The organism is bacterium, assembly GCA_023150945.1.
Lineage (GTDB): Bacteria > Zhuqueibacterota > Zhuqueibacteria > Zhuqueibacterales > Zhuqueibacteraceae > Coneutiohabitans.
The window spans coordinates 553693-611363 of the sequence record JAKLJX010000001.1 but is presented as its reverse complement, the minus strand read 5'-3'; the positions used below and the strand labels follow the sequence as shown (position 1 = coordinate 611363).

The 57671-nt window shown below is 60.0% G+C and carries 54 protein-coding genes and 1 tRNA gene (1 of these 55 running past the window's edge); 34 read left to right on the top strand and 21 right to left on the bottom strand.

What is annotated here, in order from left to right; all coding sequences use genetic code 11:
* A protein-coding gene (locus L6R21_02390; protein MCK6558022.1) for an AAA family ATPase crosses the window boundary here: on the bottom strand, positions 1-115 show its 5' portion. The gene continues 3200 nt to the left of window position 1, outside the view; only the first 115 of its 3315 coding nucleotides appear in the window; the start codon lies at positions 113-115; the stop codon falls past the left edge of the window.
* A gap of 811 nt (positions 116-926) precedes the next feature.
* On the bottom strand, positions 927-2183 hold the full coding sequence (locus tag L6R21_02385) for a dicarboxylate/amino acid:cation symporter (protein ID MCK6558021.1): 1257 nt from the start codon (positions 2181-2183) through the stop codon (positions 927-929).
* A gap of 273 nt (positions 2184-2456) precedes the next feature.
* Here L6R21_02385 and L6R21_02380 point away from each other — a divergent pair, with 273 nt between their 5' ends.
* The gene (locus tag L6R21_02380; protein MCK6558020.1) at positions 2457-3692 is read left to right on the top strand and encodes a hemolysin family protein; all 1236 of its coding nucleotides are present in this window, start codon (positions 2457-2459) and stop codon (positions 3690-3692) included.
* Between the two features lies 1 nt (position 3693).
* Here the strand turns inward: L6R21_02380 and L6R21_02375 are convergent, their stop codons facing one another.
* The 7 genes from L6R21_02375 to L6R21_02345 all read right to left on the bottom strand — a co-directional run bounded on the left by L6R21_02375 (position 3694) and on the right by L6R21_02345 (position 11753).
* Positions 3694-4380 (bottom strand): GNAT family N-acetyltransferase, encoded by a 687-nt coding sequence (locus L6R21_02375; protein MCK6558019.1) that lies wholly within the window; start codon positions 4378-4380, stop codon positions 3694-3696.
* Complete coding sequence (locus L6R21_02370) at positions 4377-5264, bottom strand: carbon-nitrogen hydrolase family protein (GenBank protein ID MCK6558018.1); 888 nt, start codon at positions 5262-5264, stop codon at positions 4377-4379. Before L6R21_02370 ends, L6R21_02375 begins: the two co-directional genes overlap by 4 nt.
* A 38-nt stretch (positions 5265-5302) precedes the next feature.
* Positions 5303-5776, bottom strand: coding sequence for a PAS domain-containing protein (locus L6R21_02365; GenBank protein MCK6558017.1), 474 nt, complete (start codon positions 5774-5776; stop codon positions 5303-5305).
* 81 nt (positions 5777-5857) lie between these two features.
* On the bottom strand, positions 5858-7504 hold the full coding sequence (locus L6R21_02360; GenBank protein MCK6558016.1) for a mechanosensitive ion channel family protein: 1647 nt from the start codon (positions 7502-7504) through the stop codon (positions 5858-5860).
* 84 nt (positions 7505-7588) lie between these two features.
* Positions 7589-9283, bottom strand: a complete 1695-nt coding sequence (locus L6R21_02355; GenBank protein ID MCK6558015.1) for a potassium transporter Trk — start codon at positions 9281-9283, stop codon at positions 7589-7591.
* On the bottom strand, positions 9280-10518 hold the full coding sequence (locus L6R21_02350) for a hypothetical protein (protein ID MCK6558014.1): 1239 nt from the start codon (positions 10516-10518) through the stop codon (positions 9280-9282). Before L6R21_02350 ends, L6R21_02355 begins: the two co-directional genes overlap by 4 nt.
* The gene (locus L6R21_02345; GenBank protein MCK6558013.1) at positions 10515-11753 is read right to left on the bottom strand and encodes a cation:proton antiporter; all 1239 of its coding nucleotides are present in this window, start codon (positions 11751-11753) and stop codon (positions 10515-10517) included. Before L6R21_02345 ends, L6R21_02350 begins: the two co-directional genes overlap by 4 nt.
* A 196-nt stretch (positions 11754-11949) precedes the next feature.
* Here L6R21_02345 and L6R21_02340 point away from each other — a divergent pair, with 196 nt between their 5' ends.
* The 21 genes from L6R21_02340 to L6R21_02240 all read left to right on the top strand — a co-directional run bounded on the left by L6R21_02340 (position 11950) and on the right by L6R21_02240 (position 30815).
* Positions 11950-12321, top strand: a complete 372-nt coding sequence (locus L6R21_02340; GenBank protein MCK6558012.1) for a DUF2294 domain-containing protein — start codon at positions 11950-11952, stop codon at positions 12319-12321.
* A 253-nt stretch (positions 12322-12574) separates the two neighbouring features.
* Entirely contained in the window at positions 12575-12949 is a 375-nt protein-coding gene (locus L6R21_02335) for a DUF2294 domain-containing protein (GenBank protein ID MCK6558011.1), read from the top strand.
* On the top strand, positions 12942-13790 hold the full coding sequence (gene htpX, locus L6R21_02330) for a zinc metalloprotease HtpX (protein MCK6558010.1): 849 nt from the start codon (positions 12942-12944) through the stop codon (positions 13788-13790). Before L6R21_02335 ends, htpX begins: the two co-directional genes overlap by 8 nt.
* A 94-nt stretch (positions 13791-13884) precedes the next feature.
* A complete protein-coding gene (locus L6R21_02325) occupies positions 13885-14154 on the top strand; it encodes a zf-TFIIB domain-containing protein (GenBank protein MCK6558009.1) in 270 nt (89 codons plus the stop codon).
* A 107-nt stretch (positions 14155-14261) separates the two neighbouring features.
* Positions 14262-15239 (top strand): TerC family protein, encoded by a 978-nt coding sequence (locus L6R21_02320; GenBank protein MCK6558008.1) that lies wholly within the window; start codon positions 14262-14264, stop codon positions 15237-15239.
* A 5-nt stretch (positions 15240-15244) separates the two neighbouring features.
* Entirely contained in the window at positions 15245-17548 is a 2304-nt protein-coding gene (locus tag L6R21_02315; GenBank protein ID MCK6558007.1) for a putative monovalent cation/H+ antiporter subunit A, read from the top strand.
* On the top strand, positions 17545-17958 hold the full coding sequence (locus L6R21_02310; GenBank protein ID MCK6558006.1) for a Na+/H+ antiporter subunit B: 414 nt from the start codon (positions 17545-17547) through the stop codon (positions 17956-17958). Before L6R21_02315 ends, L6R21_02310 begins: the two co-directional genes overlap by 4 nt.
* Positions 17959-18306: a Na+/H+ antiporter subunit C gene (locus L6R21_02305; GenBank protein MCK6558005.1), complete on the top strand. Its 348-nt coding sequence runs from the start codon at positions 17959-17961 to the stop codon at positions 18304-18306.
* A 268-nt stretch (positions 18307-18574) separates the two neighbouring features.
* On the top strand, positions 18575-20080 hold the full coding sequence (locus tag L6R21_02300) for a Na+/H+ antiporter subunit D (protein ID MCK6558004.1): 1506 nt from the start codon (positions 18575-18577) through the stop codon (positions 20078-20080).
* A 4-nt stretch (positions 20081-20084) separates the two neighbouring features.
* Positions 20085-20552, top strand: coding sequence for a Na+/H+ antiporter subunit E (locus tag L6R21_02295; protein MCK6558003.1), 468 nt, complete (start codon positions 20085-20087; stop codon positions 20550-20552).
* A gap of 29 nt (positions 20553-20581) precedes the next feature.
* On the top strand, positions 20582-20836 hold the full coding sequence (locus L6R21_02290; GenBank protein MCK6558002.1) for a cation:proton antiporter: 255 nt from the start codon (positions 20582-20584) through the stop codon (positions 20834-20836).
* Positions 20820-21236, top strand: a complete 417-nt coding sequence (mnhG, locus tag L6R21_02285) for a monovalent cation/H(+) antiporter subunit G (GenBank protein ID MCK6558001.1) — start codon at positions 20820-20822, stop codon at positions 21234-21236. The genes L6R21_02290 and mnhG overlap by 17 nt, the downstream gene beginning before the upstream one ends.
* Before the next feature lie 84 nt (positions 21237-21320).
* Positions 21321-22430: a calcium/sodium antiporter gene (locus L6R21_02280; protein ID MCK6558000.1), complete on the top strand. Its 1110-nt coding sequence runs from the start codon at positions 21321-21323 to the stop codon at positions 22428-22430.
* Between the two features lie 33 nt (positions 22431-22463).
* Entirely contained in the window at positions 22464-23576 is a 1113-nt protein-coding gene (locus tag L6R21_02275) for a site-2 protease family protein (GenBank protein ID MCK6557999.1), read from the top strand.
* A gap of 53 nt (positions 23577-23629) precedes the next feature.
* Positions 23630-24448 (top strand): ion transporter, encoded by an 819-nt coding sequence (locus L6R21_02270; protein ID MCK6557998.1) that lies wholly within the window; start codon positions 23630-23632, stop codon positions 24446-24448.
* A gap of 3 nt (positions 24449-24451) precedes the next feature.
* Positions 24452-25408, top strand: coding sequence for a sodium-dependent bicarbonate transport family permease (locus tag L6R21_02265; GenBank protein MCK6557997.1), 957 nt, complete (start codon positions 24452-24454; stop codon positions 25406-25408).
* Between the two features lie 216 nt (positions 25409-25624).
* Positions 25625-26941, top strand: a complete 1317-nt coding sequence (locus tag L6R21_02260; GenBank protein MCK6557996.1) for a hemolysin family protein — start codon at positions 25625-25627, stop codon at positions 26939-26941.
* Between the two features lie 65 nt (positions 26942-27006).
* A complete protein-coding gene (locus L6R21_02255; GenBank protein ID MCK6557995.1) occupies positions 27007-27645 on the top strand; it encodes a hypothetical protein in 639 nt (212 codons plus the stop codon).
* A gap of 14 nt (positions 27646-27659) precedes the next feature.
* A complete protein-coding gene (locus tag L6R21_02250; protein ID MCK6557994.1) occupies positions 27660-28031 on the top strand; it encodes a DUF423 domain-containing protein in 372 nt (123 codons plus the stop codon).
* Positions 28032-28191: 160 nt separating this feature from the next.
* Entirely contained in the window at positions 28192-28866 is a 675-nt protein-coding gene (locus L6R21_02245; GenBank protein ID MCK6557993.1) for a rhomboid family intramembrane serine protease, read from the top strand.
* Between the two features lie 101 nt (positions 28867-28967).
* On the top strand, positions 28968-30815 hold the full coding sequence (locus L6R21_02240) for a (Fe-S)-binding protein (protein ID MCK6557992.1): 1848 nt from the start codon (positions 28968-28970) through the stop codon (positions 30813-30815).
* Between the two features lie 142 nt (positions 30816-30957).
* On the opposite strand, the gene L6R21_02235 is transcribed toward L6R21_02240, so the two are convergent.
* From L6R21_02235 to L6R21_02220, 4 genes are all read right to left on the bottom strand, one after another.
* On the bottom strand, positions 30958-31278 hold the full coding sequence (locus tag L6R21_02235) for a Smr/MutS family protein (protein ID MCK6557991.1): 321 nt from the start codon (positions 31276-31278) through the stop codon (positions 30958-30960).
* A gap of 370 nt (positions 31279-31648) precedes the next feature.
* On the bottom strand, positions 31649-32365 hold the full coding sequence (locus L6R21_02230) for a porin family protein (protein ID MCK6557990.1): 717 nt from the start codon (positions 32363-32365) through the stop codon (positions 31649-31651).
* A gap of 49 nt (positions 32366-32414) precedes the next feature.
* On the bottom strand, positions 32415-33077 hold the full coding sequence (locus L6R21_02225) for an OmpA family protein (GenBank protein ID MCK6557989.1): 663 nt from the start codon (positions 33075-33077) through the stop codon (positions 32415-32417).
* Positions 33078-33204: 127 nt separating this feature from the next.
* Positions 33205-34236 (bottom strand): NAD-dependent epimerase/dehydratase family protein, encoded by a 1032-nt coding sequence (locus L6R21_02220; protein MCK6557988.1) that lies wholly within the window; start codon positions 34234-34236, stop codon positions 33205-33207.
* A gap of 237 nt (positions 34237-34473) precedes the next feature.
* Here L6R21_02220 and L6R21_02215 point away from each other — a divergent pair, with 237 nt between their 5' ends.
* Positions 34474-35931 (top strand): PQQ-dependent sugar dehydrogenase, encoded by a 1458-nt coding sequence (locus L6R21_02215; GenBank protein ID MCK6557987.1) that lies wholly within the window; start codon positions 34474-34476, stop codon positions 35929-35931.
* A 280-nt stretch (positions 35932-36211) separates the two neighbouring features.
* Here the strand turns inward: L6R21_02215 and L6R21_02210 are convergent, their stop codons facing one another.
* A complete protein-coding gene (locus tag L6R21_02210) occupies positions 36212-37063 on the bottom strand; it encodes an SDR family oxidoreductase (protein ID MCK6557986.1) in 852 nt (283 codons plus the stop codon).
* A gap of 991 nt (positions 37064-38054) precedes the next feature.
* Here L6R21_02210 and L6R21_02205 point away from each other — a divergent pair.
* From L6R21_02205 to L6R21_02185, 5 genes are all read left to right on the top strand, one after another.
* On the top strand, positions 38055-39092 hold the full coding sequence (locus tag L6R21_02205; protein ID MCK6557985.1) for a hypothetical protein: 1038 nt from the start codon (positions 38055-38057) through the stop codon (positions 39090-39092).
* A 14-nt stretch (positions 39093-39106) separates the two neighbouring features.
* Positions 39107-40387, top strand: coding sequence for a tetratricopeptide repeat protein (locus L6R21_02200; protein ID MCK6557984.1), 1281 nt, complete (start codon positions 39107-39109; stop codon positions 40385-40387).
* Positions 40388-40413: 26 nt separating this feature from the next.
* Complete coding sequence (locus tag L6R21_02195) at positions 40414-41568, top strand: hypothetical protein (protein MCK6557983.1); 1155 nt, start codon at positions 40414-40416, stop codon at positions 41566-41568.
* Positions 41569-41813: 245 nt separating this feature from the next.
* Entirely contained in the window at positions 41814-45830 is a 4017-nt protein-coding gene (locus L6R21_02190; protein ID MCK6557982.1) for a hypothetical protein, read from the top strand.
* A 113-nt stretch (positions 45831-45943) separates the two neighbouring features.
* Entirely contained in the window at positions 45944-46834 is an 891-nt protein-coding gene (locus L6R21_02185) for a hypothetical protein (protein MCK6557981.1), read from the top strand.
* A 168-nt stretch (positions 46835-47002) separates the two neighbouring features.
* Here the strand turns inward: L6R21_02185 and malQ are convergent, their stop codons facing one another.
* The 4 genes from malQ to L6R21_02165 form a co-directional block, all read right to left on the bottom strand.
* Positions 47003-48517 carry a 4-alpha-glucanotransferase gene (malQ, locus tag L6R21_02180; GenBank protein ID MCK6557980.1) on the bottom strand — a complete coding sequence of 505 codons (1515 nt, stop codon included), beginning with the start codon at positions 48515-48517 and terminating at the stop codon, positions 47003-47005.
* A 4-nt stretch (positions 48518-48521) separates the two neighbouring features.
* Positions 48522-48872: a DUF3307 domain-containing protein gene (locus tag L6R21_02175; protein ID MCK6557979.1), complete on the bottom strand. Its 351-nt coding sequence runs from the start codon at positions 48870-48872 to the stop codon at positions 48522-48524.
* Between the two features lie 47 nt (positions 48873-48919).
* On the bottom strand, positions 48920-49531 hold the full coding sequence (locus L6R21_02170; protein ID MCK6557978.1) for a DUF5706 domain-containing protein: 612 nt from the start codon (positions 49529-49531) through the stop codon (positions 48920-48922).
* A 264-nt stretch (positions 49532-49795) separates the two neighbouring features.
* Positions 49796-50176 carry a hypothetical protein gene (locus tag L6R21_02165; GenBank protein ID MCK6557977.1) on the bottom strand — a complete coding sequence of 127 codons (381 nt, stop codon included), beginning with the start codon at positions 50174-50176 and terminating at the stop codon, positions 49796-49798.
* 482 nt (positions 50177-50658) lie between these two features.
* Here L6R21_02165 and L6R21_02160 point away from each other — a divergent pair, with 482 nt between their 5' ends.
* Together L6R21_02160 and L6R21_02155 are read left to right on the top strand one after the other, a co-directional pair.
* Positions 50659-51747: a prolyl oligopeptidase family serine peptidase gene (locus L6R21_02160; GenBank protein MCK6557976.1), complete on the top strand. Its 1089-nt coding sequence runs from the start codon at positions 50659-50661 to the stop codon at positions 51745-51747.
* 57 nt (positions 51748-51804) lie between these two features.
* Positions 51805-51903, top strand: a tRNA-Sec gene (locus L6R21_02155).
* A gap of 41 nt (positions 51904-51944) precedes the next feature.
* On the opposite strand, the gene L6R21_02150 is transcribed toward L6R21_02155, so the two are convergent.
* Entirely contained in the window at positions 51945-52262 is a 318-nt protein-coding gene (locus L6R21_02150) for a hypothetical protein (GenBank protein MCK6557975.1), read from the bottom strand.
* Between the two features lie 192 nt (positions 52263-52454).
* Positions 52455-54536 carry a Gfo/Idh/MocA family oxidoreductase gene (locus L6R21_02145; GenBank protein ID MCK6557974.1) on the bottom strand — a complete coding sequence of 694 codons (2082 nt, stop codon included), beginning with the start codon at positions 54534-54536 and terminating at the stop codon, positions 52455-52457.
* Between the two features lie 199 nt (positions 54537-54735).
* Between L6R21_02145 and L6R21_02140 the strand changes: the two genes are divergently transcribed.
* From L6R21_02140 to L6R21_02125, 4 genes are all read left to right on the top strand, one after another.
* Positions 54736-54993 carry a hypothetical protein gene (locus tag L6R21_02140; protein MCK6557973.1) on the top strand — a complete coding sequence of 86 codons (258 nt, stop codon included), beginning with the start codon at positions 54736-54738 and terminating at the stop codon, positions 54991-54993.
* A 3-nt stretch (positions 54994-54996) separates the two neighbouring features.
* A complete protein-coding gene (locus L6R21_02135) occupies positions 54997-55359 on the top strand; it encodes a hypothetical protein (protein MCK6557972.1) in 363 nt (120 codons plus the stop codon).
* Between the two features lie 68 nt (positions 55360-55427).
* Positions 55428-56819, top strand: a complete 1392-nt coding sequence (gene ablA, locus L6R21_02130) for a lysine 2,3-aminomutase (GenBank protein ID MCK6557971.1) — start codon at positions 55428-55430, stop codon at positions 56817-56819.
* A gap of 102 nt (positions 56820-56921) precedes the next feature.
* The gene (locus tag L6R21_02125) at positions 56922-57299 is read left to right on the top strand and encodes a hypothetical protein (GenBank protein ID MCK6557970.1); all 378 of its coding nucleotides are present in this window, start codon (positions 56922-56924) and stop codon (positions 57297-57299) included.
* Here the strand turns inward: L6R21_02125 and L6R21_02120 are convergent.
* Positions 57296-57671, bottom strand: a 376-nt coding sequence (locus L6R21_02120; protein MCK6557969.1) for a hypothetical protein, incomplete at its 5' end; no start/stop codon positions are given. The two genes, L6R21_02125 and L6R21_02120, sit on opposite strands and share 4 nt — an antisense overlap.

Sequence of the window (57671 nt, the reverse complement as noted above, 5' to 3'; positions counted from 1 at the left end):
CGGCGCCAAGGCGTGTGCCGCACTTGCCGCAAAAGTTGAAGCCGGCGGGGTTCACGAAGCCGCAACTCGAACAAAGCGGCGAAGACAGCGAAGCGTCGAGTGCCTGATCATTCATGTTGATTTCCCGTCGCAACGGTTGCCACGACATTGTGGCGATGAACTCTTCAAGCTTTGACTGATTCTGAATGATTCTTGACCACAAAGCAAACGCTTGCACCGCGGAGGCGCAGAAAGGGCAGAGTTGCTACATCAAAAAGCCTCTCTCTGCGTTCTCAGCGTCTCGGCGGTGAACTTTTGAGGTTAATGTCACGGCAGTGTGCCCAAATCTCCACAAGATCCTTACTGGATGACAGTGGTGGACACCTCATTGAAGCCGGCGGGGTTCACGAAGTCGCAACTCGAACAAAGCGGCGAAGACAGCGAAGCGTCGTGTGCCTGATCATTCATGTTGATTTCCCGTCGCAACGGTTGCCACAACATTATGGCGATGAGCTTTTCAGACTTTGACCAATTCTGAAAGATGCTTGACCACAAAGCAAACATTTGAACTGCGGAAACGCGGAGAGCGCAGAGCTGCCACATCAAAAGAGCCTTCACTGCGTTCTTAGCGTCTCGGCGGTGAGCTTTTGAGGTGAATGATACGGGAGTGTGCCCGAATCTTCACAAGATCCTTACTGGATGACTGCGGTGGATGCCTCGTGCGAGGTCACAGTGTCCGAATCGGGCTTATGGCTGCCCGCGGGCTTCAGGTTTCAGCCTGCCTGAAATCCGGTATGGTCAGTTACACGCCCGTTCTCTGCAAAATGCAAAACTTTCAGGCACTGTCGCAACGGCTCGCAGAGTGGAACTTGATTTCCGTCCTTCATGAATGCTGCCAACAAATGATTGGTCAGCAATTGTCCGCCGGAAAAGCGAAGCGGGGCGCTTCAGGCCGCCTCGCCCTCGGTGGCAGCCACCACCGCCGCGCACGAGGCATCGCCGGTGACGTTGACGACGGTGCGGCACATGTCGAGCAGGCGGTCAACGCCCAGGATCAGCGCGATGCCCTCGAGCGGCACACCAATGGTTTTCAAGACCAGCGCCAGCGTGATCATGCCCACGCCGGGAACGCCGGCGGCGCCGATCGAGGCCAGCGTCGCAGTCAACACCACCAGAGCTTGCTGCGCCAGAGAGAGTTCGAGGCCGTAAACTTGCGCAATGAAAACCGCTGCCACGCCCTGGTACAATGCCGTGCCGTCCATGTTGATGGTCGCGCCCAGCGGCAGCACGAATCCGGCGACGGCTTTGGAAACACCGAGATTCTCCTCCACGCATTCCATGGTCACCGGCAGCGTTGCGGAACTCGAGCTGGAGCTGAAGGCGATGAGCTGCGCCGGCCGGATGCCGCCGAAAAATTTGCGCAAGGACAGGCGCGTGAAAATCTTGAGCAGGGCGGGATATGTGAGGCTCGCATGAATGATGAGGCCCAACACCACGACCAGCGCGTATTTTGCCAGCGTGCCGAGAATGCTCAAGCCGAATTCCGCGGTCAGCGCCGCGATCAACGCAAATACGCCGTAGGGCGCGATAGCCATGATCAACATCACCAGCTTGAGCATGGCTTCGTTGACGCCGTCGAAGAATTTCAGAACCGGCCGGGATTTCTCCTGCGGCAGCATGGTGAGTACGACGCCGAAGAGAAGCGCAAAGAAGATGACTTGCAGCATTTCCGCTTCCACCAGCGCACGCATCGGGTTGGTGGGAATGATGTCCAGCAGAATCTCGACGGTGCTGGGCTGCTGCAATGCCTGCTCGATGCGGCCGCTGGCCTCGGCTTGAAAGCTGGCGAGCAGTTGTTCCTTGGATGCGGCGGTCAGGCCGTGTCCCGGCTTGAAAAGACTGGCGAGTACCAAGCCCAGCGTGATGGCCACCGCAGTCGTGAACAGATAATAGGCAAAGGTCTTGAGGCCGATGCGGCCCAGCCGGCGCACGTCGGAAAGCGTGCCGGTGCCCACCAGCAAGGAGGCGAACACCAGCGGCACGACGACCATGCTGATGAGACGGATGAACGCCGTGCCCAACGGTTTGACATAACTGTTGAAGAACGCAGCCAGCCCGAATTGGCCGGCAAGCAACCCCGCCAGTATTCCAAGAACGAATCCCAGCAAGATTTTGGTGTGGAGCTGAAGCTTCAACCGTGGCATTTCTTCACCTGTATCGTTTGTGGGTGAACGGGCAATTGCTCTGTTGCAAAAGTCGGGAAGATTTGGGATGTTCCTTGCGCGGCGGCCCGGCCAGGTTACCTGCGGTTGCACCGTCCGGCTGCCGAGCGGAGCGTACGGTGGCAATTGCGCCAATCCCGCCGAGTGGTTGAGCGCAATGTCTTTTCCTTCCCCTCCGAGTCAGCGGGTCCACGCTTGCAGCCGGCCGTCGCTTCGCCAACGATTCCGCTGGACAAAACAAAGGCACGTGATCTTATGATCCTCTTTCTGGCAAGCAGTCTGATCGCCGTCGTGGTTTCTTTTCTCTGTTCGTTGGCAGAGGCCGTGCTGTTGAGTTTGAATCCCATCCGTCTCGAGACCTTGAAGCAACAGGGCCGCCCGTTCGCTTCATCCTGGCTGGCGATGAAGCAGAATGTCGGCCGGCCGATCGCGGCGATTCTCATTCTCAACACCGTGGCGCACACCGGCGGCGCAACGATTGCGGGCGGCGCTTTCGACGAAATCTATGGGGACAAGTGGCTGTGGCTGTTCTCCACTGTTTTCACTTTTATCATCTTGTTCGGCACCGAGATCATTCCCAAAGTGCTGGGTGTAACTTTCAATGAACGGCTGGCGCCGGCCATCGCGCCGGTGTTGCGCTTCAGCATGACGGTCCTGCAGCCCATTATTTTTCTCACCGAATTCGTCTCCCGGTTGTTGAAAGGCAAGGGCGAAGAAACCGGCCTGAGCATTGCCGACCTGCAAACGCTGGCGCGTGTTGCCAAAACCAGCAACCTCATCGAAGCCGAGCAGGAAAACATCATTCTCAATGCCGTCAAATTTCACGAAACGAAAGTGCAGGCCGTGATGATTCCACGGGAGTGGATCGTGTGCTTGCGCGCCAACCTGCCGGTCGAGGCCAATTTTGAGATTGCCAACAACAACTTCCACACGCGCTATCCGATCAGCGAGACCGATTCCGTCGACGACATTATCGGCTATATCAACTTCAAGGAAATGGCAACGTTTGCGTTCGATTTCAAAGCGCTGAAACTGGAAGCGCTCATTCGCCCGATTTTGCATGTGCGGGCCGACGCCAACCTCAACACCATGTTGAAGCTTTTTATTGCCAAGCGCCATCATTTGGCGCTGGTGAAGAATACCGCGGGCCGGGTCATCGGCATGGTCACGTTGGAAGACGTGGTCGAGGAAATCGTGGGCGACATTGAAGACGAATTCGATTTGAGTTCGACGGAGATCGTCCAAGTTGGCGCGCAAAGCTGGAAAGCCGGCGGAGACGTCAGCATGAAGTTGATCGCAGAAAAGGTTGGCGTGGCGGGCAGCGAAACGGTTCTCTCCCAAACGCTGGCGCAGTGGTTTGCAGCGACCACGGCGCAGACGCTTTGTCCCGGCTATGTGCAGGCGCTCGGCCCGCTCCGGTTCACGATTCAGCGGGTGCGGCGCGGCAAAGTGCACCAGGCCAAAGTGGAAGTTTGTGCGCCGGAGAATTGAATCAAGTTCCACCCGCCAAACGGACATCGCGCCCGGCATAATCCTCTGGTCTCGCCACCGCCGCATTGATCCATTCGATCACCGCGGCATGGCCGAGGCTCTCGGGATCGTGGCGCAAGTAGCCCTCCACCACCGCCAGCACACAAAAGCCCTGCTTGAGCTGGAACGACAGCGTGGGGTCGCCCAGCTCGCCTTGCACGACCTTGACCACATACTCTTCCGGCCCCATGCGATCGGCATAGCGATGATACCCGCGCAGCCGCGCCCCGGCGCGAATACGCAGCAAGCCCAGGCGTTCGACCAACTCGCGCCGCGCCTGGTACAGCCTCTTGCCGACGCCGTGGCCCTGCACCTTCGGATGCACCATCACTTCCGCGCCATACAACGTGCGACCGTTGGCGGGATCATGATTCGTGAACATGCCGTGGTCGGTGAAGTCCCGCCAGCTCGTGTGCATGTCATAATCGTTCCACAACACGATCAAGCTGGCGGCCATGCCCACTACGCGGCCGGAGGCCCGTTCCACCGCCACCAACTGGCCCTCGGGGAACACCTGCAAATGCGAACTGAGTTGTGTCGCGGACCACGGCATGCTCGCGGTGTAAACCGCGCGGCTCATGGCAATGATGCCGTTGAAGTCCTGCGGCTGCGTGTTGCGCACGATGATTTCTGCCGGCGCTGTGCTCATAGCTTTACCAATTCGGATTGCGAGACGACTTCCGCGGTGCGGCGGCTGTCCCACAGCGGCAACACCGTGCCGGACAAGCGCGACTCCGCGATCGTTTTGAGATTGAGTTCGCCAATGACCATCATTTCCTGGTTGGGATTGCCTTCGGCGAGGATACCGTCACGCGAGAAGGCAAAATCACTGGGCGTGAGAATGGCGGCCTGGCCATAGTTGAGGGAGACCGCGGGCACCATCGGCAGCGAGCCCACGGTGGAGGCTTGAATGACATACATCTGGTTTTCGATGGCGCGGGCGTGCGCGCAATAGCGCACGCGCAAAAAGCCCTGGCGGTCGTCGGTGCAGCTCGGCACGATGAGAATGTGCGCCTCCTGCCGCGCGGCCGCGCGCGCGATCTCGGGGAATTCGACGTCATAGCAAATCGCGATCGCGACCCGGCCGAAATCGGACTCGAAAATTTTCAGCCTGGTCCGCGGGGCGACGTGCCATTCTTCGCTCTCGAAGCGGGTCATGTGGGTTTTGCCCTGCACGCCGAACGAGCCGGTTGGACTGAAGAAGAAACACTCGTTATAGACTCGTTCGTCGCCGTCTTCGCGTGCCGGGGTTGTGCCGGCAACGATGTGAATTTTGTTGGCGCGCGCCAGCCCGGCCATCGTCTCGACGAAGCGCGGCACCTGCTTGGCAAGGTCGCGGATTTGCTCGTGGATCGGGCGTTTGATTTGGCCGAGGGTGAGCAACTGCACCGTGAAATATTCCGGAAAGACGATGAGATGGCATTTGTAATCGGCGGCGGTCTGCACCAAGCCTTCGACCTGGTCGCGGAACTGCGCGAAGGTGGTCACGGGACGAATGAAGTATTGCAGGGCGGCGACGCGAATACGATCCATGGCGGATTCTCCCAATCGAGCGAATGGCTGGCCGCTGCTCAGGTTGCTTCCGGTGCTTCTGGCGGGTGCGCCTGTTCCGTCCGGTGCTTGACCATTTCCTCCAATTGCTTGCGCAGCGTGATATTCTCGAAGAGAATGCCGACGCAGGCATTGGGCATGGGAAAGGCTTTCACGGCATAGTAGGCCTTCTCGACGTTGACGTCGCTGTACTCGAACGCACCCACGGTGCGTGGCTGCTTGGTGCGCACGACGTCGGCATACAACTCCGGCACGTCGGTTTGCGCCAGCGCCGGAAACGCCTCCGGCAGATATTTCCCCACCGACCGGCTCAAATCGCTGCCGGTGTAGCGCGAGGCCTGTTTGTTGGCATAGACCAGCTTGAGCGAGCTGGCCGCCGCCGGGTCTTCCAACTGATAGACGATCAGACCAAGATTCATTTCCGAGAAGATCTCATCGATCAGGCAAGTCATGGTGTCGAGATCGGTGAGATTGAAGCTCTTCGGTTTGGCCATAGTCAATCACCTCCATGCTGCGGGGTTGCACCGGGCGAAGCCCGGCTTGAGTGAATCAAAACGGCGGTCTCCGGCCTGAAGCTATTCCACGTTTGTGGCAGACACAGGCTTGCGCCGATCAAACAACCCTTCCACCGGCAGAATCCGAAAGGACGGCGGTGTGTATGTCTTGGGCAGATAGTCCTGCGGAATGGTGGTTTGATTGCCGTCGCGCATCGCACTGTAATGTGGCGACATAATTTCGACGCCCGCCTCGTTGAACTTGTCTTGAATATTCTGGTGCAGCTCGGAATAGATGCCGGCCATGAACTCGGGCTGATCGGTGTGGGCATTCAATTCGTAGCTCGGATAAAAATCATTCAAACCTGTCTGCAAAACGAACGGCGGCGGATCATTCAGGATGTGTTTGGTGTTCGCTGCGGCGGCGAGCAACAATGCATGTACCCGGCGCCACGGCACGTCATAGCCAATGGTGACCGTGGTGTGCAAGATCAGCCCGTGCGCTTGTGCGGAGGAACTATAGTTGATGATGTGACTGCCGAGCACCATGGCGTTGGGAATCGTGACATCGACGTTTTTGATGGTGCGGAGGCGGGTGACCAACAGTGTTCTTTCCACCACCTCGCCCATGGTATCGCCGATTTTCACGCGATCACCAAGATTGAAGGCGCGCGTGTAGGTGAGTACGACGCCCGCCACCACGTTGGAAATGGCGGAGGCGGAGCCTAATGAAAACAAAATGCCAAGAAAAACCGACACGCCTTGAAAAGCCGGCGAGCCGGCCCCCGGCAAGTAGGGAAATACCACAATCAACACGAACGCGATGACCAGAAAACGCACGATCTTAAACGTTGGTTCGGCCCATTCCGGATAAAAACCGGGTAACGCAATTGTCCCTTTGCCCAGTTCGTTGAAAATCCAGCGAATGAATCTTACGGTGTAGTGCGTGACAAAAACGGTGACGGCAATGAAAAAGATGTTGGGCAAATAAGCGGCAAAACCGCGCCAGAGTACGCGCAGCGGTGAGAGAACATAGCCAAAAAGTCTGGCGGCCAGCCCCTCGGTCCACGGAAAAAAACTGAAGACCAGCGGCAGATAGAAATACAACAGCAACAGCACGACGGCAGCGCGCAATGCCTTGGCGAATCCCAGCAAAATGTTGGTGACGCGGTCCGCGGAAAGAACCTCCAAATTTTGAATTTTGAGAGCGGGAATGCGGGTACCGCGCCAGGCCTGGAGTTGGGCAAATATTTTTGCGAAGAGTTTGTTGAGCAGTTTTAAGACCACGATTGCGACAACAGTAGCCAATACGGAAAAAAACGCGCCGAGCAAAATATTCTTTACGCTCGTTTGTTCAGCCTCTTTCTCCAGCGCTGCCTGAATTTTTTGCGTGTAGGCTTGCACCATCTGCGCGCGCGCCAGGCCCGCGGCGTCGGCGTCGGTGATGGTCATGATGATCGCATCGCCAGCGAGAATATCCGTGCTGGTTTCGCCTTCGTTCGTCAAAAGGGTGTCGCTGCCGGTGAAGGCGCGGGTAGACAACGTCGTCAAACGTTCGATGATGGCGCGAGCGCGATGCTCCGGCGGGAAAGAACCTACGCGTTCGCGAATATGAAAAAGCGTGTCCCCGGCAAAAACAACAGGTGCGCCCAATGACGCTGCCGGCTTGGTGGAATCGCTCTGCACCGGCCTGGCGTTAACCGCAGCCAGCATGAACAAGGCCGGCATAAAAATCGCCCAAACCAACCTTTGGGAAAGCAAAATAGCCTCCTTGTCAAGCACAAATTTTTCCCGGTTAATCTGCAACGCAAATCACGCCCACGGCACCGGGTCGGCGCAATCGCGGCGGCCGCGAATCATCCAGATCACCAGGGTCGGATACAACACGCGGCCGGTGAACATCAGGGCGATGACAATGCCCTTGCCTGCCGCGGACAGTGCCGGGGTCAGATCGCGCGTGAGACCAACGGTGCCGAGCGCGGAAAACGATTCAAACATAACGTCGGCCAGCGGCCGCGCCTCGGTGGCGAGCAGCAAGAAGGCGGCGCCCAGCCCGGTGAGGGCATAGAGGCCGATCAGCAACAGCGCGAGGCGAAACGGCTTGAAGGTGATGAACCATTGCGAGGACTGCCGTTCGTCGCGCGGATCGAGGCGCTGAACCAGGCGCGCGAGCACCGCGGTTTTCACGCCGCCGCCGGTGGATTGCGGCGAGGCACCGATGATCATCAACAGAATCGTGCCGAGCAGGCCGGTGAGGCCGAAGCGCAATTGCGATTCGATCTGAAATCCGGCCGTGCGCGCGGTGACGGATTGAAACACCGCCGTGAGCAGATTGCGGGGCTCACCGTGCAGCCAGCCGTCGATCAAGAACAGCAACGCGCCCAGGGCAATCAAGCCGCCGGACCAATAGAGCACGACGCGGCTCGCCGGCAGCAGCGGGCGATTCTCCTGCCACGGCACCAAACGGCTGCTGCCGGCCTGCGCGAGATTGGCAATCACCGGAAAACCGGCACCGCCCGCGATGATGAGCAGCATCACCATGACCAGCGTGGCCGGGTCCTCGCGAAACCCGGCGAAGCTGTCACGGAACAAGACAAAGCCCGCGTTGCAGAAGGCGGAAATGGCATGAAACACGCCCTGCAACAGCGGATGCTCCAACCGATCGCGCCACAACAGCCAAAACCCCAGCGCGCCAAAGGCCTCGATCAGCAGCGTGACGCGGAGCACCGTGCCCAGCAGTTTCTTGGTTTCGTGTTGTTGCGCGCCGCCGACCAGCTCGGAGAAAGCGGCGCGCTCGCCCAACGTCAGGCTGCCGCCGTGCCACAGCGCCAGCATGCCGAGAATCGTCAGCGTGCCCAGGCCGCCGATTTGAATCAACAGCGCGAGCATGGCCTGGCCAAGCGGGTTGAGCGAAGTGGCCACGTCATAAACCGTCAAGCCGGTAACGCACAGCGCCGAGGCTGCCGTGAACAAATTATCGAGCCATGACAGCGGCCGCTGCTGCAAGCCCGGCAAGGAAAGCAACAGGCTGCCAGCCACAATGGCAACCGCAAACGTGATCGCCGGCAGGGCCAGCACGGGAACGCGCCGGTTCGCCAGCCAGCGGTTGGCGAGAATCGCGCCTTTCGCCCAACTGCCGGCAAAGCCGAAGAGAAAAACGGCGAGATAAAGCTCGCTCGCAATGCGCGCCGCGCTCGCGCCCGCCAGCGTTTGCTCGGAACTCCACGCCGCCACATTGGAAAGCTCGAGCACGATCATCAACAACAGCAGATAGCGCAGCGGATGGCGCGCGAGATAGCGCCAGGGATCATCGACCCAGAGCAGGCGATACATGGCTTCGAGAAAGAAGCCGATGGGCAGCAGCGCAGTCCAGGCAAAGAGCACGAAGCGGGGAATGGGCCAATGCGGAAAGCCGTAGCGCAGCGTCAGCATCACAAAAGCCAGGATGCCGAGCGCGGCGGCAAGATGGTCGAGCGCGCGCAGGCGTTGGGCGGAGCGGCCATTCATGCGACATCTCTCCGTGCGGGCGTGAGCGTGTGCTCAGCTTTCAGAATCTTGGAATAAGGCAGCCAGTGCCGGCGGTCCGCGCGCAGAACTTCGAGATGAACCAGGCCGGGTGCCACGACGGTGTAGACCACGCCTTCGACGGTGAGCTGATCGCCGGCCTTGAGCGCATGCGAGCTGTTGAAATAAATGCCGGTGGCAATCTCTTCCACCAACGGCCGCAGCGCCATCAAAGTTGCCAGCAGCGCGATCAACAGCACGCCCACGGCAAACAAGCGGGGCGCGCCGGGATAGGGAAAGAGAATGAGAAAGAGGGCGACGATCCAGATCACGATGCGCAGCGGAAAATAGATCACCGGGTCAGCCAGAATCGGCGGTGGATTTTCCAGGCGCCGGCGCTGCGACAGATGGCGCGTGGCCCAAAACGCGAGCAGCACCACCAGCACGCTGTAAGCCAGCAACAGCACGCCACGCGCCGTGCCGCCGATCAGCTCGAGCAGCGGGCCGATAATGCGGGCGAGCAGCGCCGTGGCGAGCGGCTGGGTCTGCGGAAACAGCGCAAACCAGCCGAAGGAAATCAAAATCACGATCGCACTGTAGAGCACCAGGCGCTCGACGCCGGTGAGAAAATTGACGACGCGCTGCGCCTGAAAATCTCTCTCCGACAAGCCGCGACGCGCGGCCATTTGCCGCAGCCAGCGCAGAGCGGCGCCACGCCAGTTGCGTTCCCAATGCAACACCCCCAGACGGGTCATGCGCAACACCACCAGCAGCGAGAAGGGATAAATCACCCCCAACAACAGGCGTAACAACAGATCTTCCTCATCCCAGCCGGAGGCCGGCGGCGGCGGCGCGGCCAGCACTTGTTCACGAATCAACACGGCGTTGGCGAGCGGCGAAAGCTGCCAATCCACCCGGTTTTCCGGCCGCACAATTAGGACGACAGTGGTGTCGAGCATGAGAATGCCGGCGCTCTCGCGTTCGCGCAGCCGCAGGCGCTCGGGCGTTGCGGCGTGCGCGCGCAGTTCGTGCAACACGTTTTCGACGCGCTGCGCTTCGGCGCGTGCCGCCGCGCTGTCGACACCGAGTGCCAGATAGACCTCCACGCTGTCCAACAGCGCCGGCAGCGCCACCCGGCTTTGCTTGGCGCGCGCCGTTTGCCGGCCCGGGAATTTTTGCGCCGTAGCGCTGCCCGCCAGCAGGCCGAACAGGCAGAGCAACACCGTCCATTTGGTCATGCCGCCTCCTGCACGATGGGATCTTGCGACGGGCGAATCTTCAAGAGGCGAAAGGTCATCCACAAGTTGCTGATCACCACCACGAAGGTGGCCAGGGTTTCCCACGCCGGGCCCGGCTGCGTAGCGCGGTCAACCAGCATGGCGGCCAACACCGCCGTGGCCAGACCGCGCGGCAGCATGGCGTTGAGCAGCGGCCGATGCACCGCCGAAACGCGCGTGACCCAGCCGGTGAGCTGCACGGCAATCTCGCGGCCGACGATGATGGCGACGGCGGCCAAAGCAATGGTGAGCCACATGCGAAAATCGGCGCCCGGCCATTGAAAAATGATGCCGAGGTAAACAAAAAAGAAGCTGCGCGTGAGAAAGGAAACCTCGGCATGTGACTCCGTCAGGCGGGGATGCAGCGCCACGCCACCTTCGCCGAAACTGCGGGCGATTTTCTCGCGAATGCGCGGATTGAAAATGCCCACCAGCGCCTCGCCGTTCGCGAGAATCATACCGAAGATCAACACCGCCAAAGCGCCGCTGCCGTGAAACACTTCCACCATGCCCATCAACAGAAACACGAAGCCGATGGTCATCAAATAGAAAAACGGCCGCGCGGAGAGATGGCTCAACAGCCACAGCCACACCAGGCCGCCCACCACGGCGGCGCCCGCGCCGATGAGCATCGATTTCCCCAACTGCCCGGCAATTGTCGAACCGGAAAGCTCGGTTTGCTCGAGGCCGATCAACGCCAGCACCGCCATGACTGCGAGCGCATCGGACAATGCCGATTCCACCACCAGCAGAGGCCGCATCGGCGATTGTGGCGCCGCGCGCGCGAGCACGGGAATGACGATGGGCGCGCTGGTGCAGCCGAGCGCCGCCGCCAACGCCCACACCAACCGGCCGTGCGCATTCATGCCCAGGGTGATGGCATAGTAAATCAGAAACAGTGCCAGGGTAAATGACACGAAGGCCAGCAGAATCGCGCGACCGGCCTGGCGCAGCGTGTGTCGAATGTCGAGATCAAGTCCGCCTTCGAAGAGAATGATGGTGAGCGCCACCGCGCCGAACGCGGGCATGAACGGCCGCACCAATTCCGGCGGCACGATGCGCGTCAACGGCCCCAGCACAATGCCGATGGCGATCAGCAGCAACACCGAGGGGATGCGGGTACGCTCGAAAAACAAATTGCCGATGAAGCCCACGCCGATGATGCCGCCCAGGAGAATCAGCAAGGTTGCTGCCATGCACGGCCTCTGCAGATTGAGATGAAAAGCGAATGGCGATTGATAATAAAATAAAATTCTCCTCTAAACATACAAGCTGCATCTTGCGGAAACCGGCGGCTGGCGCACGTGGCGGCGCTTGCATCTGTGGCCGGCGCCGGTTATATTGCGGCCATTTGCGGCATCCCAGCGACAAGGCAGAACCGGCAGCATGCCAATCACCAAAACCAAAGGCCAGCTCGAGGCCGACCTCAGCGCGGCCATGACGCAATTCGAGCGCGAGTATCTCGGCCGCGGCCCGCGCGAGGCGCGCAGCTTCATCATTCAAGACATGGTGCTCGTCCGCCTGCGCGGCGTCTTGACGCCGGCGGAAGAAAAGCTGGCCAGCGAACGCGATGGTGCCCAGCTCATCAAGCAGGTGCGCATGCGCCTGATCGAAAGCGCCCGTTCGTTGCTGGAGCAAATCGTCTTCGAAAAGACGGGTGCACAAGTCATCACCTTGCACACGGACATCAGCTCCAAAACCGGCGAGCGCGTTTTCGTCTTGTGCCTCAACAAGAACTTGGAGGAAGAACTGCGCAAAATTTGAGGCCGCGGGTTAAAACTTTTTTCTCCGCACCTTCGTCTTAATCGCCACAAGCTGAGCAAACGGCATCTCGACAGCAATCGCAGCGAGTGGCCGTTTGAAAAGCTTCTTCACATATATGATCACCCGCGGGCAGACGGGATAGAGTACAGTCTTCAGGACAAGACGGTAAGCTAAACGGTAGGCCGGCGCTCGGATTCAGATCGGAATTCGGGTGCCGGCCTTTTTTTTGGGCCCTCCAGCATGGAGCGCGGAAATGAACAACTCCACGGCAGAACTGGCGCAGAAGATCAGCGCGCTGGTGGCTGATTTTCTCAACCAGCAACTGGGCGAGCAGGCGGCGGCGGTTGAAACTTTTCTGTCCGGCAATCTGGTAACCGTGCGTGCCAGCGACTGCTTTGCCCCCGGCGAACGGGCGCTCGCCCGCAACGAGACCGACTGGCGTCTCTTTCACCAATTCAAAAGCCAGCAGTTCGAAGGCGTGAAATGGCTGCTGAAGGAACGTTTGGAAGAAATCACAGGCTGCGAAGTGCGTGACATCGTATCCGCCATCGGGCCGGACGGCATGCGCTTCGAAGTCATCACCCTGAACAAAAGTATTGAAATTGGAAGGGAAAAATGCCATGAATAGAGTGAAGACTTTTATGCTCATGGCCGGCCTGACGGCGTTGTTCGTCGTCATCGGCAAGGCGCTCGGCGGACAAACGGGCATGTTCATCGCGTTTGGCCTGGCGCTGGTCATGAACTTTTTCAGCTATTGGTTCAGCGACAAGATCGTTCTGAAGCTGTACGGTGCGCAGGAAGTGCGCGAGGTTGATCATCCGGCCCTGTACAGCATCGTGCGGTCGCTGGCGACGCGCGCCAACCTGCCCATGCCGAAGGTCTATGTCATCCCCGGCGATCAGCCCAACGCCTTTGCCACCGGCCGCAATCCCGAGCATTCCGCGGTGGCCGTCACCGAGGGCATCATGCGCATTCTCGACCGCGATGAGCTGGCGGGCGTGATCGGGCATGAGCTGGCGCACATCAAGCATCGTGACATTCTGATCGGCACGATCGCCGCGACCATCGCCGGCGCCATCAGCATGATCGCCAACATGGCGCAGTGGGCGATGATCTTCGGCGCCGGCCGCAGCGACGACGAGGAAGGGCAGAATCCCATTGCCGCGCTGGTTTCCATCATCGTTGCGCCGATTGCGGCGATGTTGATTCAAATGGCGATCAGCCGCAGCCGCGAGTATTTGGCGGACGAAGAAGGCGCACGCATCGCGGGCAATCCGCGTTACCTCTCGAATGCGTTGCGCAAACTGCACACGGCTGCGCAGCAAATTCCCATGACGGCGACACCGGCCACGGCGCACATGTTCATCGTGAGCCCCTTCAGCGGCGGCGGCGCGTTGCTCAGCCTGTTCAGCACCCACCCGCCGATGGAAAAGCGCATCGCGCGGCTGGAGAGTTTGCGGTTGTACTGAACCACGGTTCGGTGAAATTAAATGGTTGCCTGCCCCCAGCCCACGGGGGCAGGGTTGTGCCGAATTCCCATTGCCAATGATTGCGAGGTGACTGATGAAGTGTCCGGCTTGTAACATCGATTTGAAAATGGCCGATCGCCAGGGAGTGGAGATCGACTATTGTCCGCAATGCCGCGGCGTGTGGCTCGATCGCGGCGAGCTTGACAAAATCATCGAACGGTCGGCGACGGCCATGCCGGGCCGTGATCGTTACGATGACGATGATGATGATGATCGCCGCCGGCGCTACGATCATGACGATGATCACGCGGGGCGCTACCCGCGCAAGCGCAAGTCGTTTCTTGGTGATATTTTCGATTTCTAATTTCATCCGGCTCGTCAGAGGGAGCAGCGTCAATTACTAGCACGCGCGCCTTCGCCACCGAAGGCGCGCGCCATTTTTGCCAGCAGAGGTTTCACGAAGGAGCCGGCATGCCGGATCAGATTCTGTTGTGGATTGGTTTCAATTTGTTCGTGTTGTTGATGCTCGCCCTGGACTTGGGCGTATTCCACCGCAAAGCGCATGTCGTCAAGACGAAAGAGGCGCTGCTGTGGAGCGCGGTGTGGATTGCGATGGCGCTGCTGTTCAATCTCGGCGTCTACTTCTGGCAGGGCCAGAAAGTCGCGCTCGAATTCCTCACCGGCTATCTCATCGAGAAATCATTGAGCGTTGACAACATCTTCGTCTTCATCATGATTTTCGCCTATTTCGGCGTGCCGGCGCTTTATCAACACAAAGTGCTGTTTTGGGGTATTCTCGGCGCGCTGGTGATGCGCGCCGTCTTCATCGCCTCGGGCGTGGCCTTGATCGAGCGCTTTCACTGGATCATCTATGTCTTCGGCGCCTTTCTCATTTTGACCGGCGTGAAAATGGCGTGGCAGAAAGACAAGGAAATTCATCCGGAGAAAAATCCGCTGTTGCGCCTGTTCCGCAGGCTCATGCCGGTTACTAATCGTTATCACGGCGGCGCATTCTTCGTGAAACAAGCCGGAGGCTCTTTTGCCACGCCCCTGTTCGTCGTGCTCCTGTTGGTGGAAACCACGGATCTGATCTTTGCGGTCGATTCCATTCCCGCAATCCTCGCGATTACGCTGGATCCTTTCATCGTTTACACCTCCAACGTCTTTGCGATTCTGGGGCTGCGCTCGCTGTACTTTGCCCTGGCCGGCATCATGCCGCTGTTTCACTATTTGAACTACGGTCTTGCCGCCATTCTGGCCTTTGTGGGCGCCAAGATGATGCTGGTGGATTTCTACAAAATTCCGATTGGTATTTCTCTGGGAGTTGTGGCTGCCATTTTATTGATATCCGTGTTGGCTTCATTGCTCTGGCCGCGGCCGCAGGCGCCGGTCACGCTTCCGCCCGAAGTGCCGCAACCGAAACCTGAAACCATTGATTCGACCGGATGATGACCATGCCGCCACAAATCAATCATTCGCCTTCTGCGGAATCGCATGCCGGGCAGGGTTCGATCTGGCATCATCCGGCTGCCGGCTGGTTCCTTGCGATTCTGCCGGCGAGCGTGATGATATACTTGCTTGGCCTCACCGGGCGGGTGGCCGCCGGCGAAAGCTTGCGGCTCTCCCTGAACTGGGTGCCCAGCCTGGCCGTCAATTTTTCGTTTTTTGTTGATGGCCTGTCGCTGCTGTTTGCGCTGCTTATCACCGCTATCGGTGCGTTGATTCTGATCTATGCAAGCGGCTACCTCGCCGGGCATGTGCTGCTGGGACGTTTTTACTTCTACCTCTTGCTGTTCATGGCCGCCATGTTGGGCGTGGTTCTGGCCGACAATCTCATCACCCTGTTCGTGTTTTGGGAATTGACCAGCCTGAGTTCGTATCTGCTCATCGGATTCGATCATCAGCGGGAAGAGGCGCGCAAGGCTGCTTTGCAGGCGCTGCTGGTGACGGGGGGCGGCGGCTTGGCGCTGCTCGCCGGCCTGCTACTGCTGGGCAACATCGGCGGCAGTTTCGAACTTTCCGAATTGCTGCAGCGCGGCGACCTTGTGCGCGGCCATGCGCTTTATCTACCGCTGCTCTTGTTGGTTCTGGCGGGCGCTTTCACCAAGTCTGCGCAAGTGCCGTTTCATTTCTGGCTGCCCAATGCTATGGAAGCGCCGGCGCCGGTGAGCGCGTATTTGCATTCCGCCACGATGGTGAAAGCGGGCATCTACCTGCTCGCGCGCCTGAGTCCGGTTCTCGGCGGCACCGAGGCCTGGCACTATCTCGTCACACTCGCCGGCGCCGCGACGATGCTGGGCGGAGCCATGCTCGCCTTTCCGCAAACAGATTTGAAGAAGATCCTGGCATACACCACCGTGAGCACGCTCGGCGCGCTCACCCTGCTGCTCGGGATCAACACCACGCTGGCCGCCAAAGCTGCCATGGTTTTTCTGATTGTGCATTCCCTCTACAAAGGCGCGTTGTTCATGATTGCCGGCGCGGTCGATCACGAAGCCGGCACGCGCGACCTGCGCGAATTGAGCGGCTTGCGCCGCTTCATGCCGCTCACCACCCTGGCAGCGACACTGGCCGCGCTGTCGATGGCAGGACTGCCGCCCATGCTCGGCTTTATCGGCAAAGAATTGCTTTACGAAGCCAAACTCGAGGCCCCGCGTGCCGCGTTCTGGATCACCAGCGCCGGCGTGCTGGCCAACGTCTTAATGGTCGCGATTGCCGCATTGGTGCTGCTGCGACCCTTCTTTGGCCGCAAAACGGCAATGCCGCAGACGCCGCACGAAGCGCCCATGACTTTGTGGCTCGGCCCGGTGACGCTGGCCCTGCTCGGTCTGATCATCGGCCTGGCGCCGGACACCACCGCGCAGTATTTCATTGCGACTGCGGTCAGCGCGGTGCGCGCCGAGGCGACCGAGGTCAAGCTCGCGCTGTGGCATGGTCTTAATCCGGTGCTGGCGCTGAGCGTGTTCACCGTGGCATGCGGCCTCCTGGCTTATTTTTTCCGGCGTTTCGTTCAGCGAGCGGTGCACCCCCTCTTTTTGCTGGCCAGGGTAGGTCCGCAGCAATGGTACGAGTGGTTTTTGCAGGGACTCAGTGGCGTGGCGCAGTGGCAAACGCGCCTGCTGCAGAGCGGCTATTTGCGTTCGTACTTGCTCATGATCATCCTCACCACGATCGGGCTTACCGGCTATGCCTTGGTCAGCCGCGCCGCCCTGCCGCTTCTGCCCTCATTGCCCGTGGCGCAATCTTATGAATGGCTCATCGCGGCGATCATGCTGGCATCCGCGGTTGCCATCGTGCGCTCCAGCTCGCGGCTCGCGGCGGTGGCCGCGCTCGGCGTGATCGGTTTCAGCATCGCGTTGCTTTTTGTGCTCTACGGCGCGCCGGATTTGGCGATGACGCAATTCGCCATCGAAACCCTGTCGGTGATCATCTTCGTGCTCGTGCTTTACAAACTGCCGCGCTTTGCAACCTTTTCGCGGCCGAGCGCGCGCCTGCGCGATGCCCTGGTCGCGCTGGCCGCCGGCGGCTTGATGACGCTGCTGGTGTTGGCCGTCACTGCCGCGCCGCTGCGCTCGCGTTTGACCGGCTTCTTTGCCGAGAACAGCTTGCCTGCCGCCAATGGCCGCAACATCGTCAATGTGATTCTCGTGGATTTTCGCGGGCTGGATACGCTCGGTGAAATCACCGTGCTGGCGGTGGCGGCGATCGGCGTTTATGCCCTGCTGAAATTGCGCCTGGCCGAGAAGAAGGAGAAATGATCATGCCCTCATTGATTCTTTCCATTGCCGTGCGTTCTCTGCTGCCGTTGCTGCTGTTGTTCTCCGTCTTCCTGCTCATTCGCGGTCATAACGAACCGGGCGGCGGTTTTGTGGGCGGTCTGGTGGCCGCGGCTGCTTTTGCACTCTACGCCATTGCCGAAGGCGTGGAAAAAGTGCGCCAGACACTGCGCGTCGATCCGCGCGTATTGATCGGCGCCGGCTTGCTCGTCGCTTTGAGCAGCGGCTTGCTTTCCCTGCTGCAGGGCCAGCCGTTCATGACCGGACTGTGGTACAAACAGGCCGTGCCGGTTTTGGGCAAGCTCGGCACACCGGTGTTGTTCGACACCGGCGTTTATTTGGTGGTGGTGGGCATCATTCTGACCATCATCCTCACTTTGGCGGAGGAGTGAATGGAAACCGTGTTGGCCGTAGTAATTGGCGGTCTGTATGCTGCCGGCTTGTATTTGATGTTGCGCCGCAGCATCGTCAAGTTGATTCTCGGCCTCGCCATCCTGGGCCACGCCGCGAATCTGCTGGTGTTCACGGTGGGACGCCTCACGCCCAGCCAGCCGCCCATCGTGCTGCCCGGCGCGACGACTCCGGCTGAACCGTTCGCGGATCCGCTGCCGCAGGCATTGATCTTGACCGCCATCGTCATTGGCTTCGGCGTGCAGGCCTTCGCGTTGGTGCTGCTCAAGCGCGCCTATCAAACCGTGGGCACCGATGATTTGGATGAAATGAAGTCGACCGATACTTGAGGCTGAACACATTGCGGCGGAGATGCAAAGATGCGCAAAAAATTGAATTCAGTCTTCCAGGAATGAAAACGACAAATGTCTACACCAGAATTCAGACAAGCTGAGATCCGAAACCGGCGGGCAGCACAGAAAGTTTCCAACAGATAGAAACAACCCAACTGATAGAAAAATCATCCGCCGGCTTGTCTCTATCCGCTGGAAAAAAAGTTGGAATTTCATTCTGAGATTAACAAGCCGATTACCGACTACGAGAATATCACCTCTGCCCATGAATGCACTGCTGGTTCTTCCCATCTTGATTCCGCTGGCCACCGCGATTCTCGCGCTGTTGTTTTGGAATTACCGGCGCGTGCAGCGCGGCTTGCATCTCGCCGGCGCGGCCGCGCTGTTGGCGGTTGCCGTGGGCCTGCTCGTTTCCGTGTGGCACCAGGGCATCCACGCCACGCAGATCGGCAACTGGCCCGCGCCCTTCGGCATCACGTTGGTTGCCGATTTGCTCAGCGCCATCATGGTCGTGCTTGCCGGCTTGATGGGCTTTGCCGTGGCCGTCTACTCGCTGTTCAGCATCGACGCGCGCCGGGAATCGTTTGGCTATTATCCTCTGCTGCAAGTTTTGCTGATGGGCGTGTGCGGCGCATTTCTCACGGGCGACATTTTCAATCTTTATGTTTGGTTCGAGGTGTTGTTGATTGCCTCGTTCGTGCTGGTGGCGCTGGGCGGCGAGCGGCCGCAGCTCGAAGGCGCCATCAAATACGTCACCCTCAATTTGGTATCCTCCGCCTTGTTTCTCGCGGCGGTGGGCATACTCTACGGCGTGGCCGGCACGTTGAACATGGCCGATCTCGCGCGCCAGTTGAGCCTCGTCGACCGGCCGGGCCTGGTGATGGCGCTGGCCATGTTGTTTTTGGTGGCCTTCGGCATCAAGGCCGCAGTGTTTCCGCTGTTCTTCTGGCTGCCGGCTTCCTATCACACGCCGCCCCTCGCGGTGTCGGCGATCTTCGCGGGCCTGCTCACCAAAGTCGGCGTGTACGCGTTGATTCGCGTGTTCACGTTGCTGTTTGTGCAGGATACCGGCTTCACCCATCAACTCATTCTGCTCATTGCCGGCCTGACCATGATCACCGGCGTGTTGGGCGCAGCCGCGCAACAGGAAATCCGCCGCATTCTCTCGTTTCACATCGTCAGCCAGATCGGCTACATGATCATGGGACTGGCGCTGTTCACCCCGCTGGCGCTGGCCGGAACGGTGTTCTATTTGATGCATCACATCATCGTCAAAACCAATTTGTTTCTGGTGGGCGGCGCCGTGCATCATCTGCGCGGCAGCTACGAGCTTAAGAAATTGGGCGGCCTCTACCGCGCTGCGCCCGGCCTGGCGATTCTGTTTTTGATTCCCGCGCTGTCGCTCGCCGGCGTGCCGCCGCTCTCCGGCTTCTGGGCGAAGTTCGCGCTGGTGAAAGCAGGTCTACAATCCGAAGAATACCTCATCGTCATCACCGCACTCGCCGTGAGCTTGCTGACGGTGTTTTCGATGATGAAGATTTGGGCCGCTGCCTTTTGGCAAGAGGAGGAGCCGGTGCAAGCCGGGCAGGAGGCCGCAAGCACGGCAGACGACCGCAGCTATCGCGGGCTGTTGATACCGGTGACGGCGCTCGCGGTGCTGACGGTGGTGATCGGGCTGCTGGCGGAGCCGGTGTTTGCGCTGGCCGAACGCGCGGCCGGGCAATTGCTCAATCCCGCGGAATACATTAAAACGGTTTTAGGAGCAGATTGAGATCATGCTGCTGCTCAATGTCTTTTTGGCGCTCGCCTGGGTCGCCCTCACCGGCGAGTTGAGTCCGGTCAATTTCTTCTTCGGCTTTGGCCTGGGCTATCTTCTGCTTTGGCTGGGGCGCGGCCATTTCGGCTCCGAGCAGTATCTCGTGAAGGTGCCGCGTGTGCTCGGCCTGCTGGCGTTTTTTACCTGGGAAGTGATCGTGGCAAACATACGGGTTGCCATCAGCGTGCTGTCGCCGCTCCAGCGCTTGCGCCCCGGCATCGTGGCGATTCCGCTGGAGGTGAAAACCGATGCCGAGATCACGCTGCTGGCCAATTTGATCACCCTGACTCCGGGCACCATGAGCCTGGATATTTCCTCCGATCGGCGCGTGCTCTACGTGCACGCCATGCACCTGGAGGATCCCGAGCAGTTCCGGCGGGACACCAAGCAGGGTTTTGAACAGCGCATTCGGGAGGTGTTCGAGTGAGTCTGCAATCAGTCACCCTGTTGCTCATCATGCCGGCGCTTGGCCTGGCGATCGTGCTGGCTTTCATACGCCTGCTGGCCGGCCCGAGCCTGCCCGATCGCGTGGTCGCGCTCGATTTGATCACCACCATCGGCATCGGCATCATCGCGGCTTATGGCGTGGGCGCCGAGCAGCCGGTGTATCTCGACGTGGCGATCGTCGTGGCCTTGATCTCCTTCGTGGGCACCATCGCGTTTGCGGCATATGTGGAAAGGAGAAAATCCGAAGATGGCAGATCTGTTTAGTTTGATTCTCATGATCATCGGCTCGGTTTTCATGCTGCTCGCCGCGATCGGCGTGGTGCGCATGCCCGATCTCTATTTGCGCATGTCGGCGACCTCCAAAGCCGCGACCCTCGGCGTCATTTGCGTGATGCTGGCGGCGGCATTGCACTTCAATGATTTTGCCATCACCGCGCGCGTTATTGCCATCATCGTTTTTTTGGTTCTAACGGCGCCCGTAGCGGCGCACAAAATCGCGCGCGCCGCCTATCTCGCCGGCCCGGGCCTCTGGCCGGGAACCCGCTGCGATGAGCTGGAAGGCCGGTATGATCATGACAAACAGGAACTGACAGGTGTGGCTGCGCACGCGCGGCCAGACACGAGGGCAGTGGCGCCGCCCGGCAATTCAACACCGGGCGCCTGAACATTGCGCGGGCAAGCGTGCCAAGCGGCACGGAAAAGACGGCCGCAATCCTATTGATCAGCCTTATTGGAGAGGATGCGATTCATGGACACGATGGTGCTGGTGTTGTTCGCTTTGGGATTGGTGTTGTTGATCGTCGGCGCTGAGGCCCTGGTGAAAGGCTCTTCGCGGTTGGCAGCGGCGCTCGGCATTTCGCCCTTGGTGATCGGACTGACGGTGGTGGCCTACGGCACCAGCTCGCCGGAATTGGCGGTCAGCATTCAATCCGGCTTAACTGGCCAGGCTGACCTCGCGCTGGGCAACGTCGTCGGCAGCAACATTTTCAACGTGCTGTTCATTCTCGGCCTTTCCGCAATGATTGCGCCGCTGGTGGTGTCGCAGCAGCTCGTTCGCCTCGATGTGCCGCTGATGATCGCGGTTTCGCTTTTGCTGCTGCTGCTGGCGCTGGACGGCAACCTGAGCCGCTTCGATGGCTTGCTGTTCTTTTCGATCAATATCGCGTATGTGGTCTGGGCGATCCGGCAGAGCCGCAAAGAGAATCAGCAGGTCAAAGAGGAATATGAAAAAGAGTACGGCGCCGCCGGCCGTTCCGCCAAGTGGTGGGTGAATCTCATCTTGATCATTGCCGGCTTGGGCATGCTGGTGTTGGGTTCACACTGGCTGGTCGAAGGCGCTGTTGCTGTGGCGCAAGCGTTGGGTTTGAGCGAGTTGATTATCGGCCTCACCATCATCGCTGCCGGCACCTCTTTGCCGGAAGTTGCAACTTCAATCATTGCCAGCATGCGCGGCGAGCGCGACATTGCCGTGGGCAACGTGGTGGGCAGCAACATCTTCAACATTTTGGCCGTGCTTGGACTAGCCAGCCTGCTCGCGCCCAACGGCGTGGCAGTCTCGCCGGCGGCGTTGCGCTTCGATATTCCCGTGATGATTGCGGTGGCGCTTGCCTGCCTGCCGGTTTTCTTCACCGGCTTCCGCATCGGCCGCCGCGAAGGCGCGTTGTTTTTTGCCTATTACCTTGCGTACACGCTTTATCTAATTCTCGATGCCACCGGCCACGATCAGCTCGACGAGTTCAGTCTGATCATGTTCGAATATATTACCCCTCTGGTCGCTTTGACGTTGATACTCCTGGCGGCACATGCGTGGCGCAAGCGGCGCCGCGACCAGTCGCTCAGCCCTGCAGATGAAGCATGAATTGCCTCGAGTTGATGGAAAGGAGAGATACTGATGAAATGGTCATGGAAAATCGGAGAATTCTTCGGCATCGGCGTTTACCTGCATGCCACCTTCTTGTTGCTGATCGGTTTCATCGCCCTGATGCACTGGTTTCAAGGTAACAGCCTGAGCATGTTGGTGTCCGGCGTGGGATTCATCCTCGCGCTCTTCGGTTGTGTGCTCTTGCATGAATTTGGCCATGCGTTGACCGCGAAAAAATACGGCATCAAGACGCGCGACATCACCCTGTTGCCCATCGGCGGCGTCGCCCGGCTGGAACGCATGCCCGACGATCCCCGCCAGGAATTGTGGGTCGCGCTCGCCGGCCCGGCCGTGAATGTCGTGATCGCCATCGCCTTGTTCCTTTGGCTGGTGGTAACCAACACCTTCGAGCCGTTGGGCGGTCTCACCGTCACCAGCGGCTCATTCCTCGAACGGCTGATGATCGTGAATATCTGGCTCGTTCTGTTCAACATGCTGCCGGCCTTCCCGATGGACGGCGGCCGGGTCTTGCGCGCTTTGCTGGCCACCCGCAAAGGCTATGCGCGCGCGACGCAAATTGCCGCGGGCATCGGCCAGGGCATGGCCTTCCTGTTCGGCTTCATCGGATTGTTCACCAACCCCTTTCTGCTGTTCATCGCCTTCTTCGTGTGGATCGGCGCCGCGCAGGAAGCCAGCATGGTGCAGATGAAAACCGCGGTCGGCGGCATTCCCGTGAAGCTGGCCATGCTCACCAACTTCCAAACCCTCGCCAGCCACGACACGCTCAACCGCGCCATCGAGTTGATTCTGGCAGGCTCGCAACAAGATTTTCCCGTGGTCGACGACGGAAAAGTCGTGGGCGTGCTCACCCGCGGCGATTTGCTGATGGCGCTCGGCAAATTTGGGAAAGAGGCCTCCGTGCGCGACGCGATGCAGCGCGAGTTCGAAACCGTGGATGCGACTGAGATGCTCGAAGGCGCGATGGTCCGGCTGCAAACCTGCCAATGCCACACTTTGCCGGTGCTGCAACAGGGCAAAATGGTCGGTTTGGTGACGATGGACAACATCGGTGAGTTCGTCATGATTCAAAGCGCGCTCGCGGGCGAAAAAAAACGCGGCTGGAAGCCGGCTTTTCAGGGTTGATCGAATCTGCCGATCAGTTTTTGCCTCACATAACAGGAAGGAAACAAGCCAAGGTGTCCGAGCGCATCAAAACGATAGTCGAATCGACCCGCACCCAACACTTCATCACAGCCGTCATCGTGCTCAATGCCATCACCCTGGGCCTGGAAACTTCGGCAGAGGCGATGGCGGCCTTCGGACCGGTTTTGCTCGCGATCGATCGCCTGGCGCTGCTGATCTTCGTGGTCGAGCTGACCGCCAAAATCTCCGTCTACCGCCTCCGTTTCTTCACCAGCGGCTGGAATTGGTTCGATTTCGTCATCGTCGGCATCTCACTCGTGCCGGGCGCAGGCAATCTTTCCGTGCTGCGTGCCTTCCGCATCTTTCGAGTGCTGCGGTTGTTCTCGGTGGTGCCCAAATTGCGTTCGGTGGTGCAAGCCCTGCTCGCCGCCATTCCGAGCATGGCCTCGATTCTGGCGGTGCTGCTGCTGGTCTATTATGTCACGGCGGTGCTGGCGAATCAATTGTTCGGCGCACGCTTCGCCGAGTGGTTCGGCACCATCGGCCGCTCGATGTATTCACTGTTCGAAATCATGACGTTCGACAACTGGTCCTCCGGCATCGTCCGGCCGGTGATGGCAGTCTATCCCTGGGCGTGGGTGTTTTTCCTGCCCTTCATCGTGGTCACCAGCTTTGCCGTGCTCAATCTGTTCATCGCCATCATCGTGAACACGATGCAGGCGCAACACGAAGCGGAACTGCAGCAAGAGCGCCGCGACGAGCGCACGGAGTGGCTCGCCGGCAATTCGGAGCTGGCGCAGGAAATCACTGAATTGCGGCGGCAGGTCGCAGCGCTGCAAACGCTGTTGCTCAAGCATGAAACAAGGAGCTGAGGCATGGCCGAAAACCTGCTGGATCCCATCACGCTGTTCTTCCTGCTCGGCATCCTGGCCGGCGTCTTGAAATCCGATCTACGACTGCCGGACGCGATCTATGACTTGCTCAGCATCTACTTGCTGCTGGCCATCGGCCTCAAAGGCGGCGTGCAATTGGCGAGCACCAACGCCGCCACGCGCGTGTTTCCGCCGGTGCTCGGCACGTTGCTGCTCGGTATCATCATTCCGGTTGTCGCCTTTGCGATTCTCCGCTTCGTGGGAAAATTCGCCCGCCCGGACGCCGCCGCGGTGGCCGCGCATTACGGTTCGGTGAGCGCGGTGACCTTCGCAGTGGTGCTGGCTTATCTCGATCAACTGGCGGTGCCCTATGAAGGCATCATGGCGCTGCTGCTGGTGGTGCTTGAAATTCCCGCGATCATCGTCGGCATTCTGCTGGCGCGTCTGGGACGGGCGCAAGGGCGCGTGCCCTACGGCCCGCTGGCGCACGAAGTGTTGATGAACAAGAGCGTGTATTTGCTGCTGGGCGGACTGGCCATCGGCTGGATCGCCGGGCCGGAAGGTGTGGCGCCGCTCAAGTTTGCCTTTGTTGACGGTTTCAAAGGCGCGCTGGCGTTCTTTCTATTGGAAATGGGGATCGTGGCGGCGCAGCGCCTGGCCGATCTGCGGCGCGTCGGTCTCTTCCTTCTGATTTTTGGCATCCTCATGCCGCTCATCTCCGGCGCGCTGGGCGCCGTTGCCGGCCGCCTGGCCGGCCTGTCGCACGGCGGCACCGCAGTGCTGGCCACCATGGCAGCCAGCTCCTCCTACATTGCGGCCCCGGCCGCCATGCGCATTGCCGTGCCCGAGGCCAATCCGACTTTGTACTTGACCGCCTCGCTCGGCATTACCTTCCCCTTCAATTTGACCCTCGGCATCCCGATTTACTTCGAAATGGCGCGCCTGGTGCACAGCCTTTGAAGCCGCGGCCCTCCACTTTTCCATACACTGCCAACAGTGACACCGGCTTTCACGATCACAACCGGTGCGGCGGGGCGCGCGATTCCAGCGCGCTGCCCGCAGCACCGGGCCCAACCTCCGGCAGGGCGGGGAACAGGCCGGGCTTGTAATCTCCACTGAACATGATTATCTTGAGATCCACAGAAGCATGGTATTCACTTGTTGTGAGGGCATGGGATGGCAATTGAAATACTCGTCATTTTCTTGTTGATTCTGCTGAATGGCGTCTTTGCGATGTCGGAGACCGCGCTGGTTTCGGCGCGCAAGCTGCGCCTGGAGCAGTGGGCGGAGGAGGGCAACGAACGCGCGTCCGCGGCGCTGGAGCTGGCCAACGACCCCAATCGTTTTCTCTCCACGGTGCAGGTGGGCATTACGTTGATCGGGACAATTGCCGGCGTCTTCGGCGGCGCCACCCTCGCCAACGAACTGCAGCAGGCGCTGGCCGCGATGCCCTGGCTGCAGCACCACAGCGAATCCGCGGCCCTAGCCCTGGTCGTGTTGGGGATCACGCTGGCCTCGCTCATTCTTGGCGAGCTGGTGCCCAAACGCGTGGCGCTGCATTCGCCCGAGCGCATCGCCGCGGCCATGGCCTACACGATGCGGCGCTTGTCGGTGATCGCCTCCCCGGCGGTCCGCCTGCTGAGCTTCTCGACCGATGCGGTGTTGCGGCTGTTTCGCATCAAACCCTCCACGGAACCGCCGGTGACGGAAGAAGAGGTGCTGGCGATGATCGATCAGGGCGCGGAAGCCGGCGTGTTCGAAGAAGCCGAGCACCACATTCTCGACCGCGTCTTTCGCCTGGGCGACCGCCGCGTCAGCACGCTGATGACTTCCCGCAGCGATATCGTGTGGCTCGATCCGGATGATTCCATCGAAGAAATGCGCAACCGCATCGTGAGCAGCGGTTTCTCCCGCTTCCCCATTTGCCAGGGCAATTTGGACAATCTGCTCGGCGTGGTGCGGGTGAAGGATTTGATGGCCAGCGTGCTGAGCGGCCAACCGCCCGATCTGCGCACCGTCATGCGCAAACCGCTGTTCGTGCACGAAAAAATGCGCGTCCTGCGCGTGCTCGAGCTGTTCCGCACCTCCCGCACCCACCTGGCGATCGCCATCGATGAATACGGCGAGATTCAGGGATTGCTCACTTTGAATGACATTCTCGAAGCGATCGTCGGCGACGTGCCCAATCTCGGCATGGCGGCGCAACCCCAGGTGGTGCAGCGTGAAGACGGCTCCTGGCTGGTGGACGGCTTCATCCCCATCGATGAATTCAAACAGCTTTTCGAATTGTCGGATCTGCCCGGCGAGGAGCGCGGGGATTACGAGACCCTGGGCGGGTTCATCATGGTGCACATGGAGCGCATTCCCAACCCCGGCGAGTATTTCGAATGGGAGGGCCTGCGCTTCGAAGTGATCGATATGGACGGTAACCGCGTTGACAAGGTCCTGATCAAGGCCCTGCCGCTGGCGCCGGCCGAGCCCAAGCGTGCTTGATCCCGGCCGTGAACGCGCAATTCTGGTGAACTACTACTCAACAGAAATCAGACGAGGAGAACCGCATGAGATGGCGAGGTAAGAAAATGAGTTGGGGCTTGGCGTTGGCGGCCGCGATGGTTGCCCTGGCCGGATGCGCCGCGCTGCAGGAAATGCAAGATGCGCTCTTGAACGTGAAACGGCTGCAATTCAAACTCGATGGCGTCGTGCCCGGCACGCTGGCGGGTGTGAGTCTGGCTAAGATCAACGATCCTGCTTCCCTGAGCTTGCAGGACGGCATCAAACTGACTTCCGCCTTCGCCCAGAAAGCGCTGCCCCTGGCTTTCACGTTGAACGTCGCCGCCAAGAATCCCAACGACGGCAGCGGCGGCAGCCCGCAGAAGGCCGCGGTGCTCAGCGCCCTGGCCTGGACTTTGAAAATCGATGAGAAGGAAACGATCAATGGCGACATCAGCAGCCCGATTGAAATCCCTGGCACCGGCCAGGCCACGGTGATTCCACTGCAGATGTCACTGGATCTCTATCAGTTTTTCGGGGAGCGCGGCTACAAAGACATACTGAACCTGGCCTTCACCATTGCTGGTAAAGAGGGGAGCACAGCACGCATCACGCTGGCGGCGACGCCCACGGTCACTGTCGCTGGCCTGCCGCTCAAGTATCCCGGCGCCATCAACATCGTTGACAAAGAATTCACCAATCCGTGACTTCAGGGAATGCCATGGCAAAACTATGGTTGTTGCTCGCGGCTGTTTTTGGTTTTCTCAGCGTCGCGTTGGGAGCCTTTGGCGCCCACGCGCTGAAAGCGACGCTGGATGCGTACGGCCGGGGCATCTATGAAAAGGCGGTGCAGTATCAAATGTTTCACACCGCGGCTCTGTTGCTGGTCGGTTTGCTGCAAGGCCAGCATCCCACGCTTTCGTTGCAGCCCGCGGGCTGGGGCTTCGTGCTCGGCATGCTGCTGTTCTCCGGCAGCTTGTACTTGTTGGCAGTGACCGGCGCGCGATGGCTGGGCGCGGTCACGCCGCTCGGCGGATTGGCGTTCTTGTTCGGCTGGCTGTGGCTGGCGTATGCGGTGTGGAAAAATCAGTGAGCCGCGGGAGGGGCGGCACTTTCGAGTACATGCGCGCTGCTGGCCGGCGGACTGGCGCGGGCCGGGCGGCACGGAGCAGGCAGCTTGACTTTTCAGAAAATCCTCTGTAGGTTGCGCGTGTCAAGCGCACTGCAGATTTGCATCGCCGGAAGGAGAGTTCATGATTCCACTCAAAGATGACAATCCCCGCACGGCCTTCCCGCTCGTCAATACTCTGTTGATCATCGCCAATGTTCTCGTGTTCATCCACCAGTTCACGTTGTCGCAGGTTGACGGCCAGGCTTTCATCGACACCTACGGCGCCATCCCTCGAATCATCATGCAGGGCGAGAAGATGGAAGGCCTGCTCACCTCCATGTTTCTGCACGGCGGCTTCTTTCATCTGTTCGGCAACCTGCTCTACTTGTTCATTTTCGGCGACAACATCGAGAACCTGCTCGGCTCGCTGCGTTACCTGTTTTTCTATGTGCTCTGCGGCGCGGGCGCGGCCCTGGCGCACATTTTGACCCAGCCCGATTCCGCCATTCCCATGGTCGGCGCCAGCGGCGCGATTTCCGGCGTGCTGGGGGCCTATGCCGTCAGCTTTCCGCGCGCGCGGGTGCTGGTGCTGCTGCCGATCATTTTCATTGCCACCTTTCGCGTGCCCGCGTTTTTGGTGCTGGGGCAATGGTTCGTGCTGCAGATCTTTGCCGGCCTTTCCACTATCGGCGGCGCTGCGGAAGGCGGCGGCGTGGCATGGTTCGCCCACATCGGCGGTTTTATCATCGGCATCATCCTGCTGCGCCTTTTCAAACCCCAAAAGCGGAATTCGGATATCGAAGTCTTCTATCGCTGAATTGCGGCTGCTGCTGCCGGCGGGAGTGGCGCGCGGCGCGACGTATTCGACAAGGTTGCAGCCCGGGCAGTGAGAACAGCATGAGGCAAGGAATGGTGGCCATGACATTCGCGCTATGGGAAAAGGCCCTGCTGGCGGTTTTGATTCTGGTGGCAGTGGCTCTGTTTGTCAGGGATTTCTCCCGCAAGCTCAACCAGATTCGCGCCGGTGTCTCCGACCGGGTGCGCACCGACCGTCCCGGCAGCCGGCTCTGGCGCACGCTCAAGGAAGTCTTCTTCCACACGCGCGTCATCGGACCGCGGCCGGTGGTCGGCGTCATGCACCTCGCGGTGTTTCTCGGCTTCGTCATTTTTGGCGCCGAGACGGCCGATCACTTTCTCAAAGGCTTCGGCCTGCCGTTTCTCCAAGTCATTCTCGGTGAGCAGGTCGCGACCTTCAAGACCCTGGTCGCGGTGATGGCGGTGCTGGTCACCGCCGGCATTACCGGGCTGGCCTTCCGCCGGTTTGTGCTGGTGAAGATTTCGCCGGATCCGCGCTCGTGGAGCTCGGGCCTGGTTGCCCTGTTGATCGTGATTTTGATGCTCACCTACCTCAACAGCTTTCAAGCGGAGCCGGTGCTGGCCAAGGCGAATTGGTGGGCGCACACGCTGACCATCCTGATCTTTCCGCTGCTCATCCTGCGTTCCAAACACCTGCATCTGATTCTATCGCCCTTCGACATTTTCTTTCGCACGCACCACCTGGGCGACTATCTGCCGCTCAATCTCGACATGGACAAGCTCGCCGAAACCGATGAAGTCAAGCTCGGGCTGGAGACGGTCGCGGACGTGCCGTGGAAGATGCGGCTGGATTTTCTCACCTGCGTGGAATGCAAGCGCTGCACCGAACAATGCCCGGCCTGGAACAGCGGCCAGGAGCTGAATCCGCGCGGCTTCATTCTCGCCGGCCGGCGCGCGCTGGCGCTGGCGCCGGATTCGCCGGTCATCGGCAGCATCATCACTGAAACCGAACTGGGGCAATGCACCAGTTGCGGCGCCTGCGAGAACATCTGTCCGGTCGGCATCGAGCATCTGCAGTTGTTGCTCGGCGCCAAGCGCGCGCAGGCACTCGCGCTCGGCACCGGCATGGTGGCCACCGAGTTTCTCGAAAAAGTGGAGCAGTACGGCAACCCGCTGGCGGCGCGCAAAGAAGTGCGCGCCCATCTGCTGCGCGAGCTGGATCTGCCGATCTATGAAAAAGGAAAAACCGAATACCTGCTCTGGCTCGGTTGCGTTTGGTCCTACAACACCGACATGCGCGCGAGCGTGGCGGCGATGGCGAAAATCCTGAAGCAGGCGCAAGTCAGCTTCGGCGTGCTGGCGGAGGAATCCTGCAGCGGCCATCACTCGCGCCGGCAGGGCGAGGAGATGCAGTTTCAAACGCTGGCGCGCGAAAACATCGAGGCCTGCGAGCAAAACGGCGTGCAAAAAATGATCTCGCCCTGCCCGCATTGCCTGCACACGTTTCGGCGCGAGTATCCGACGCTCAAACCGGATTTCAGCGTGGCGACGGTGCATCACTCCGAGTTTATCACCGGCTTGCTGGCTGCCGGCAAGTTGAAGATGCGGCAGCCCACCGCCAACGGCAAGACGCTGACCTATCACGATCCCTGTTATCTCGGACGCTATGAAAAAGTCTACGCTGCGCCGCGCACCGTCATTGCACAAGCCGGATTCCAACTCGCCGAACTGCCGCGCCACGGCGAGCGCTCGCTGTGCTGCGGCGGCGGCAACGCCGGTTTTGCCCGCGAGCAAAAAGTGGTCAAGCGCGTCGATCAAACGCGCAAGGAAGAAATCGCTGCCTCGGGCGCGAAGATTCTCGTCACCGCTTGCCCGGAATGCAAAATGATGCTCAACGCGGCGGTGGAAGAGACGAAGGATTTGGCGGAATTGGTGGCGGAAAACTTGTAGCGCCGTGCCAATGAGCCAAAGGCAATTGGCTTGCGTTGCAGGATTTTGACGGGATTCACGGGGTTGGAAGAAAAGGCATTGCACTCAGCGGGGCCGAATCCCGGTTTTTTTAGAGGCAATGCCGCTTGCTGTGCGTGATTTCTTAGGTGGGATTTTCACTGCCCGGTTTGGGTGTAGAAGATGAGGACATTCCCCGCAATTGCACAACCGTCGCGCCCCAGCCGCCGCCGCTCTCATCTGCCAGTTGAAATGAGATAACTTCCGGAAGTCTTCTCAAAATCGCATGCACGGTTTCGCGCAGCGCGCCCATGCCTTTGCCGTGGATGAGGCGCACTTGCAGAATCCCGTTTTCCCGGCAGGCAGCAAGATAGTCGGACACGAGGTTCTTCACCTCGGCCGGACGGAAGGTGTGCAAATCAAGCACGCCGTCGATCGGCATTTCAACCGGGTCTGCTTCTTTCATCTTCCAGCTTGTTGCTCAGTTTTGAAATTGGAGATTCCCGCCCCGCTGCTTGCTTTGGCGTTTGTGAATTCCACTACGTACGGCCTTGCGCATGCGGGCGGCCGCCGGCCTGCACAAAACGGCGGTTTTGGAAATTAAAGAGTGGCCGTCCGAAAACGCTGATTTTTGAAAAATGTTCTTGCAACGGCCTGCCGTTGCATCGAATGCCTTGGCGCTTCCAAGACATTCGAGGTTTCAGAAACCTCGGCACAGCCGAGGTTGAACATTTTCAGACGGACACAAAAGAGGCAGCCGGCATTGCTGCGAAGGGACTCGCGCCTTCGCCGCTGCCAGCGAAGGCGCGAGGGCCCGGCCCCATCAGAAGCAAAGCTCAGAAGCGAAAGATGGCGCCCACTTGAATGGTGAACAGATCCGTTTTGGAGCGCCTGACATCATAAACAATCCTGCCGTTCTCCTGCCGAATCGAACCTTCGTTGAGATATTCCGCCTCGCCGCCGGCCAGGTAGCGCAGCCGCAAGTCGATCAACACTTCCTTGGTGCGGCCGAGTTTGGTGGACTCGTGCACGCGCAGCATCACGCCGCCGCCGCCGCCGTAGCTTAGGGCGGCATCATCCTGGTTGGTGGTGCTGGCCACTTCGGCATTGAGAAAACCGCGATTTTGAATCGTCGTGCGCGTGAACAAATAATTCAAACCGAAAGCGCCCTCGGCATAAGGCCGCAGCGTGCCGACATTCGATTGCAGCCGCAGCAGCGCATGTGCGGTCAAAATGTTGTTGGTGGTGTTGACATCAACGATGACATCGGGAATGGTTGAGCTGAAGGGCACCGTGCGGGTGTTGTCGCCATAGATCATGTAGCCCACTTCCACGCCCACAAAGTAGGGATTGGCTTGCGGCGCATAGCCGATGTGGCCGGAAAGGCCAAAGCCCGGGTTGTCGACATTATCGGCAAAATCGCCCTGGGGAATGCCAACCATGAAGTGCAGCCCGGCTTGGCCGTTTTGCGCGCGCGCCGCGACCGGTAACGAGAGTGCGATGATGCCGGCGCCCAGCAGGGCAGCGGCAATCCAGCCAACAGGATGTTTCATTCAGTTACTCCTTTTCCGGAAAACATGTACCTCTCAAACACAGGCAGGGTCAGCCGGCATTGGCTTGCGCGGCTTTCTTCAGTTTCTCATTGGCCATGATGGCGATTTCCACGCGGCGGTTGGCGGCCCGGCCCACCTCGGTGGAATTGTCGGCGATGGGCTGATCCTTGCCATAGCCCATGATGGTAAAGCGCGACGGATCGACGCTGAGCGAGGCGAGATAGTTGGACACTGACTGGGCGCGCAGCCGTGACAATTCGAGATTGTACTCCGCCGAGCCGGTGGCGTCGGTGTGGCCTTCCAGCAAAATCACCGTGTCCGGATACTTCTGCAAAATAGCGGCGAGCTTCGCGATGTTCTCTTTGCTCACCGGCTTGAGTTCGGCTTTGTTGACATCGAACAGGATGCCGGAATCGAAAGTGATGCGGATGCCCTCGCCCACGCGCTCGACGCGGGCGCCGGCAATGTCCTGCTTGATTTCCGCGGCCTGTTTGTCCATATAGTTGCCGATATAGACGCCGGCCGCGCCGCCGATGGCCGCGCCCAAGATCGCGCCCAACACGGTGTTGCCGGCCGCCTTGCCGATCGCGCCACCCACCACCGCACCGCCGGCGGCACCGGCAGTGCCATACTGCGCCTTCTTGCTCCAACCACAGCCAATTCCACTCACGAGCATGGCGGTGCTCAACAACAACACGAGAGTCTTCTTCATGGCAGTTTGTACTCCTTCCATCATGATCATTACGGATTGCGAAATTTAAGGGCTCGAGACAGCCGGCCGCATGCTGCGCCCGGCAATCTAGCATGATTTCGTTGAATGTCAAGCTTCGTGTGGCGGCTCAGTGGCGGTAGCGCTGCTTGATGCCCGGAATCAAGTATTCGCTGAAGGCGCGCTCTTCATCATAATCGGGGGCCCAGCCCCAATCGCGGCGCGCGGCGGAATCGTCCACGTCTTCCGGCCAGGAATCGACGATGGCCTGGCGCTTGTCATCCGGGAGAAAATCGATCTGCGCGTTCTTGAACTCGCGCAGCACGCGCGCGCGGATCTCGCCGGCGCTCGGATTGAAGCTGGCGATGTTGTAAACCGTATGCGTCAGCTTCGGCCGCGGCGCCGCCTCCAGCCGCAGCAGCGCCGCGATGGCATCCGGCATGGCCATGAAGGGAATGCGGACGTCTTCACGCACGAAACAGGCGTAGCGCTTGTTCTGCGCCGCGGCATGCAGCATCTCGGGCGCGTAGTCGCTGGTGCCGCCGCTGGGCACGGTGATCGCGCTGATCAAGCCGGGGAAGCGCAGCGCGCGAAAGTCGATGCCGCCGCTGAGCGTGTCCGCGGCAAGCTGGCGGTAGTGGTGGGCATAGTAGCGGCCGAGATGCTCGCAGTAAAGCTTGTTGCAGCCGTACATCGTGGTTGGAAAAGTCCACTCGCCCTCTTTCACTTTGCCGGCCGATTTTTTGGCGGCGAGACTGGGCAGGCCATAGGCCGCGATCGAACTCGGAAACATGAACTTGACCACCTGGCCGTGCCAGCGGGATTGTTCGATCGCCAGCTTGAGCAAATTGAGCGTGCCCTCGACGTTGACGCGATGCGCTGCTTCCGGGGTGAATTCCGCCCGCGTGGAAAGCAGCGCGGCGAGATGATAGACGCAATGAATCTCGAACTCACTTTGCATGCGCTCCAGCAGCCGCGCCTCGAGAATGTCGCCGGTGATGCTGGCGCTGCACAGCCGTTGCAGGCTTTCATCCAGCGGATGCACATCGAGCGCGATGAGATGATGCGTGCCGATTTCGGCCAGGCGCACGAGCAAGCCGTGGCCCATCTCGCCGTTGGCGCCGGTCACCAAAATACCGGGTTTGCGAATGTGTTTGGTCATAAAGCCATCCCATGAAGAAATTGAGAGAAAAGAAACTCGGGTGATTGCCGCTTGCTTCCGTGCCGCAGTTGGTTGCCGGCCGCAAAATAGCCATTAAATCCGAAGAAATCAAATGCCGCGGCACAGCCTCGCGGCCGGCCTTTTGCTTGTAAAATCTCATGCCGCAGCTTATATTGCCGGCCACTGCCGCCGCTTCACCTTTCACCCCTCACTTCAGACACGGAAGGATCAGAACTTATGAAACCAGGATTCGCGCTGCCCGCGATGGGCCTGCTGCTGTTGTTCGCGCCGCCCATTTCTGCCCAATACCAATTGGAAGTTGCCTTTCCCAATTTGAACTTCAGCCGGCCGGTCGATCTGCAACACGCCGGCGACGGCAGCAACCGGCTGTTCGTGATCGAGCAAACCGGCGTGATTCGCGTTTTCCCCAACACCACCAGTGTGGCCGCCGCCGATACTTTCCTCGACATTCGCGGCCGGGTCAACGACAGCGGCAACGAGGAAGGTTTGCTCGGCCTCGCCTTTCACCCGAGCTACGCGGCCAACGGTTACTTCTACGTGAATTACACCGCCGCGAATCCGCGCCGCACGGTGATCGCGCGCTACCGCGTGAGTGCCAACAATCCCGACCGCGCCGAGGCCGCCAGTGAATTCATCCTGCTCACCATCAATCAGCCCTATGAAAATCACAACGGCGGACAGCTCGCCTTCGGGCCACAGGATGGTTACCTCTACATCGGCATGGGCGACGGCGGCTCGGGCGGTGACCCACAGAACAACGGCCAGGATCGCCGCACGCTGCTGGGCGACATGCTGCGCATCGACGTCGACAATCCTTCCGCCGGCCGCAATTACGGCATTCCCGCGGACAATCCCTTGGTGGGCAACTCCAGCGGCTATCGCGAGGAGATTTTCGCCTGGGGCTTCCGCAACCCCTGGCGCTTCAGCTTCGATGCCGAGACCGGCTGGCTCTGGCTGGCTGACGTGGGACAAAACAGCCGCGAAGAGATCGACATTGTGGAAAAAGGCAAGAACTACGGCTGGCGCATCATGGAAGGCAAGAATTGCTATGACCCGCCTTCAGGCTGCAATCAAAGCGGGCTGGCGTTGCCGATTTGGGATTATGGCCGCAGCAGCGGCGCTTCGGTGACCGGCGGCTATGTCTATCGCGGCACGCGCGTCGCGCCGCTCGCCGGGGCCTATGTCTATGGCGATTTCGTCTCCGGCCGCATTTGGGCGCTGCGCTATGACGGGGTGAATCCCCCCGACAACTCGCTGTTGATCGACACCAATCTCAGCATTGCGGCGTTTGGCCTGGATCAGAACAAGGAATTGTACATCTGCGCGTTTGACGGCCGCCTCTACCGCTTCAAGGCCATTCCTGGCACCAACATCGCGGAAGCGCCGTTGCCCGCTGCAACGCGGCTGGCGCAGAATTACCCCAACCCCTTCAATCCCGCCACTCTCATTCGCTATGCGCTGGCGCAACCGGGGAGGGTGGTGTTGGACATCTACAATCTCAAGGGCGAGCGGATCAAACGGCTGGTGCAGGCGCAACAAGAGGCAGGCGAGCATGCCGTCGAATGGAATGGCCTGAATGAGACGGGCCAGCGCCAGGCCAGCGGGATTTACTTCTATCGGCTGCAAATCGGCGAAGGCTACGTCGAAACGCGGCGCATGACTTTCTTGAAATAGCCTGGCAACGTGCGTCCGTTTTTAGAACCCAGCGTAGATCCGAATCTTTTGGCGCTTGAAAACCTGCAGAGAGTGCTGGGGGACTGAGACCGCTCATGCTTCAGAACTTGCGCGGGATACGAAAAAGGGGCAGGGGGCAAAGGGCAGTCAATGTCGTTTCGGGGTAATCCTTCGTCAATCAGGTGCTGTGCCAAGTAGTCATTCACCGAAAACGAAAAACTGCCCGAGCGCTGCGGGGCCGGACGCCCGGGCGGTTTATAAATTTCTGGACGGACACGAATCACTTGCCGCGCATCATTGCCAGCAGGCGCTTGAGTTGCTGCCGGTCCTGCTGAATGAATTGCGAAAACTGGCCGGCGCCGGCCAGCGCTTCACCGCCGTCGATCGTCACCACTTCGCCGGTAATGAAATCCACGCCCTCCGCCACCAGAAACACCGCCAAATTCGCCAATTCCTGATGCTCGCCGAATCTGCCGGCGGGAATGCGCTGCCGCGCCTTGTCTTCGATTTCCTTGGTGGGCAACAGCCGCTGCCACGCACCCGCCGTGGGAAACGGGCCAGGCGCGATGGCATTCAAGCGAATGCCGTACGCCGCCCACTCCACGGCGAGCGAGCGCGTCATCGCCAACACGCCGGCCTTGGCGCAGGCCGAGGGCACGACAAACGCCGAGCCGTTCCAGGCATACGTGGTGACGATGTTGAGAATGCTGCCGCGGCGTTGCGCGGCGATCCATTTTTTCCCCAACACCTGCGTGCAATTGAACGTGCCGTAAAGCACGATCTTCAACACGGCATCGAAGCCGCCCGGGGAAAGGTCTTCGGTGGCGGCGAGAAAATTGCCGGCGGCATTGTTCACCAGAATGTCCGGCAAGCCGTGTTGGGCAGTGAGCGCCTCGATGGCCGCGGCGACGCCGTCATAGTCCCGCACGTCGCAAACGAAGGTGATGGCTTCCCGGCCATTGCCGGCTTTTTGGATTTCCTGGCTGGCCTTTGCGAGCCGGTCGGCGTTGCGGCCACAAATCGCGATCGTCGCGCCCAGTTCCGCGCAGCGTTTGGCCATGGTCAGGCCCAGACCTGAACCGCCGCCGGTGATCAGGGCAAATTTGTTCTGCAACAGATTGGGATGGAACATGAGGTTTCCTCTCGAGTGAAAAAGCAATAGGCGTTGCGGTGACGCAGGGCTGTGGCAGACGGCGCAACATAGCCAACTTTCGCCGGAAAGTCAACGCCGCCCCAATCGCGGAGTTTTGAGAAAATGTTCCTGCAACGGCTTGGCCGTTGCATTGAAGGCCCCGGCGTTTCACAATGGAAAACTCACCCCGCAACGCATCAATCTGCGACTCAAAGAAAATCGCCAATGGATGGAAACAACCCAACCGACGGAATAAAATTGTATCGGTTGGGTTGCTTCCAGCGGACTCTTGAAAAGACGTTCCTGCAACGGCTTGGCCGTTGCATTGAAGGCCCCAGCGTTTCACAATAGAAAACTCACCCCGCAACGCATCAATCTGCGACTCAAAGAAAATCGCCAATGGATAGAAACAACCCAACCCATGGAATAGAATTGTATCGGTTGGGTTGCTTCCAGCGGACTCTTGAGAAGACGTTCCTGCAACGGCTTGGCCGTTGCATTAAAGGCCCCAGCGTTTCACAATGCGCGAAGTTTTGGAACCCTCGCCTCAGCCGGGGTGGGGGCATTTTCGGACGGACACTAAATCTCCCCGCTCGCGAAGCATCGCCCCGCCGCCGAGAATCCCATTGCTTTTCTCTCAGAAATGATTAGAGTAGTTGCGTCACGAACGACCGGCTTCGAACTGATCGGCGGTTCTTGCCGGCCATCCGATCTTGCGCGAGGGAATGAACACCATGATCCTGCCACTTTGAGTAGCGCAGCCGCATCACCTGATTTTCGGCAGCGCTGCAAGCTCCCCATTCCGTCCTCGCTGGCATATGCTTTGCCCTTAATCCCGCTTAACTTATGCCGCCGCAGTTACAATCTCGGCAGTTTGATAATTGATTACAAATGCGTTACTTCAGTCCGGCTGTATCATGCGTGAACACCGGAAGTGTCTCACCAAGTTGCAGGTGCCTCTCGGCAAGACAAATCCCAAGGAGCTGATGCCATGAAGTATTTCTTTGTTCACTCACTTGGCCGCTGGATTACGTTGATTTTGCTGCTGGCGCTGCCGGTGCTGGCCGCAGAAAATCAGGAATTGGAGCGGGCCAAAGCCCATTTTCGCGCCGGCCGCATCGAAGAGGCCATCAACCTGCTGGAGACGCTGATCTCGACTTCCACCCTCTCCACCGCCGATCGCGTCGAGGCTTGGGAGTTCCTGGCCTTCTGCAACGTGGCCAAACAAAACGAAGCGCGCGTGCAAACCAGCTTCGCCGAAATTCTCAAGCTCGACGCGGCCTACGAACCGCGCGATTCCTATTTGAGCCATCCGGCAGTCATGCGGAGCTGGCTGACTGCGCGCAAGCAGGTGCTGGGCAATTATTGGCAAATGACCGAAGCCGGCATCAAAACCGTCGCGGTTTTGGATTTCGACAACAACTCGATCAGCGACGCCGACAAGGCGGCCAATCTCGGCAAGGGGCTGGCGGACATTCTGATCACCGATCTGTCGGCGCTCACCAAACTCAAAGTGGTGGAACGCGAGCGCATTCAGTTCATTCTCGAGGAAATTCAGCGCAGCGAGGCCACGGTGCAGGGCCAGCCGCTGGTCAATCCCGATTTCGCCGTGCGCGTCGGCAAGCTGCTGGGCGCGCAGTCGGTGTTGATCGGCAGCTTCATGAAGCTCGAGAAGAAGCTGCGCATCGACGTGCGGCTGGTGAAAACCGAGACCAGTGAAATCATCAAGACCGATTTCGTCGAAGGCTCGCCGGACGAGGTGCTGAATCTTGCCAAGAAACTCGCGCTCAAAGTCAGCGAGAATCTCGACGTGGCCGTGAACAAAGTCGAAGAAGAGAATCTCGAGCGGCTGCGCCACAAGGAGATTCCGCTGGAAGCGGCGATGGCCTATTCCGAGGCGCTCAACATGCTGGATCAAGCGCGCTACCAGGAGGCGCAGGCCATGCTCAACAAGGTGCTGAAGCTGGCGCCCTCCTTCAAGATGGCGAAAGATAAACTGAGCCTGTTGCAGACCTTTCAAAAGAGCTAGGCGGAGCGAGAGCATTGAAGAATTTCCCGGGCAGGCTTGGCGGGCCGGCCATGCTGCTGGTGCTGGCGACAGGGCTGCAGATCGGCTGCGGCGAAGCGCATTTGCGCAGAGGCCGGGCGGCACTCAACCGCGGCGAATTCGAACGCGCGGCGCAGGAATTCCTGACCGCCGCGCAAAACAGCCCGCGCGACGCCGTGCGTTTTCGTGAATTGGGCGTAGCCTATTTTCACCTGCGTGATCTTGAGCACGCACTCGCGGCGCTGGAACGCGCCCGCCGGCTGCAACCCGATGACGGCCGCACGCTCTTTTTCCTGGGCTACGTGCACGAGCAACAGGGCAAGTATGCCGAGGCGCTGGCGGCCTATGGCGCCTATCGGCCGCGGCCGCTGTTCGATCCCCTCGCCCGGCAATTGCAGGCGCGCATGAGCCGGATTTCCCTGCAACTCGCGGAGCAGGAGATTCAACGGGCGCTGCACGACGAACAGTCGCGCGCGCTGGCGCGGCCGGCGACCAACACCGTGGCCGTGCTTTATTTCCGCAATGTTTCGGAACGCGCCGAGTGGAACCCGCTGCTCAAAGGCCTGGCGGCCGTGCTCACCACGGATTTGGGCAAGGTCAACAAGCTGCGCCTGGTCGAACGCACCAAGCTGGAAGTGCTGCTCAATGAAATTTCCGCCTCGCCGGCGCAGTTGTATGACGGCTTCACGGCGCCGCGCGCCGGCCGCATTCTGGGCGCGGAGCGCGTGGTCATCGGCGGCGCCACGGCGCTGGGCACGTCCAGTCTGCAGTTGGATGCCGGCATCATTCAATCTTCCACCAGTGAGTTGGTGGCCAAAACCGTGCGCGTCAGCGGCCGCCTGAGCGACATTCTGCAGCTCGAAAAGCAGCTCGCCTTCGCGCTGATTCAGCAGCTCGGCATCAAACTGAGCGTGAGCGAGCGCGAGGCCATTCAGGTCCTGCCCACTGAAAGCACACTGGCCTTCGTGGCCTTCTGCCGCGGCCTGGATTTCGCCGACAGCCTGAAGATTCCCCAAGCGCAAGCCGCCTTCACGGAAGCGCTGCGACTGGATCCCGGTTTTCACGCTGCCCGGCAGCAGTTGGAGGTGATCGCGACGCCGGTGGCGAGTGAAGCGCAGTTGCTGGCGCTTGCGCAGCTCGATCCCGCGGCAGCGCGTCAGCAGCGCCATTTGGAGGCCACCACCGAAACGCTGCAAGGTCCGCCGGTGTTCATCGCGCCATTGATTCCACCGGCCAGCACCGGCCGGATTGTGGTGAGCGGAAAAATTCCAAACTAAAGACCGGTACCCGGGCTGAACCTGGCATGAAAGCAACGCACCGACAAATTCACCTCTTTCCCCGCGCTGCAGGGATGTTGCTGCTGCTCGCCGCCGGCCTGCACGGCCAGCCGCGCTTCGAATATTCCGCTGAGCTTTTTTCATTCACCCAAAGCGCTTCCTTCCTGTCGTGGGAGCTGAAGTCTGGCGGCCAGACGCAGCGGATTCAACAAACCTATCTGCCCACCAGCCTCAGCCTTCCGGTGTTGCGGCACACGACTTTCACGCTGGGCACGGCCGGCGGCTTTTCGCGCGCCGAACTGGCCAGCACGCGCGAGTGCAACGGCTTGAGCGACGTGCGGCTGCGGCTGTCGCAAAGCTTGGGCGGCAGCCGTTGGTTTCTCGGCGCGGGCGTCAATCTGCCCGCCGGCAAGAACAAGCTGGATGACGACGAAAACGCCGTGGTCAATGCCCTCAGCGAAAACGTTCTGGGCTTCCCGCTGCAGCGCTACGGTGCTGGTTTCGATATTGAGGTGACGCTGGCGCATGCTTTGAATTTCAGCGATCAGCTCGGCCTCGGTCTGGGCGCCACCTGGGTGATGCCCGGTGCGTTCGAATTCCGCCGGGACAGCGAGATCCGCTATCAGCCGGGCCAGCGTTACCTTTTCACGATGGTGCTCAATCGCCTCGACCCGGTGCTGGCGTGGCGCGTGAGCCTGCTCGGCCAGTCCTTTGCATTCGACAAACTCGCCGGCCAGCGCTTCTTCCGCCAGGGCTGGCAATTCGAACCGGGCGCGAGCCTCGATTGGCGGTTTGCGCCGGCATGGCGCGGCCAACTCGCCCTCACGCACATTTGGAAAGACCAGAACAAAGTCCTCCCGACCGTGGCTGCCGGCCTGCCGCCCGAACACTACTACATCGACAACAGCAGTTATGCCCGGCTGGTTTTCCTGCGCGATTTCACGGCGCGCATGCAAGCCGGCGTATATTTGCACTTCAATCATTTCGGTGAAAGCGCGGTGCAGCAGCTCAACCGCGCCGGCATTGCGCGCCTGGGCCTGCGGCTCACTGCCAAGCTGTCGGAGCACTTCATGCTCGGCGCCACCGCGGACTACGCCAGCGGCAGCGCGGAGGACAACCAACGCAGGAACCTCGATCTGAACGGTTACGGTTTGGGAGCTTGGTTGAAGGCCCAGTTTTAGAGAGTTTCCGTCCGAAAATGTTTCGGCCTCGGCTAAACCGAGGTCTTGAAAACTTCGAGCCCCATGGCAGCCTCAGAGTCCTTAACGCAACGGCCACGCGGTTGCCGGAACGATTTCGCCAAAAGGCTGCAGTCTCGGACAGATGTGAAAGCGCGGCCGCTGCGAGCAAACAGCGCCCGGCAATGCTCTGCCCGCGCTGAGCGCAAGATCGTGATCTCATTCATGTACCTCAATTGCAGAGTCTGATGCGACGCACTCACCTCAAAACCTCTCCGCTGCTGGCGGCCACCCGACTGGGATTTTTGATTTGGCTCGGCGTGGCGCAGACGACATTCCCGCAAACCACGCCGCCGGATACCGCGGTGGCGCTGATAAAGATCGATGAGCAGCCGCGCAGCGATTCCGTCAGCTCGCCGGCCGTTGCCCTCGACCGGCGGGAGTATGCCACCTTTGTTTGGCAGGCGCGGGCCCAGCGCCGCGAAGCGGTTTTGCTGCGCCAATTCGACGCCATCGGCCGGCCTCTGCCCAGCGGCATCGTCCCGGTGATTTTTTCCGATGACACGCTGGCTTTCGCCGGACCCAACTTGTTCTTCACGCCCGGTGATTCGCTGTGGGTGGTGTGGGAGGAAAAATCGCGCACCAGCGCAACCAGCGAGGTGTTCGCGCAAGTCTTCAGCCGCGCTTTGAAACCGCTGAGCGACAAGTTCGCGCTGCGGGAAAACCCCCAAACTTCGGCGCTGCAGCCGCGCGTGGTGGTCGACGCCAGCGGCCGCGTGTTGGTGGCCTGGCTCGAGCCGTTTTTGCCGGCGCTGGGTCTGCCGGCGCGCGTCGCGGCAAGATACTTCAGCAGCAGCGGCATTCCTCTGAGCAACACCTTCCCGCTCTACGAAGGTCCAGCCAATCTGGCCACCGGAGAAAAACTCGATCTTGCCGTTTCCACAACCGGCCTGGTCGCGGCCACCTGGAAAGCGATCGACGGCAACCTCGAACAGATCTTTCTGTGCGTGCTCGAAGATGCCGGCAAACTGCGCACGCCCGCCACCGTGATCGCGCAGCGCAACGTCGTTCACCCGAACCTGACTTTTCTCTCCCCGCAGGAAATTCTGGTGCAGTGGAATGATGCCGCTTCCGGCGCGCGGCTGATCGCGCAGCGCTTTGATCTCGACGCCCGGCCGTTGGCTGCTTCCTTTCAAATCAATTCTGGCTCCGCCGGTGAAACCAAACCCTCACCGGCGACGGTGCTGGCCTTGAGTGATTCCACGTTTGCCTCGCTTTGGTCCGAGCTGAGCACCACTGAAAAAGAGTTCAATCTCCTCCGCAGCCAGATTTTCGACCGTTTCGGCAAGCCGATGAGCGAGGTTCGGCTGCTGGGCCGCACGCCCAACGATTCTGCGCGCATGGCGATTGAGGTGGAGGCGGCCGGCTCGGTTTACGGCAATTATGCCCTGGTCTATGACGGCAATGATCGCGATCCCAATTCCGACTTTCCGCGGGTGGCCGGCATCATCACCCAATCCGTCCTGCCGGATCTGGCCGCCGACAGTCTGCAGGTGGTGAATGTCGATCCCACGCGCGCCGACTCGGTGCTGGCGCGGTTCCTCATCAAAAATGACGGCCGCGCGCCGGCGGCAAACTCCTCCGTGGTGGCGCGCGTGCTCAGCCAACGCACGCTGCAAATCGTCGCGATCGTGCCCGTGCAAGTTCCCCTGCTGCTGCCCGGTGAAAGCCGCGCTTTTCGGGTCAATCTCGGCACGTTCGAGCCGGGCCTGTACTTCTTCGGGATGATTGTGGATCAAGCCCGGGAAATCCCCGAGCAGAACGAAGACAACAACATTCCCTCGCCGATCGGCTTCACCGTGCTGGAAGCGCCCACGCTGGCGGTGTCCAGTGCCGGCCTGCAATTCACCGCTATCGTCGATCAAACCGATCCGGTGCCGCCGCAGGTTTTCAGCATTCGCAACAGCGGCAGCGGGGTTTTGAATTGGAGCCTGGTTGCCGATCAACCCTGGCTGCGCGCCAATCCGCAAAGCGGCCTGATCACCACGCAAACCGAACAAGTGACGGTGAGTGTAAGCGTGGCAGGGCTGGCGCCCGGCACGCATCTGGCGCATCTCAACCTTGCTTCCAACGGCGGCGCGGCCACCGTGATGGTGACGCTGATCATCCGGCCGGCGGAACCCAGGCTCGCGGTCGAACCAGCCGTGTTGCGCTTTGCCGCCACCCAGGGCAGCCCGGATCCGCCCTTGCAAAACCTCACCATCAACAATGCCGGCAACACCGTGTTGCGCTGGCAGGTGACGAGTAATCAGCCCTGGCTGGCGGTATTTCCCGACACCGGCTCGACCACGCAGGAAGCCGATCAGATCGGCGTGCGCGTGACGACGGCCACGCTCACGGCCGGCACCTACGAGGGCAGCCTCAGAATAAGCTCCAACGGCGGGGAAGCGGTGGTCACGATTGCGCTGGAAGTCAGCCCGCTGCCCGCGGCCTTGCGCGCCACCCCCACCAACATGAGTTTCACCGCCACCGAGGGTTTGGTGAATCCGCCGCCGCAGCCCGTGCTCATCACCAACACCGGCGGCGGCACGTTGAACTGGAGCGTGAATGAAAACTTCATTTGGCTTTCGGCCTGGCCGGCCTCCGGCACGACCAGCAGGGAGGTGGATACCGTCTGGGTGGTGTCGAGCATCTCGATTGTGCGCGCCGGCAGTTATTCCGGGTTCTTCAGCATCGAATCGAATGGCGGCACGCAAGTGGTGACCGTGAGCTTCCTCGTCAATCCGCAACCGCCGGTGCTCGCGGTCGATCCGCCGAGTCTGTCCTTCACCGCCCTGCCGCGCGGACCCAATCCGGCGCCGCAACGAATAATCATTCGCAACGCCGGCGGCAGTTCATTGAATTGGTTCGCCACCGTGGATCAAGCCTGGCTGCAGGTTGCGCCCGCTGCCGGCGACACCCGCAGCGAGTTGGATTCGTTGACCGTTGCCGTCGATTTGACCGGCCTCCCGCCGGGCAATTACAGCGCCCTCATTCGCATTGCTTCCACCGCCGGTGATCTGCCAATCGGCGTCAGCTTGGCCGTGCAGCGCTATCCGGATCTCCAGGCGCAGGCTGTCGGTGCCGCGCTGGACAGTTGCCTGGCGGCCGCTTACAATTTCCGCACTTCGTTCGTGGTGGCCAATGCCGGCCCCGGCGCCTCCGGCCCTACGACTGCCCGCCTGCTGCTGGGCGGCGCGGTGCGCCAGCAGGTCAACGTGCCCACGCTGGAGTTGGGCGCGAACTTCAATGTCGCGTTCGCCGCGGAGCCGCTGCAGGAAGGCATCAATGATCTCCTGTTCGAGGCGGGCTCCGACACCGCGGATGGCAACACCACGAACAATCGCGTGCGGCTGCGGGAATGGGTGCCGCGCCGCGGCGATGCCAATCTCGACAGCCTGGTGGATTTGCGCGATCTCTTCTATCTCGTCGATGTCATCCTGCAGCGCCGCACCAGCGTGATCGACAAGAGCTGCTGGGCGGCCAACGCCTTTGTCGATGACCGCATCGACGTCGCGGATCTGGTCGCCATCGTCGACGTGCTCTTGAATCAAACCAGCCTGGCCGGTGTCGCGGCGGGTAAATTCGAATTGCAGGCCGAGCCGGTTGCGGCGACGATGACCCGGCTGCGTTGGCAGGCGCCGCACGCGTTGCGCGCCTGGCAGGCCAAATGGAAACTGGCGGGCCGCTCTCCCGAGCAAAGCGGCCGCAGCGTGCGCTCCGGCGCCTGGGAAGCGCGCTGGCAAATTCACAATGATGAAATGAGCTTGCTGGTGATGCCGGTGCTCAGCCAGGCCACAGCCGAACCCGGCGCAGCGGTGATCGATCTGCCGCTGGCGCTCACAGTAGAATCCGTGATTGCCGCCACCGGCTTGAGTGTCAGCGGTGAGATGCTTGCGCTCGACGCGCAGTTGAGCGGCGGTAGCACAGAGTTGCCGCAAGTGTTCGCGCTGTCCGCGGGCTATCCCAATCCGCTGCAGCGGCGCCGGCACCAGGCGCTGCAATGGCGCTATGACTTGCCCGCGGCAGCGCTGGTCGAGGCCAAAATCTACAATCTGCTCGGCCAGGAGGTGTGGCGATTCGCGCCCGGCGTGCAGCCGGCCGGCCGCTATTCCCTACGCTGGGAGGGCCGCAATGCCAAGGGCCTGCCCGTCGCCAATGGCGCTTACTTTTTGGAATTGCTTGCAGGCGCCGAACGCAAGCTCACCCGCTTCGTCGTGCAGTAGAAGATTGGGCAAAGCCCGCAGCGAGAGGCACAATTGAAGAATCCGAGGCCGCCGCGCCGGCAGTGGCTTCTGAGAAGTTTGCTTTCGTGGAAGGACGCAACGTTTCGAGTCAAATGAAATTCGCACTCAAAATCCTTGGCGCTGCCGCGGCGGCGCTGACGCTGTCAGCCTGCTCTTCGTCATCGCCCACCGCTTCAACTCCGGCCACCCTGGCGCTGCAACTCGAGTTCGTGCGGGGAACGCTGCACCCAGCCGCGGAGGGTGTTCGCCGGCTGAAACCTCGGGCGGCGCAGCAGATCAATCGCATCGAGATTTACGTTCTGTTCGCGGCCGACACGCTGGCGCGCGCCACCGCCCGCATTGCGCCCGGTGATTCGATTTTCAACGTCGGTTTGGAAGTGACGCCCGGCGAGGAACGTCGCCTGGTGGTGGAAGCCTGGTCGGATGATGTCGAAGTGGAGAGCGTGCTGGAGTACCGCGGCGTGCAAGCCGGCCTGCAAATCGCTGCCGGCGCAGAACAGCAGGTGACCGTGACCTTGTTCCCGGTGCCGATTCCCGGGCGTCGCGTGGTGATGATCGCCGGCAGCGGATCCGGCGCGCCTGGTTCGCCCCGCAATCCGGTGCCGATCTTTCTGATCAGTGCCGATGCCTTGCGCGGCCTCCAGCTTGATGTCCATGCCCATGTCAGCGGGAACCCCGCGCGCCTCGGCCTGCAGCCGCGCGGTTTGGTGAAAGACAGCAACCTGCCGCTGCAGAATCTTGACAGCAACCTCATCGACACGGCCGGCATGCCCACGCTGCGCATCGTCATGTTCGATGACACCGGCCGCAGCCTGCCGCCGCTGCTGGAACCGCTGCGATTGTTTGATGTCGATTTTCAAATCGAGACGGGAATCACGCCCGGCACCCTCTACCGCCTGTGGTTGTCGGATTTCGTGGTGCGCGATCACAACAACAGCAGTTTGGAAGTGTTGAGCGTGGAGGGGGAGTTTCTCGTGCAATAGTGCGCCGTCCATTCCCTTCCGCGGCATCGGCCTGCGTACCGGATTTCCCCCCTTCAACATAGATGCAAAAAGCCGGAGTGGCATTGCCGCCACGCCGGCTTTTTGTTTTTGTCTTCTGATTCAATCCACCTGCCGCCGATGATTTTTACCGCGCGACGGTCGCTCCCTTCAGGCGCGGCCGTATTGCATGGTCATGGCCTTGAACCGTGCGCGGATTTCCGCGGTCAGCATGTCGGCGGTAAAGCGCCACTCCCAATTGGCCTCGGTGGTGCCGGGCAGATTCATCCGGCCTTCGGAGCTCAGGCTGAGCAAATCCTGCAGCGGAATGATGGCGGCGCGGCAGGCTGATTTCATCGCCACTTCGATCAATTCCCAGTTGATCTGACTGTCGTCATTCTGCAAAAACTTCCTGACGGTGACACGTTCCGCTTCGAATTCCTCCGGCTGGCGGCCGCCGGGATTCTGAAACCAGCCCAGCGTGGTGTCGTTGTCATGCGTGCCGGTGTAGATGACGGCGTTCTCGGGAAAGCCGTCGATCAGGCCGCGCACCACTCGTTCATCATGCCCAAAGGCGAACTGCAACACCTTCATGCCGGGAAAACCGAACTGATCGCGCAGCGTTTCCACTTCCGGGGTGATGACGCCCAAATCCTCCGCAATGAGGGGCAGTTGGCCGAGCGCCGCGAGCACGGCCTCAAAAAAGCGCGCGCCCGGGCCTTCCACCCACGTGCCGTTGATCGCGGTCTTCTCACCCGCGGGAATTTCCCAGTGCTTCTCAAAGCCGCGAAAGTGATCCAGGCGGATGTAATCCACAAGCTGCAGCGTGGCGCGAAAGCGCTCGATCCACCAGGCAAAGCCGGTTTCCGCCATGCGCTCCCAGCGATAAATCGGATTGCCCCACAACTGGCCGGTGGCGCTGAAATAATCCGGCGGCACGCCCGCGACCACGGTGGGCTGGCCCTGCTCGTCGAGGTGAAACAACTCCGGATGCGACCAGACCTCGGCGCTGTCATGCGCGACAAAGATGGGAATGTCGCCGATGATCTGGAGGCCGCGCGCGCGCGCATACGCCTTCAACTCCGCCCACTGCTTGAAGAATTGGAATTGAAAAAACTTTTGGCAATAGATTTCACCGGCCAGCTCGCGGCGCCAATGCTGCAGCGCTTTGCGCTGCCGGCGGATCAAGTCGGCCGGCCAAGTGGTCCACGGTCGCAGCGCGTGCACTTCCTTGAGCGCCATGAATAGCGCATACTCTTCCAGCCAGGCGCGCTGGCTTGCGCAGAATTCTTCGAAAGCTTTCTTTTCGAAGGTGGCGGCCTGCGCTTGAAAGTTCGCGGCGGCCTCACGCAGCAACGGCAGCCGGTGCTGAATCACCCGGCCATAATCAACGCGCGCGGCAGGAAAGACCGGCGCTTCCGCGAGACGTGCCGGCGGCAGCCAGTTTTCTTCAACCAGCTTTTCCAGACTGATCAGGAGCGGATTGCCGGCAAAGGCCGAGAAGGATTGATAAGGTGAATTCGCGTAACCGGTGGGGCCCAGGGGCAGCACCTGCCACAACTGTTGCGACATTTCTGCCAATGCGTCGACGAAAGCATATGCCGCGGCACCGAGATCGCCGAGGCCCAAACGGCCGGGCAGCGAAGTCGGATGCAGCAGTACACCGCTGGATCGGGAAAAAATCACGTGGTCAGCCCAAATATTTGATGGATAGATAATTGATGGTGAGATGAACGGTATTGTCGATGACGATGAGTAAAATCGTGCTGATTTCCGGCGGCGGCGGCGGCAGCGGGTTCTGCCCGCGCCACGACCACTGCTTGATACGCATGATGTACGACGCCAGCCGGTAGCGGTCGATCACCACGTGGGTGGCAAAGATGACGAGCAGCGCCCAACTGAAGCCGGTGATGAGGGTGAACGGCAGGGAATACACCAGCGCATGCACGATGGCGGCAGAGAGACTGGAGATCTTGGTGCGCGCCATCCAGTCGGTCTGCAGTACGTAATCCCCCATCAAATGGCAAATGAGTTGATCCATTCAGCGCGCCTCATGCCGGCTTGGCGTTTCCATGGCTGCCCCGCCCTTCACTCGATCGGAACCGTGGGGGTGGTGGCCAAACTGGCCAGCAGGGTCACGAAGCTGATCACCAGGCCAACCATGAACACCAGATAGCTCATGCGAATGAAGCGATATTTGCGGTCGCCCAGCACCTTGCCGAGATTGTAGAGATCGCGCGCCAGGGAATCATAGACGCGGCTGCGATCGTTGATCACTTTTTGCATTTCCTGCGCGAAAACCGGATACTCCAACTGGCTGAAATATCCGAAAAAGATGATATTAAATCCCGCGCTGTGGGGATCCGGCTTCGCCACGCGCGGGGGCAGATTGGGCAGAGTGGCATAAACCGCCAGCAAAATCGTGGCCACGCAGGTCAACCCCATGCAGACGATGGTCGGCTGCAGAGTGGGATCGTTGAAATTCACCAGCGACAGGGAAAGAATCAAGGAGCTGACGGTAATCAACATGTTGGCCTTGTTGTCCGCCATCGCACTGAGCTGCAGATGCGTGTTGATCACGATGCGGAACATGTTGTCCATCGCGCGATCGGCGTTCTTGGCCTTGAGACGGTTCCGGTCTTTTTCTTTCTTTTTTTTCTTCGGGGTGAGATCGTTGTTCTCATCGGGAGGATCGATCATTGACCACCTTCTTTCGCATTGCCGTAGAACCCGCGCGTTCGTCTGCATCAAGCTGGAGTAAGGCGCGAAATAATGCGCAAAAAGCGCTTGAAAGGCAAGGGGATTTTTCGACGGGGCGGGTTGCGCGAGCAGGTGGGGGAGATAATGTGGCACCGGAGCCGGCGGGCTTCCCTGCCTTCAGCTCCGGTGCGGCCAAGCGCTTTGCTTCCCTGCAAAGTCAAGAAAGGCAGCCAACCAGAAAAACACTGCACCGCGTAATGCCGCTCAGGCGCTCGGCCGGATGCGCTTCTCCGCAATCAATGTGCGCCGAGGTGAACGCTGCGAGCGCGTGAGCATGCGCTGCTCGATTTGCTGCAGCGCTTTGAGCAGGTGGTCACGCTGTGCCCGCAACGCAGCCAGTTCGCGCTGCGTTTGCAACAGCCTGGCCAGCAGCTCCTCGCGCGTCGCCTTGTCCGGCCGCGGCGCGCGCGCACTCTGTTTGCCCGGCTGCGGGAACATGCGGCGGGCAGTTAGAGCGGGCCGGGTCTTTTTTTCGACAGTTTGCCCCTGAACGCAAACCGGCGACAGGCTTGCGCCCGCCAGCAGGAAACCGCTCAAGAGCCATACCATGCCACTGGTGAAACGACCCTCTTTCCCGTGTTTCATGGTTCCATCCGTTGATGAGTGAGAGATCCCTTCTTGACTCTGACTGGTCGGGCGGCAACGGCAAATCACATTCTGTTTGGTTGGGCTGGCATCACCTCCGCAAAAGATTTTGGACCGGCTGTTTTAGGCTGAAACACTCTTTCAAAGGCCATGCCAGGCGCGGCATACGCCGCCGGCGTCGTGGTATCTGAGTTCCCGCACTCACACTTATCTCTGCCGGCGCTTGGTACGATCACCGCGATCACCTGCGCTTGCTGTCGCGGCATTGTGACAGACAAACGGACAGAGGCGAAAATGGCTGAACCTGTGCTGTGATTCATCGCGACAAATGTCGCAAGCAGCGAACGTCAAGGCAAGCTGACAACCGCGCAGAGGCTGCGCTTGCAATTGTGCAGCGGGTTGATTAGTTTGGCGCTGCGTTGATCCACCTCCGGCAAAGACTTCGTGTGAAATCTCTCGGCATCGCGAGGCAGAATACGATAATGAACAGATACGGCCGTTTCCTTCTGGCCTGTAGCTGCGCTCTGCTGCTGGTCTCCTGCACTGGCCAATCGCCCACGGCAGCCGCCAGCCGGGTGGTGGCAGGCGTCGATTTCACGGCGCTGTTTGCGCCGCCGAGCCAAGGTGAGATTGAGACGGTGTTGCGTGACTGGGAAAGCCGGAAAGCGCCGGCGCAAGATTTTGTGGAAGTGGCGAAGGCCACGACTTATCTCGGCACGGGAACGGCAACGGTACGAGTGGTCTCGCACACAGTGGATGGGCTGAAGCATTACGGCTTGATCATCGTTCCCAATGGCGCGGCCGGCCACAGCCTGCCGGTGTTGGTGTACACGCACGGCGGAGAAGGCGGCATCAGTGTGCCGGAGGTGCTTTACATCGCAACCGTCATGAATGGCACCAATGCCGGCCGGTTTGTTTATGTCGCGCCCTCGTTTCGTTCCGAGCCGGTGGACTTCTACTCGCGGGAATATGTTTCGGCGGGGCCGCCCAGTCCGTGGGATCGTGACGTCGATGATGCCCTGGCCTTGCTCGAGGCCGCGCTGGCCAACACGCCCGCCGCTGATCCCAACCGCCTGGGCGTGTTGGGTGTCAGCCGCGGCGCCTGCGTGGCGATGTTGATGGCAATTCGCGATCCTCGTCTGCAGCTCGTGGTGGAGTTTTTTGGGCCTACGGACTTTCTCGGCCAATTCGTGCAACAGGTGGCGGAAGAGGCGTTGCTGGGCAATCCCAGAGATCTGCCCGGTCTGGACTATTTCAATGAGACGCTGTTGTTGCCGCTGCAAGCCGGCACGCTGACGCTGGCCGAGGCTCGACTGGAATTGCTGCGCCGCTCGCCCGTCTATTTTGCCCGGCGGCTGCCGCCGTTGCAGTTGCATCACGGCACTGAGGACACCGTTGTGCCGGTGAGTGAGGGCGAGCGCCTGCGCGAGGTGTTGCAGGGCTTGGCGCGGCCGGCCGCTGATTTTGACTTCAACTTCTATCCCGGCGGCCAGCATCATCCCGCCACGTTGCCGGGCAGCCCGGAGCGCACGCAGACTTTCCTGGCGCGGCTGCTGGCGGGCGGAGTGTAGAAGTGCGGTGCGCCGGGCCGGTGCCTTGTGGCTTCGCCTGGCATGAGTGATTCATTCGGGAATGGATGGGAGCCTGGTGGCCTCCGCGGTCTTCAAAACCGTTGCTTCGGCGCTCGCGCGCCGAAGGGTGAGTTCGATTCTCACACGTTCCCGCCAAATACAAAACGGCCTGGAGTGTTCTCCAGGCCGTTTTGTTTTCAGACCATGGCGCGGCGCAGCTTGCGCTTCAAGGTTTTGATGCGGCTGCGCACCGCGGCGAGCTGCTTGCTGTCGTGCGTGGCCAGCGCTTGTTCCCGCTCCTGCTTCAAGGCCTTGATCCTGGACTTGATGGCGGTTTTGTCGATGCCGACGACTTCGTGATGTTCACGAATGTCGAGCGCCGTGCACAACGCCTTGAGTAAATGCTCCTTGTTCAACTGCGTGTAGCCCTGCACCGCTTCGTGTTGCATGTCCTTGGCGAGGTCGCGCAGCTCGGCCAGGGTTTTGTGCTTCAGCTCTTTGTAGGTGTAAGTCATGAGGCATCATCCTCCAGGATTTTGGGGATTCTGTTGCCGGCGCAACCGGCAGGCACGTGTGACGATTTCTGCAATGGTTATGCGATTGGCTTGCCTAACTCAGAATGGAACGCCAGCCTGTTTCGCACGGAAAAATAGGCGGGCATGCGCAAAAATCAAGAGGATTCTGTTCTGCCGGCCACAACGCCGGCATCAGATTCGCCCCAAAATCTTGTCCAGGACCCAGCTTGTCGAGGCCGCCGACTTGCCCTCCGAGGGCGCTTCGGTGCCGTAGCAGAGATGATTCACCACCATTTGAATGAACGGCTGCTGCACGTGCTCGGGCGCTTGAAACGGGTAGGTCTCCCAGCCCGCGCTGCGCGTGGTGATGGTGTAAGGCCGCTCGGCAAATACGCTGAACTCCGCCTCGCCGCGCTCGCCGGTGATCAACACCCAGTCCTCCGGCTTCTCCGCGGCAAAATCCCACAACAAATCACCGGTAATGTCATTGCCGATCTTGACCAGCGCTGCAACGCTTTTCTCGACATCGAACGGCCCCAAGCCCGGCTCAACCTGCGCTGAGATGATTTGCCACGGCGCATCTTCAAACAAAAATTGCAAAATGTTGATGGCATGGCTGCCGAGATCGAGCAGCAAGCCGCCGCCGGCAATTTCGGGATTGAAACGCCAGGGCACGGCCTGCGGATCAATGGGCGTAAAGCGCCGGCGATAGCGCAACTGCACCCGTTTGATGGCGCCCAACCGGCCGCGGCTCACCACACTGCGCAAATGCTGAAACTTCTGAAAGGCGCGGCGATAATAGGCCACGAACAGCGGCACGCCCGCGGCTTCGAACGCCTGCAGCATTTGCAGGCATTCGCCATAGTTGCGCGCCATCGGCTTTTCCACGATGGTGGGTTTGCCGGCGGCCGCGGCCAGGCGGGCATAGTGGCAGTGCATATGCGGCGGCGTGGCGATGGTGATCGCCTCGACCGCGGGATGATTGATCAACTCCTCCGCGGAGGTGGTCCACAGCTTGATGCCGTGGCGCCGCGCATAGTCCTGGCATTTGGCGGCATCACGCCGCATCACCATCACCAGGTCGCTGTGCATCGCCTTGCGGTAAGCCGGGCCACTTTTTTTTTCCGTGACGTCGCCGCAGCCGATCAAACCCCAGCGCACGAGTTTGCGGCTGTTCAGCTCGCGGCGCAGCGAGTAACAAGTGATGGTGCCGACCCCACGCACCTCGACGTCGTGATGCGCTGCAAACAATCGCTGCCGCGGCCAGGGCAGCTCGTTGTAGAAGCTTTCACCGATGACGATCGGCGAATCCAGCATCTTGCTCAGCGCCTCCAGCCGCGAGGCGAGATTCACCGGCTGGCCCAGCACCGTGAACTGGCGCTTGCGCTCGTTGCCGACGTTGCCGCAAAACACCGTGCCGTAGTTCAAGCCCGTGCCGATTTTGATGGGCTGGCCGCCGAAGGAGTATTTCTGCGCCACTTCGTGCATTTCCAGCGCGCAATCGAGCGCCTTGATCGCTGCGCCTTCGTGCGGCGGTTCGAAGCCCCACACCGCCATGACGTTGTCGCCGATGAACTTGTCGATCATGCCGCCGTGGCTGTGAATCACTTCGATCATGGCATTGAGATAGCGGCTCAGCTCATTGACAATGGCCTCCGGCGCCGCCTCCAGCGAAAGCGAAGTGTAGGAGCGCATGTCACAAAACAGAATCGCGCAATCGATGTAACGCGGCGCGCCGTATTCCTCCAGGCCTTTGGCGAGCAAATCATCGAGCACGCGCGGATGCACGTGGCTGCGAAAAGCGGCAAACATGTTTTCCTCGGCGGCAAAGCGAATGGCTTGCTCCTGCGTGGCTTCACGCAATTTTCCAGACAGGCTTTTGATGATGTTGAGGGTGAAGTGATAGTCGTGCAACAGTTCGCGCGCCAAGCCGGCGGGAATCAACAGGGCGTCCACTTCGTCGTGGGCAACGGCGTCCGCGCTGTAGGGCGCTTGATCGATCACGCCCTGCTCGCCGATCATCTCACCAGGGCCGCGCCGCACCAGGAAGGTCTGCCCGCGCATGATGTTGACCTGGCCGCGCAGGATCAACACGAGATTTTCCGCCGGCGCGCCTTCTTGAAGGAGGGTTTCGCCCTTGCCGAACGAGCGGAACATGGCGGCGGTGATTTGTCTGGTGAGATGAGAAGGGACGTCTTGAAAAATACTTTGTCGCAACAGCGCTTGCAGCAGCGCGTCTTTGCGATCAGCCTGATCGAGTGTGAGGGTCTTCATGATGGTGATGAAACTCGCGCTTGCAGAATATTCTTTCAGCTTCGATTATGGTTTCTCAGCTTGAATGAAGGGTGGCAGAATATGCGCAATTCCTATGATTGATGCAAAAGATTTTGCTTTTTAGATTGTCAAAGAGTACCTTCGTGCAGGTTTCGAATACATATGTGCAAGCTGCACGATTAAAATCAAAGGTGGCCATATGCAAACCATGTCAATGTCATCGGATTTTGATCTTACTGCCTTTGCCGAAAAAGCGGAGCGGATTTATGCCGAGCGGTATAAGGCAGACTTTGAGAAGCTTTATCATGGAAAAATAGTAGCAATTGAGCCTGAAAGCGGCGAGTGCTTCCTCGGCGACTCTAAAATGGCCGCTGCGATATCGGCAAAAAAACGTTTTCCGGGCGGCGTTTTTCACTTTATTCGAGTTGGTCACCAGGCGATGTATAAGCGCAGATGACATATGCACGGTTTGATCGATAAGGACTTGGTGCCCAAAATCCAAGACGTTTACGTTGTTGGACGTAAAAACTGGATTCCGCTTGTGGCCGTTTTAGATACGGGATTCAATGATGAATTTTGTCTGCCGCGTAAATATTTTGATGAATGCGATTTGAAATTCGTCGGCACTGATAAGTATGTTCTTGCGAATGGGGCCAGCGTGACGGAGGCGATTTATCTCGGTACGATCATCATTGACAACACCCCTCTCACTGTTTTGATCAGTCTTACAGATGATCATGAAGCGTTGATCGGCACGCGATTGCTGGACGGCAAAATCATCACATTGAATTTTAAAACTTACGAAGTCATCGTGGAAGAATGAAATTTTAAGTTTGAATAACATCCCAGCCCTTTACTGCGCAATCGCACAGGAGAACATTCATGTCCTTTATGAACGGCAACAACGGAAGCTTGGCGCGCACCCCGCGACCCAAAATCTGGGCCGACGTTCCCAACGAAAAATGGGACGACTGGCGCTGGCAACTCAGCAACCGCTTGAACTCGGTGGCCGAGCTTTCCCAGGTCATCAATCTCACTGAAAGCGAGAAAAAAGCGCTATCCGCAGAGAACCTCTTCCGCGTGGACATTACGCCATTCTTCGCCTGCCTGATCGAACCGGACAGCCGTGACTGCGCTATCCGGCGGCAGGTGATTCCCACCGCAGAAGAGCTGGTGCCGTTCACCTCGATGATGGAAGACTCGCTGGCCGAAGACCGGCATTCGCCCGTGCCGGGATTGGTGCACCGCTATCCCGATCGCGTGTTGATGCTGGTCACCACGCAATGCGCGAGCTACTGCCGCTATTGCACCCGCAGCCGCATCGTCGGCGATCCCAGCGCGCAATTCAACCGCAAAGAATACGATCTGCAGCTCGAATACCTGCGCAACACCCCGCAAGTGCGCGACGTGCTGCTCTCCGGCGGCGACCCGCTCATCCTGCCGCCCAAGATGCTGGACTATCTGCTGTCGCAGTTGCGCGCCATTCCGCACATCGAAATCATCCGCATCGGCACGCGCGTTCCCATCTTTCTGCCCCAGCGCGTCGACGACGAGCTGTGCGAAATGCTGGCGAAATACCATCCGCTGTGGATGAATCTCCACTTCAACCATCACAAGGAAATCACGCCGGAAGTCGCGCGCGCCTGCGACCTGCTCGCGCGCGCCGGCATTCCGCTCGGCAATCAAAGCGTGCTGCTCGCAGGGGTGAATGACTCGGTGCATCTGCAACGCAAGCTGGTGCACGAGCTGGTGAAAATCCGCGTGCGGCCCTACTATCTTTATCAATGTGATTTGGTGGAGGGCGCGGGCCATCTGCGCACCTCGGTGGCCAAGGGCATCGAGATCATCGAAGGCTTGCGCGGCCACACCTCCGGCTATGCCATTCCCACCTACGTCATCGACGCGCCGGGCGGTGGCGGCAAAATTCCGGTGATGCCCAATTATCTCATTTCGCAAGGCTCACACCGGGTCGTGCTGCGCAACTTCGAGGGCTTGATCACGGTCTATTCCGAACCTGATGCTTACGACGCGAATCTCATCAAACCGCTGGAGCAGCAAGTCGAGCGCCGGCCCGAGCCTGGCCAGGAAGGCGTGCTGGGATTGTTGGAAGGCCGTGAACTCCTTATCGAGCCCAAGGATTTCGAAAAGACTCATGCCCGCGGCGGCGCCAAGCATCGCCTGCGCAGCGAAGACGAAACGAAATGGCGGCCGTTCGGCATCGGCACAGAGACCCACCCCGTCATTCAGCTTGCTCGACCGGAAGAAACCGCCAAAACCGAGTAGAACCGCAATCCCGCCTCCCACCCTGCCGCTGTGGCACGCGGCAGGGTGTTTGACGAGGCACAACCCGCGCGCGGTTGGACTGGGCCCCAAAGCGTTCAAGAAATGCTCACACTCCTGCTTCGCACCCGCCTGCGCTACTACCGCAATTATCTGCGCCATCACTTCGACCGGCGCTTTCTCAGCGAAATCATTCTCATTCTGCTGTTCCTGTTCTATCTGGTGGCGCGCTCGCCGGCCGATATGGGCTATCCTTTGCCGGCATTTTCCTCGCCGGATTTCCTGCCGCATTGGACTGCGCTTTGGGTGAATTTGCTGCCGCTGTTCTATCTGGTTGCGGAAGGATTGGCGTGGTTCACGCTGCGGCCGAGCAGCGAATGGCCCTTGCTCGGCAGCCTGCCGGTCGCGGCCGCGACCATGGTGCGCTATCATCTCCTGCGCCATGCCGGCAAAAATCTTTTATGGTTAATACTACAACGTTAAGTCGGCTTTGCTCGTTTTTGTTTTCGTCGGTGTTTTCGATGTGAGCGATAGGCCGCGTAATTTTGCTTTTGCGTTCTTTGAATTTCTTCAAGCACCATCTGGGCCTCGAACTTGCGTTTCGGCAATACCACTTGCAGCAAGTGCCGGGCTTGGGATACCGTCAACGCCGGCGCTTCATCACCCATCTCGACGCGCATTCGCACCAGGAAGTGATGCGACAACATCGTCATGGTCAGATGATGATGCCAGCCGCGCCAGTTGCGCACTTCATAGTGATCCATGCCGAGTTCGCCCTTGCATTCTTCAATGGTCGACTCAATCGGCCAGCGCCAAGCGGTCAGCGTGGCGAGTTTATCCCTGGCGGTTTTCTGT

Bases quoted from the DNA above. Each gene is read 5' to 3' on its own strand.
- L6R21_02385 (MCK6558021.1), bottom strand. From the start codon at position 2,183: ATGCCACGGTTGAAGCTTCAGCTCCACACCAAAATCTTGCTGGGATTC.
- L6R21_02380 (MCK6558020.1), top strand. From the start codon at position 2,457: ATGATCCTCTTTCTGGCAAGCAGTCTGATCGCCGTCGTGGTTTCTTTT.
- L6R21_02375 (MCK6558019.1), bottom strand. From the start codon at position 4,380: ATGAGCACAGCGCCGGCAGAAATCATCGTGCGCAACACGCAGCCGCAG.
- L6R21_02370 (MCK6558018.1), bottom strand. From the start codon at position 5,264: ATGGATCGTATTCGCGTCGCCGCCCTGCAATACTTCATTCGTCCCGTG.
- L6R21_02365 (MCK6558017.1), bottom strand. From the start codon at position 5,776: ATGGCCAAACCGAAGAGCTTCAATCTCACCGATCTCGACACCATGACT.
- L6R21_02360 (MCK6558016.1), bottom strand. From the start codon at position 7,504: ATGCCGGCCTTGTTCATGCTGGCTGCGGTTAACGCCAGGCCGGTGCAG.
- L6R21_02355 (MCK6558015.1), bottom strand. From the start codon at position 9,283: ATGAATGGCCGCTCCGCCCAACGCCTGCGCGCGCTCGACCATCTTGCC.
- L6R21_02350 (MCK6558014.1), bottom strand. From the start codon at position 10,518: ATGACCAAATGGACGGTGTTGCTCTGCCTGTTCGGCCTGCTGGCGGGC.
- L6R21_02345 (MCK6558013.1), bottom strand. From the start codon at position 11,753: ATGGCAGCAACCTTGCTGATTCTCCTGGGCGGCATCATCGGCGTGGGC.
- L6R21_02335 (MCK6558011.1), top strand. From the start codon at position 12,575: ATGAACAACTCCACGGCAGAACTGGCGCAGAAGATCAGCGCGCTGGTG.
- htpX (MCK6558010.1), top strand. From the start codon at position 12,942: ATGAATAGAGTGAAGACTTTTATGCTCATGGCCGGCCTGACGGCGTTG.
- L6R21_02325 (MCK6558009.1), top strand. From the start codon at position 13,885: ATGAAGTGTCCGGCTTGTAACATCGATTTGAAAATGGCCGATCGCCAG.
- L6R21_02320 (MCK6558008.1), top strand. From the start codon at position 14,262: ATGCCGGATCAGATTCTGTTGTGGATTGGTTTCAATTTGTTCGTGTTG.
- L6R21_02315 (MCK6558007.1), top strand. From the start codon at position 15,245: ATGCCGCCACAAATCAATCATTCGCCTTCTGCGGAATCGCATGCCGGG.
- L6R21_02310 (MCK6558006.1), top strand. From the start codon at position 17,545: ATGATCATGCCCTCATTGATTCTTTCCATTGCCGTGCGTTCTCTGCTG.
- L6R21_02305 (MCK6558005.1), top strand. From the start codon at position 17,959: ATGGAAACCGTGTTGGCCGTAGTAATTGGCGGTCTGTATGCTGCCGGC.
- L6R21_02300 (MCK6558004.1), top strand. From the start codon at position 18,575: ATGAATGCACTGCTGGTTCTTCCCATCTTGATTCCGCTGGCCACCGCG.
- L6R21_02295 (MCK6558003.1), top strand. From the start codon at position 20,085: ATGCTGCTGCTCAATGTCTTTTTGGCGCTCGCCTGGGTCGCCCTCACC.
- L6R21_02290 (MCK6558002.1), top strand. From the start codon at position 20,582: ATGCCGGCGCTTGGCCTGGCGATCGTGCTGGCTTTCATACGCCTGCTG.
- mnhG (MCK6558001.1), top strand. From the start codon at position 20,820: ATGGCAGATCTGTTTAGTTTGATTCTCATGATCATCGGCTCGGTTTTC.
- L6R21_02280 (MCK6558000.1), top strand. From the start codon at position 21,321: ATGGACACGATGGTGCTGGTGTTGTTCGCTTTGGGATTGGTGTTGTTG.
- L6R21_02275 (MCK6557999.1), top strand. From the start codon at position 22,464: ATGAAATGGTCATGGAAAATCGGAGAATTCTTCGGCATCGGCGTTTAC.
- L6R21_02265 (MCK6557997.1), top strand. From the start codon at position 24,452: ATGGCCGAAAACCTGCTGGATCCCATCACGCTGTTCTTCCTGCTCGGC.
- L6R21_02260 (MCK6557996.1), top strand. From the start codon at position 25,625: ATGGCAATTGAAATACTCGTCATTTTCTTGTTGATTCTGCTGAATGGC.
- L6R21_02255 (MCK6557995.1), top strand. From the start codon at position 27,007: ATGAGATGGCGAGGTAAGAAAATGAGTTGGGGCTTGGCGTTGGCGGCC.
- L6R21_02250 (MCK6557994.1), top strand. From the start codon at position 27,660: ATGGCAAAACTATGGTTGTTGCTCGCGGCTGTTTTTGGTTTTCTCAGC.
- L6R21_02245 (MCK6557993.1), top strand. From the start codon at position 28,192: ATGATTCCACTCAAAGATGACAATCCCCGCACGGCCTTCCCGCTCGTC.
- L6R21_02240 (MCK6557992.1), top strand. From the start codon at position 28,968: ATGACATTCGCGCTATGGGAAAAGGCCCTGCTGGCGGTTTTGATTCTG.
- L6R21_02235 (MCK6557991.1), bottom strand. From the start codon at position 31,278: ATGAAAGAAGCAGACCCGGTTGAAATGCCGATCGACGGCGTGCTTGAT.
- L6R21_02230 (MCK6557990.1), bottom strand. From the start codon at position 32,365: ATGAAACATCCTGTTGGCTGGATTGCCGCTGCCCTGCTGGGCGCCGGC.
- L6R21_02225 (MCK6557989.1), bottom strand. From the start codon at position 33,077: ATGAAGAAGACTCTCGTGTTGTTGTTGAGCACCGCCATGCTCGTGAGT.
- L6R21_02220 (MCK6557988.1), bottom strand. From the start codon at position 34,236: ATGACCAAACACATTCGCAAACCCGGTATTTTGGTGACCGGCGCCAAC.
- L6R21_02215 (MCK6557987.1), top strand. From the start codon at position 34,474: ATGAAACCAGGATTCGCGCTGCCCGCGATGGGCCTGCTGCTGTTGTTC.
- L6R21_02210 (MCK6557986.1), bottom strand. From the start codon at position 37,063: ATGTTCCATCCCAATCTGTTGCAGAACAAATTTGCCCTGATCACCGGC.
- L6R21_02205 (MCK6557985.1), top strand. From the start codon at position 38,055: ATGAAGTATTTCTTTGTTCACTCACTTGGCCGCTGGATTACGTTGATT.
- L6R21_02195 (MCK6557983.1), top strand. From the start codon at position 40,414: ATGAAAGCAACGCACCGACAAATTCACCTCTTTCCCCGCGCTGCAGGG.
- L6R21_02190 (MCK6557982.1), top strand. From the start codon at position 41,814: ATGCGACGCACTCACCTCAAAACCTCTCCGCTGCTGGCGGCCACCCGA.
- L6R21_02185 (MCK6557981.1), top strand. From the start codon at position 45,944: ATGAAATTCGCACTCAAAATCCTTGGCGCTGCCGCGGCGGCGCTGACG.
- L6R21_02175 (MCK6557979.1), bottom strand. From the start codon at position 48,872: ATGGATCAACTCATTTGCCATTTGATGGGGGATTACGTACTGCAGACC.
- L6R21_02170 (MCK6557978.1), bottom strand. From the start codon at position 49,531: ATGATCGATCCTCCCGATGAGAACAACGATCTCACCCCGAAGAAAAAA.
- L6R21_02165 (MCK6557977.1), bottom strand. From the start codon at position 50,176: ATGAAACACGGGAAAGAGGGTCGTTTCACCAGTGGCATGGTATGGCTC.
- L6R21_02160 (MCK6557976.1), top strand. From the start codon at position 50,659: ATGAACAGATACGGCCGTTTCCTTCTGGCCTGTAGCTGCGCTCTGCTG.
- L6R21_02150 (MCK6557975.1), bottom strand. From the start codon at position 52,262: ATGACTTACACCTACAAAGAGCTGAAGCACAAAACCCTGGCCGAGCTG.
- L6R21_02145 (MCK6557974.1), bottom strand. From the start codon at position 54,536: ATGAAGACCCTCACACTCGATCAGGCTGATCGCAAAGACGCGCTGCTG.
- L6R21_02140 (MCK6557973.1), top strand. From the start codon at position 54,736: ATGCAAACCATGTCAATGTCATCGGATTTTGATCTTACTGCCTTTGCC.
- L6R21_02135 (MCK6557972.1), top strand. From the start codon at position 54,997: ATGCACGGTTTGATCGATAAGGACTTGGTGCCCAAAATCCAAGACGTT.
- ablA (MCK6557971.1), top strand. From the start codon at position 55,428: ATGAACGGCAACAACGGAAGCTTGGCGCGCACCCCGCGACCCAAAATC.
- L6R21_02125 (MCK6557970.1), top strand. From the start codon at position 56,922: ATGCTCACACTCCTGCTTCGCACCCGCCTGCGCTACTACCGCAATTAT.